The following is a 57,671-nucleotide window of genomic DNA, read 5'->3' on the forward strand; positions in this document are numbered from 1 at the left end:
GAAAAACCAAACGAAACAACCACCCACACCCACAGGCACAGACAGCCGAATCAACACAACGTTTCCCAGCAGAGCAAAACCCCAACCAAAAAACAAACCAACACACAAAGCGCTGGCACAACAAAAAACAACCCACCCACAACAGGCAGGCCAAAAAAAATGGCATAAACAAAATGTCAACACACTATTGAGTTCTCAAAGAACACACATCCGAGACGCATTTCCCCTGAACAGGGCTGCTTTCTCGAACTTAGTTGTCTGTTGCTGCCCGTCTCCGGGGCAACTCTTCCAACCTAGCAGAGGTGTCCGTCGGAAGCAAACTTGCGCTTCCATCGGGCTCTGGGGCGGTTGGAGTGGCACGGCAGCATCGCTGTCGCGAAGCAGTTATGCCTTGTTCGTCTGCGCAAGCCCGATTTCCCTCTCCCCTGGACTTCCGTCCCGGGGCGGCGCCGTGGCGCGCTGACTCGGAGAAAGTTACGCGCTTGTGGACAACGAGGTCAAATTGCCTGCACATGGGGCTGACTCGACGGCATGTGCGCTGCTCAACGACGGTGGGGACACCCGCATCCGGCCCAGTTTCACGCCCGCGGCGACCCATCGCGCTACGTGACGCCCGACACATCCCATCCGTGACGCCGGTACCCGGCGCGTCCGGCTCTACTCAGCCGGCGACGCGACGAATGTCCGCGCCGAGCCCGGACAGTTTCTCGACAAACGCCGGATAGCCGCGATCGATGTGGAAGACGTCGTGCACCTCGGTCACCCCGTCGGCCACCAACCCCGCCAGCACCAGGCCCGCACCCGCCCGGATGTCTGAGCTCCACACCGGCGCGCTGGAGAGTTGCGGAATCCCGCGGATCACCGCGTGGTGACCGTCGGTGCGGGCATCAGCCCCGAGTCGCACCATCTCCTCGACGAAACGGAACCGTGCCTCGAAGACGTTCTCGGTGATCACCGACATGCCCTCGGCAACCGCGGCGAGCCCGATCGCCATCGGTTGCAGATCTGTGGGGAATCCGGGGAACGGCAGCGTGGAGAAGTTGACCGCGGTCGGCCGCTCCCGCTGCGTGACACGAAACCCGTTGTCCAATCGCGTGACCACAGCGCCGGCATCGGCCAGTTTGTGCAGGACCAGCTGCAGATGCGCCGGGTCCACCCCGGTCACCTCGACGTCTCCGCGCGTCATCGCGGCCGCTATCCCCCAGGTCGCCGCCACGATGCGATCGCCCACCACGCGGTGGGTGGTGGGCGATAGCCGCTGGACTCCGGTGACGGTCAGGGTGGAGGTGCCGGCACCGGAGATCTCGGCTCCCATCTGTACGAGCATGTCGCACAGATCGACGATCTCTGGTTCTCGCGCCGCGTTGTCGATGGTGGTCACCCCGGTGGCGAGCACGGCCGCCATCAGGATGTTCTCCGTGGCTCCGACCGAGGGGAACTCCAGCGCGATGGGTGCGCCCTTCAATGAATCCGCTTGCGCCACAACACATCCGTGCTCGATCGCACTGTTCGCCCCCAGCGCACGCAAGCCCGCCTGGTGCATGTCGAGGGGCCGCGACCCGATCGCATCGCCACCCGGCAGCGCCACGACGGCACGGTGACAGCGCGCCAGCAGTGGTCCCAGCACACACACCGATGCACGAAACTGCTTCACTGCGTCGAAGTCGGCGTGGAACTTGGGTTCTGCCGGGGTGTCGACGACGACCGTGTCACCGTCGAGGGTGACTGTCGCCCCCAGACCGCGCAGGACGTCGGCCATCAATGGGACATCGGCGATCTCAGGACAGTTGGTGAGTACCGTGGCACCCTCAGCCAGCAGGGCCGCCGCCATCAGCTTGAGCACACTGTTCTTCGCGCCTACCACCGAGACCTTGCCTTGCAGGGATGCCCCGCCGGTCACCAGGAATCGGTCGCTCACACCCTCCAGCCTAACGACAGGCCGTGCCGCCGCCGCCCGCAGCTCACCGTGCGCCCGATTTCTCCACGTGCGACTTCAGCGCAACGAGCCCCTTCTCGAAATCGCCACCGACGAGGCGATCCATCGGCACCAGACTGGAGAAGATCTTGGCCAACCCCGAGTTGGCGCCCGACATCGTCCACGTCACCACCGTGGCCTCACCGGTGGGCACGAGAGCGAACACCGTGAGGCTCTGCGACTTCATCGGCTTGGTGAAGGCCAGCACGATCTCGACGCGCGCGGCGTCGACCTCGGTGATCGTCATCGTCCCGGCGCCCGCCTTGCGGTTGCCGGTCCAGGAGTACTGAGCGCCTGCACCGGATCCGGGCCCGCTGTAGGTGCGGCGTAGGTCGGGATCCATCCCCTCCCACGGCGACCAGTGCCGCCATTCCCGGAAATCCACGAGCGAACTCAATACGTGGTCGGCGGCAGCGTCGATCTGGATGGACCGAGACACGGAGTACGGGCGAGGTGCCATGGGTGCACAGCCTAGCCGCGAGGGCGCGCCGTGGTCGGTCCTGCGGCGCAGAACGTAGGTTGAGCGCATGGCTGTTCACCTCACACGCATCTACACCCGGACCGGCGACGACGGGACCACCGGGCTCAGCGACTTCTCCCGGGTGTCGAAGACCGATCCGCGCGTGATCGCCTACGCCGACTGCGACGAGACGAACGCGGCGATCGGTGTGGCAGTCGCGCTCGGGGCACCTGATGCCACCGTGCTGACGGTGTTGCGCACCATCCAAAATGATCTCTTCGACGCGGGTGCCGATCTGGCCACACCCATCGTCGAGAACCCCGAATACCCGCCGCTGCGGGTCAAACAGGACTACATCGACGCTCTCGAGGCCTGGTGCGACCAGTTCTCCGAGGGGATCCCGCCGCTCACCTCGTTCATCCTGCCGGGTGGGACTGCGCTCAGCGCGCTGCTGCATCAGGCGCGCACGGTGACCAGGCGAGCCGAACGCTCAGCCTGGGCGGCCATCGCCGCCCACCCCGACGACACCTCGGTGCTGCCCGCGCGCTACCTCAACCGACTGTCGGATCTGCTGTTCATCCTCTCGCGCGCGGTGAACACCGACGGCGATGTGCTGTGGGCTCCCGGCGGCGACCGTCAACGGCCGCCTCACCCCGACGGCGACTGACCTCAGCGCTCAGGCAGATCGGCGACGCTGCGAACGTACCGACGGACGCGACTCCAACCAGGAGCTGAAGGCGGTGATCGCGCCTGCGCTCATCGCGATCTCGTAGCGGTCCTCGCCCACGCGGATCGCGACGACCGTCATCGCGTCGAGCACATCGAACTCTGTTCCCGCAGGTGCCCGCCGACCCACCAACTCGATCGACTGGCGTGCGAACACCCGGCTGGGACCGGTCCGCAGGCTGCTCAACCGATGAAACCGCACTGCGTCATCGGTGTATCGAATGGTCCCGTGTCGCCACCCACGGTCGTCACCGGCGGGCAGGCTACGGAACAGCACTGCGGTGCCGCTGCTCCTCAGGCGACTGACCCGGACCGCCAGCAGTACCCCGAGGGCCGCCATCACCACAAGGACCACGGCCGCACCGATCACCACCTCGACCATCGACGCTTCCTCTCCATCGACAGATCTACCCAGCGACACGACGATCCCCGCACACTTTCGTATGCGGGGATCGTTGTCGCCTCTACGCACGCCTCACCGCACAGCCATGACCCGGAGACCGGGTGGTGCAGCGAGGAACGCGTCATTTCTCTTGTGCGAGTTGCTCCACCGCGCGGATCCGCGCCAGTGCGCGATCGTGACCCGGTGAGCCCTCCTCGAACTTCTCGAGGTCGGCGCGCGCGGCGTCGACATCGATGTCCCGGGCCCACTCGGCGGATTCTGCCAACACCGTGACCGAGTCACCGGTCACCGACAAGAACCCACCCTCGACCGCGGCCACCCGCCGGGTGCCGTCGGTCTGTTCGATCATCACGAACCCACCGGGCACCAGCTGACCCAGAAGAGGCTCGTGGTTCTTCAAGATGCCCAGCTCACCCTCGGTGGTCTGGGCGATGACGAACGACGCCTGCCCGGAGTACAGGCGCTGCTCTACCGAAACGACATCGATCGGAAAGCCTGCGTCAGCCATGTGGGGTCACTTCCCTGCGATCTTCTGGGCTGCCGCCTCCACGTCGTCGAGTCCGCCGCAGCTGTTGAACGCCTGCTCGGGCAGATGATCGAACTCGCCCTTGGCGACCCGGTCGAACGCCTCGATGGTGTCGCTGAGCGGGACGACAGAGCCCTTCTGGCCGGTGAACTTCTCGGCGACGAGGAAGTTCTGGCCGAGGAACTTCTGGATACGACGCGCACGCGCGACGGTCACCTTGTCTTCTTCGGAGAGCTCGTCCATACCCAGGATGGCGATGATGTCCTGCAGCTCCTTGTACTTCTGCAGGATGCGCTTGACCTCGTTGGCGACGCGGAAGTGCTCGTCGCCGACGATCGAGGCCTCGAGGATCCGCGAGGTCGAGGTCAGCGGGTCGACGGCCGGGTAGATACCGAGCTGCGAGATGGGGCGCGAAAGCTCGGTGGTCGCGTCGAGGTGAGCGAACGTGGTCGCCGGCGCCGGGTCGGTGTAGTCGTCGGCGGGCACGTAGATCGCCTGCAGCGAGGTGATCGAGTTACCACGGGTCGAGGTGATGCGCTCCTGAAGCTCACCCATCTCGTCGGCCAGGGTCGGCTGGTAACCCACCGCCGAGGGCATACGACCGAGCAGGGTCGACACCTCGGAACCAGCCTGGGTGAACCGGAAGATGTTGTCGATGAACAACAACACGTCCTGGTGCTTCTCGTCGCGGAAGTACTCGGCCATGGTGAGGGCCGAGAGGGCGACGCGCATACGCGTGCCCGGCGGCTCGTCCATCTGACCGAACACCAGCGCGGTGTCCTGCAGAACGCCCATTTCCTCCATCTCGAGGTGGAGGTCGGTGCCCTCGCGGGTGCGCTCGCCGACGCCGGCGAACACCGAGGTGCCGGAGAACTCGCGGGCGATGCGGGTGATCATCTCCTGGATCAGAACGGTCTTGCCGACACCGGCACCACCGAACAGACCGATCTTGCCGCCCTTGACGTACGGGGTGAGCAGGTCGATGACCTTGATGCCCGTCTCGAGGATCTCGGTCTTGCCCTCGAGCTGGTCGAAGGCAGGCGGCTTGCGGTGGATGCTCCACTGCAGTCCGTCGCGACCGGTGCCCGGGGCGTCGAGGCAGTCACCGAGAGCGTTGAACACGTGGCCCTTGACCACGTCGCCGACCGGGACCGAGATCGACTTGCCGCTGTCGGTCACCACGGTCCCACGGGTCAACCCGTCGGTGGGCTGCATCGAGATGGTGCGCACCAGGTTGTCACCGAGGTGCTGGGCGACCTCGAGGGTCAGCGTCTTGGCCACCGACGCCAGGGCGATCTCGGCGTGCAGCGCGTTGAACAGTTCGGGGACCGCACCACGGGGGAACTCGACGTCCACCACGGGGCCGATGACGCGGACGACGCGTCCGGCCGAATCGGTCGCCGCGGAACCGCCTGGTGCTTCGGTTACTGCAGTGCTCATTGTGGTCACTTCCTGGCCTGGTGGCCGTTACAACTCGTTACGTGTCGTGTGCTGCGGCTACGCCGCGACTTCTCACTCTGCGAGCGCGCTCGCGCCGCCGACGATCTCGCTGATCTCCTGGGTGATCTGCGCCTGCCGCAGCTGGTTGGCCTGCCGAGACAGGTCGGTGATCAGCTCGTCAGCGTTGTCGGTGGCCGCCTTCATGGCCGTCCGACGGGCAGCGGACTCCGATGCCGCAGCCTCCAGCAGTGCTGCGTAAACGCGGGTGGCCACGTACTTGGGCAGCAGTGCCGACAGCAGAGTGTCTGCCCCCGGCTCGAAGGAGTAATTGCGCCCGACGGTCTCCGACGACGTCGACTCGCCCTCGGACACCACCAGCGGAGCGATCCGACGGACCTCGGGAACCTGGCTCAGCATCGAGATGAACCGGGTGTACACCAGGTGCAGTTCGTCGACACCGGCCAGCGAGGGCGCCTCCTCGTGCTCGGAAACCGAACCCTCGGAGCCGGCCGAGAACAGCTCGACCAGGCGGTCGGTGGCCGCTTTGGCGTCGCTGTAGCGCGGCTGCTGCGAGAAGCCGGTCCACGAGCCGCTGACCTCGATGTCGCGGAAGGTGAAGTAGCGCAGACCCTTCTTGCCCATCACGAAGATCAGCGGCTGCTTGCCCTCGGACTCCAGCAGCGCCAACAACTCTCGCGTCTCCCGGAGCACGTTGGAGTTGTAGCCACCACACTGGCCGCTGTCGCTGGTGACCACCAGGACCGCTGCGCGCTTGGGGGTGGGACGCTCCACGAGCAACGGGTGGTCGAGCGAGCCGGCGTTGCTGGCCAGCTCGGTCAACACCGAGGTCATCTCCTGGGCGTAGGGCTTCGACGCGGCGACACGCGCCTGTGCCTTGGTGATCCGGGAGGTGGCGATCAGCTCCTGGGCCTTGGTGATCTTGCGTGTCGACTGCACCGACCTGATGCGTGAACGCAGTTCGCGGATACTCGCCATGCCTGCCTCACACCTCCTTCGGGTTGGTCACTCGATCAGAATTCATTTCTCGGTCAGGACTTCCGGATCGTGATCTCTTCGTTGGCCACCTCGTCGGGATGCAACGCGTCGGCCTCTTCTTCGTTCACCACACGCGATCCATCGCTGGCCAGGAAGCCCTGCTTGAACCGGTTGGTCGCTGCCTCGAGCGCCTCGGCCTGGTCGTCGGCGAGCACCTTGCCTCCGGCGATCGACTCGTAGACCCCGGCCGCAGCATGGTGCAGGTGGCTGCGCAGCTCGGTCTCGAACCGCTTGACGTCCTCGACCGGAACAGAGTCGAAGAAGCCCTCACCGGCCAGATAGATCGACACGATCTGGTCCTCGACCGACACCGGGCTGTACTGGTCCTGCTTGAGCAGCTCCACCCAGCGAGCGCCGCGCTCGAGCTGGGCCTTGGACGCGTCGTCGAGGTCGGAGGCGAACGCCGAGAAGGCCTCGAGCTCACGGAACTGGGCGAGTTCCAGACGCAGCGAGCCACTGACCTTCTTGAGGCCCTTGGTCTGCGCAGCACCACCGACGCGCGACACCGAGGTGCCGACGTTGATGGCCGGACGAACACCCTTGTTGAACAGGTCGGACTCGAGGAAGACCTGGCCGTCGGTGATCGAGATGACGTTGGTCGGGATGAACGCCGAGACGTCGTTGGCCTTGGTCTCGATGATCGGCAGGCCCGTCATGGACCCACCGCCGAGCGCATCGGAGAGCTTCGCGCAACGCTCCAGCAGACGGGAGTGCAGGTAGAACACGTCACCGGGGTAGGCCTCACGGCCCGGCGGACGACGCAGCAGCAGTGAGATGGCGCGATAGGCCTCGGCCTGCTTGGTCAGGTCGTCGAACACGATCAGAACGTGCTTGCCCTGATACATCCAGTGCTGCCCGATGGCCGAACCGGTGTAGGGGGCCAACCACTTGAAGCCCGCCGAATCCGACGCGGGCGCGGCCACGATGGTGGTGTACTCCAGCGCGCCGGCCTCTTCGAGCGCCTTCTTGACGCCGGCGATCGTCGAACCTTTCTGACCGATGGCGACGTAGATGCAACGCACCTGCTTGGCCGGGTCGCCGGTCTCCCAGTTGGCCTTCTGGTTGAGGATTGCGTCGATGCACACCGCGGTCTTGCCGGTCTTGCGGTCGCCGATGATGAGCTGACGCTGGCCGCGGCCGATAGCGGTCATGGCATCGATGGCGGTGATGCCGGTGGCAAGCGACTCCTCGACCGGCTGACGCTCCAGCACCGTGGCCGCCTGCAGCTCGAGCACACGCTGCTCGTCGGACTCGATCTCGCCCAAACCGTCGATGGGCTGACCCAGCGGGTTGACCACGCGTCCGAGGAACTTGTCACCGACCGGCACCGAGAGCACGTCGCCGGTGCGGCTGACCTGCTGGCCCTCCTCGATCTTGTCGAAGTCACCAAGGATGACCACGCCGATCTCATCCTCGTCGAGGTTCAGGGCCACGCCCAGCACGCCGCCGGGGAACTCCAGCAGTTCGTTGGCCATTGCACCGGGAAGGCCGCTCACGTGTGCGATGCCGTCGGAGGTGTCGGTCACGATGCCGACCTCCTCGCGCGTCGCATCAGCAGTGAACGACGAGACGTACTGCTCGATTGCGCCCTTGATCTCGTCGGATGAGATCGTCAACTCCGCCATGGGTATTCGTCTTCCTTGGGTAGGGATGGGTCTTGAAGTTCATCGGATGCCGGGGCGACCGGCCTCCGCGGGATCAGGGCAGTTCCGCCGCAGCCTTCGCGAGGCGGGTGGCGATGTCGCCGTCGATGACCTCGTCACCGACCGTGATGCGCAGCCCGCCGAGCAGTGCCGGGTCGAGTTCGACCTGCAACGACATGGGCCGGTTGTAGACGCGACCGAGGACCTCGGTCAGACGGCTCCGCTGATCGTCGGTGAGCGGCGCAGCGGCCACGACATGAGCCACCGACTCGCCACGACGCGCCGCAGCGATCTCGGCGAGATCAGTCACCGCCGCCGCTGCGGGCTGCCCACGCAGCAGGCGCACGGTCTGGGTGAGGACGGCGTCGGTGGTGGTGTCGACGCGACCGGCCAACACCGATCCCAGGAGCGACAACCGCCCGTCCACCGGGGCGTGATGATCGGAGAGCAGCTTGGACAGCTGCGGCTGCGCGTAGAGCAGTCGACCGAAGCGGAACAACTCGTCCTCGACGGTCTCGATGGTCCCGGCCTTCTCGGCGATGGAGAACAGCGCGAACCGAGCCACCCGCTCGAGAGCGAAGGTGAGGTCGCTGACCGAGGACCAGCGGCTGAGCGCAGCACTGCGGACCAACGACAGCGCGCCCGCCGAGAGGCTGGACCCGAAGACCCCGTGGACCAGCGCTTCTTTCGGCGCGGTGTCGTCGCTGGGCTCAGCCAGATGCTTGCGCAACACCGGCTCCCGCGTGAGCAGCGCGACCGCGTCGGTCAGCTCCGTCGACAGGGCGGTCAACGACGCGGGGTCCGCGTCGGCGGCGACACGGTCGAACTCGGCGGCCAACGCCAGCACCGAGTCGCGGCTGGCGGCACGCATGGAGTGGATCCCGACCAGATCGGCTGCCGAGCTGACCCGGAGCGATCCGGGGGCGTCGGAATCGGAGCCCACCATCTGGCCGAGCTCGGTGATCACCCGATCGACCGAGTCCTGCTGCGCCGCAGGGTTGGCCAGGTGGTCCCGAACCAGCTTGCCGGCCAGGTCCACCGATGCCAGGCCTAGATCCGACCGCAGCTGACGCACCAGCGTGGTGCGGTTGAGGGCGACCTGACTCTTGCCGTGCTCGGTGATCCGCTTGACCTCGGCGTCGGCCTGCTCGGCCATCTGCACGCTGATCGCCTGAGCGTCGGCACGCGCCTCCTCGCGGATGCGGCTGGCCTCCGCGCGCGCTTCCTCGACTGCGTTGGCGTGAGCCGCAGTGGCCTCCGCCAGCCGCTTCTTGGCCTCGTCGCTCTCGGCGATCTGCGCCGCGATCGAGTCCTGGGTGGAGGTCATCGCCTTACGGACCGGCGGAACCACGAAGCGCACGAGCACATACACGATGATCGCGAACCCGATGAGTTGCCCGATGAAGATCTCCATGTGGTCAGCTTCCCTTCACGCTGGACTGGCCGGAGGTCACGTCGACGCCGAGCACCCGGCTGGCCAGCGCTGACGACAGCGAGTCGACGTCGGCCCGAGCCTGGGCCGCCGCCTGTTCGCCCTGTGCGGCGAGATCGGCGTTGGCCTCGGCGAGTGCCGCGTCGGCTTCGGCGGTGGCCCGCTGACGCATCTGCTCGAGCGCCTCGCGGCCCTTGGCTCGGGCGTCATCGCGGATGCTGGTGGCCTCACCGCGAGCCGACTTCATGGCTTCCCGGTACTCGGCCTCGGCCCGCTCAAACCCTTCGGCTGCCTTCCGGGCGTCGGTCGCGGTCTGCGACAACCGATTCTCGCGTTCCTCTAGAACCTGCTTGATCGGCGGCACGATGAACTTGCCGACGACCGCGAGCACGATCAAGAAGATAAGGAGAACGACGAAGAACGTGCCGTTCGGTATCAGAAAGTTCTGAGTGCCTTCCGCAGCCAAAACCTGCATGTGCGTCGTTTCCTAACTGTCAGCCCGGGTGCGTGGAAGCGGTCTGCTATCCGCCGTAGGTCTTGGCCGGGTTGGCGAAGACGAACAGGGCCATGAAGGCCAGGTTGATGAAGTACGCGGCCTCGACCAGACCGACGGTGATGAAGAACGGGGTGAACAGGCGGCTCTGCGCCTCGGGCTGGCGCGCGATGCCGGCGATCAGCTGAGCACCGGCGAGACCGTCGCCGATACCGGCGCCGATGGCGCCGCCGCCCAGAATCAGGCCGCCGCCGATGAGTGCGCCCATGCTAACGAGGTTCGGATCCATGTGACTTTCCCTTTCGATGTACCGGCAACCTTTGCCAGGTCTGTTGTGGTGTCGACGGTGTCGGCACCGGGTGGTGGTTGATTCCAGGGTGACCCGGAAGGTCAGTGCGCGTCCTCGGACTCCATCGACTGGCTGAAGTACAGGATTGTCAGCAGCGAGAAGATGAAGGCCTGGATGAGGCCGACGAACAGGTCGAACAGTTTCCAGACGGCGTTCGGTCCCCACATCAGGTACCAGGGGAACAACGTGATGAGCGAGACCATGATCCCGCCGGCGAACACGTTGCCGAACAGACGCAGGGAGAGCGAGACCGGCTTGGCGATCTCCTCGATGATGTTGATCGGGGCCAAGCCGATGCCATGGCCACGGATCAGCTTCACCGGATATCCGAAGATGCCGCGCTTACGGAAGCCGGCGGCGTGGTACCAGACGAACACCACGAGCGTCAGCGCGTAGACGAAGTTGATGTCGGAGGCCGGCGGCTTGAGCCACTCGGCGGCCTTCCCGTCGTGCCCGTACTGCGACGGGATGACCGCCAGCCAGTTGGAGATGAGGATGAAGGTGAACAGTGCGACGGCCAGCGGCAGCACGAACGGCGCCACCTTCATCCCGATGGAGCTCTCCACCTGTCCACGCATCTGCTTGGTCACGGCCTCGAAGAACAGCTGCACACCGCTGGGCACACCACTGGTGGTGAACTTCGCCTTCAACGCAAAGGCGAGAGCCAGCAGGATCAGCGCCGCGACCGAGGTCCCGATGATGGTGTCGAGGTTGAAGGACATCCCGAAGAACTCGCGGACGATGTGGTGTCCGACCTCGATCTTGGATTCGGATTCGGCCTCTTCGGCCAGGGTCAGCGACGCGGTCATGACTGCTTGCGGAGTCCTTTCATCACGGGGATCACCGTGGCGAGCACCACGATCACCTGACACAGCGCGAGCCCGAACATGACACCGAGTCCGTCGGGCCGGAAGAAGAAGGCCACCGCGAGCGCGACGACGGTGATGATGCCCAGCCGGACCGCGGTGTTGAGTACGACCGGCTTCTTGCGGGGGTTGTCCTCGGCCGTGACCGCGCCGACGGTGGCCTGCACCATCTTCGCGTTGCCGAGGATCATGGCCATGCCGGCGGTGAAGAACACGCCGAAGAGCAGATGGCCGAGGACGCCGCTGACGATCAATGCGATGACCGCGGCGACGCCTGCGAGCAGGGCCGGACGAACCATGCTGAGCGGGATGTCGGGATAGACCGGTGCCGAGTCAGGGGCTGACGTCGTCATCTGCCTCTCCTCCAGTCGGAGCACTCCGCGCTCGTCATCGAGCGCGAAGCCAGTTGCACGGTGTGGGCGGCGTCCTGCGAGCACTGCACATGTGATCTCGGTGCGCGCTCGTCGGTCGCTGTGACCCTATCAACACTTCAGGCGATATCCGAAACGGGGTTGAACTCGCGGCGCGAGGCCCTCCACCAGCGGAGATCATCTACTACACGGGATAGTACTGCACGGGCGAGAGGCCATGATCGTGGGGGCCGATCACGCAGCGGTGACAGGTTCGGCGACGTCTCGATCGCCCCGGATGCGTCGACGCAGACGCGGGACGGCGGTGGCCACGAGAGCCACCACCAAGCCGGCCGCCAGCGCCGGGACGACCACGCGAACCGAGAACACCGTGCTCGCGGCGACGCTCAGCGCCAGTACCGCGACCCACAGGTAGATCACCAAGACGACGCGGCGCTGCGAGTGGCCCAGTTCGAGCAGTCGGTGGTGCAGGTGCATCTTGTCGGGGGTGTGGAAGCCGACGCCCGCCCGGGTGCGCCGGATGATGGCGAGCAGCATGTCGAGCATCGGGATGAACATGACCGCCGCGACCAGGATCAGGGGCGAGAGCAATGAGAACAAGTCGGCAGGCCCGTAGGCGTAGACCGCGATGCGACCCGAGGCGCTGGTGGCCGCCGTGGCCAGCATCAGCCCGATCAACATCGAACCGGAGTCGCCCATGAAGATGCGGGCGGGCTGGAAGTTGTGCGGCAGAAACCCCAGACAGGCGCCGGCCAGACTCACCGAGATGAGCGCGGGCGGGTAGTAGCTGACGTCGCCCCCCTGATCGCGCAGCAGCCCGACGGAGAACAGCAGGATCGCCGCCGCGGAGATGAGGGCCAGGCCGGCGGCCAGGCCGTCGAGTCCGTCGACGAAGTTGATCGCGTTGATGGTGGCGACGGTGATGGCGATGGTTAGCAGTCCCGACTGCAGCGGGTCGAGCACGACGGTGTCGATGTTGCCGAACGGGACGTAGAGCACCGTCCAGCTGACGCCCATGAGCACCAGCACCCCGGCGGCGGTGAGCTGCCCGACGAACTTGGTCAGCGCATCGAGCCCCCAGCGGTCGTCGATGATCCCGACCACGACGATCACCGTGGCGGCTGCAGCCACTGCGTCCATGTCGTCGGTGTAGGCGAATCCGCGGGTCAAGGCGGGCAGTTGCTGGGCCAGCACGATTGCGGCGATGACCCCCAGGAACATGCCCACTCCCCCGAGCCGTGGGGTGGGGATGGCGTGTACGTCGCGCTGGCGGGGCACCGCCACCGCACCGACCCGGGTCGCGACGATCCGCACCACAGCGGTGGCCAGATAGGTGATGACCGCAGCGGTGAGACCCACCAGCATCAGCTCGCGCAGCGGGACACCGGTCCCGCTGTTGCCCACAGGGGTCATGGCCTCGATCACGGTTCAACGCTACAAGCTGGCGCACCCATCACCGGTGACCGGCCGCACTCGGACTCACCGCAATGAGTCGACCTCCACCGCGAGGACCTCGGCGATCTGTTCGGCCGACACCGCACCCACCCGCAGGATCTTGGGTGCTGCGTCGGTGAGGTCGACGATGGTCGAAGGAGTGGCCTTCGCGGCGGGCCCACCGTCGAGATAGACCGCCACCTCGTCGCCGAGCTGATCGCGCGCTTCGGCGGCCGTGGTGGCGGGCGGCTGCCCGGATTTGTTGGCACTCGACACCGCCATCGGGCCGACCTCACGCAACACTTCGATGGCCACCGGGTGCAGCGGCATCCGCAACATCACGGTGCCGCGGGTGTCGCCGAGATCCCACGCCAGCGACGGCGCCTGCTCGACGACGAGACTCAGTCCACCGGGCCAGAACGCGCGGACGAGTTCGCGCAGCCGCTGCGACACCGACAGCACCAGTCCGTCCACGGTGTCCCACGAACCCACCAGGACCGGCACCGGCATGTCGCGGCCGCGCCCCTTGGCCGCCAACAGACTGCTCACCGCATCGGAATCGAATGCGTCGCAACCGATTCCGTACAGCGTGTCGGTGGGTAGGACAACCAGTCGACCAGCCTTGACCGCACCGACCGCAGCCCGCACGCCGGCTGCCCGCGAATCGGGCTGATTGCAATCGAACTCGGTGCTCACGGCATCCATCCTTACACGTCGAACTGATCACTCCGCACCCGTGCGCTGCGCCTCGACCGGCCGACGCCGCGCCGCGACGAACCGCGGCCGCCCGGCGAGGTCACGGTGAGCGGAGATCTCGTCGAAGGCCCCGGATGCGTCGAGGGCCGCCGTCACCGCGTCGCCGGTGGTGTCGTCGTGCTCGATGCCACACCACCCACCCGGCACCAGGACCGTGGCGATCACCTCGATCATCGGGATGATCACCGACATCCCGTCGTCGCCGCCGAACAGGGCACGATGCGGATCGTGGGCCAGCACCTCGGGATCGAGGTCGTCGGTCCAGGGCACATAGGGCGGGTTGGCGACCACCAGGTCCACCTCGAGGTCCGCCAGGTCAGCCGCCACCCGCACGTCGGCGACCCGGATCTCGATCCGTGCTGCGACATCGGCGGGCGCGGCCTCGACGTTGCGCTGCAACCAGGTCAACGCCTCATCGTCGACCTCGACGGCGCTGACCTGGGCAGTCGGACACCCCGTGGCGACGGCGACAGCCAATGCCCCACTGCCACTGCAGAAGTCGGCCACCTTGGCGCCGCGACGCCCGGCCAGTTGCGCCAGCGCCCACTGCAGCAGCACCTCGGTCTCGGGGCGAGGGATGAACACACCCGGCCCGACCAGCAGCTCGATCGGCCCAAACGGCGCCCGTCCGACTATGTGCTGCAACGGTTCTCGCGCAATCCGACGCGAGAGCACGACACCGAGAGCATCGATCTGTGCGGGCGTGGGGTCGGGCGCCGCGATGAGGCGACCTCGGTCCACCCCGAGGACATGCGCCACCAGCAGCTCGGCATCCACGCGCGGCGAGTCGATCCCGACGCGCGCCAGTTCTGCTGCGGCCGCGGCGATGACCGAGCGCACAGTCACTGCGCCTCGAGACGAGCCTGTCGATCGGCAGCGATCAGGGCGTCGAGCAGCGCGTCGAGGTCACCGTCGAGCACGGCGTCGAGGTTGTGCGCCTTGAACCCTATCCGGTGGTCGGTGATGCGGTTCTCGGGAAAGTTGTAGGTGCGGATGCGTTCGGACCGGTCGACGGTGCGGATTTGGGCGGCACGTCCCTCGGCGGCGTGGGCCTGGGCCTGTTCGTCGGCGAGCAACTGCAAGCGGGCCGCGAGGACCTGCATGGCGCGCGCCTTGTTCTGCAGCTGTGATCTCTCGTTCTGGCAGGTCACAACGATGCCGGTGGGCAGGTGGGTGATGCGCACGGCCGAGTCGGTGGTGTTGACGCCCTGCCCACCTTTGCCCGAGCTGCGGTACACGTCGATCCGCAGGTCGGTCTCGTCGATGGCGATCTGTTCCACCTCGTCGGGTTCGGGGTAGGCCAACACACCCGCCGCCGAGGTGTGGATGCGCCCCTGCGACTCGGTGACCGGGACCCGCTGCACCCGGTGCACCCCGCCTTCGAACTTCATCCGAGCCCAAACACCCTCGGTGGCACCGGGTTTGGCCTTGATCGACAGCGTGGCGTCCTTGTATCCGCCGAGGTCGGACTCGGTCACTCCGAGGACCTCGACACGGTATCCGCGACGTTCACAGTATTTGAGGTACATCCGGGCCAGGTCGGCGGCGAACAGTGCCGACTCCTCACCGCCCTCACCGGATTTGATCTCCAACACCACGTCGTCGCCGTCGTGCGGATCACGCGGGGCCAACAGGTCGGTCAACGCGGAGTCGAGTTCGGCGACGGTGCGCTCGAGTTCGGGGATCTCGGCGGCGAAGGACGCGTCGTCTGCGGCGAGTTCCCGCGCGGCCTGCAGATCGTCGCGGGCGGCCTGTAGGCGCTGGTGGGTCGACATGACCGGGGCCAACTCCGCGAACCGTTTGCCCACGCGGCGGGCGGTGGACGGGTCGTCGTGCAACGACGGGTCGGCCATCTGCGCCTGTAGTCCGGCGTACTCGGCGAGCACGTCGTCGACGGCCGAGGGGCTCTGGGGGCTCACACGGACTCCGTTCTCGACGCACGCTGATCAAAGACTGACGTCGCCACCCGGCGACACAGACGACGACGCCCGCCCCGCGCGATGCGCAAGGGCGGGCGTCGTGGAGCCTGCTACGTGGCGTCGGCCTCGGCGCCCTTGGCGGCACGCTTGCCGTAGCGCTTCTCGAAACGGGCCACGCGACCGCCGGTGTCGAGGATCTTCTGCTTACCCGTGTAGAAGGGGTGGCACTGCGAGCAGACCTCGACCGTGATCTGGCCGCCGTCGCGAGTGCTGCGGGTCTGGAAGGTGTTGCCACAGCCACACAACACCGTGGTGTCGGAGTACTGCGGGTGGATGCCCTGCTTCATGTGATGTCCCTTTCGTGGCCGCCGGGTCACCGCGAGGTGGGCGCGAGTCAGATTTCGCGTCCAGCGGTGTGAACCGGAACCGGACAGGTGGGTACCGGGGTGGTGCCCAACCGGGGCAAGTATGCCAGAAGAGGAGGTCAGCCGACGAATCCGTGCCTGGCCGACCGCTTGTCTGCAATGCACTCGCCAGCCGTTCAACTTGTGATCAGCGCCGGGTATTCCGCGGCTCGCCGGTGCCGATCGTCGAGCACCGGTTCACCGCCATCGGCTCATCACCGGCGGTTCGCGGTCGCACGCGAGATCCGCCTCGCCGGATCCGTAGGATCGGGGTCGTAGCGTTGACCTCAGAGATCGCAGAGGTCTCGCACGTCCCAGCGTTCGGTACCCGGCCACGGCTGACGGAGGTTTCGACCATGGCGATTCCCAGGCGGTCACAACTGATCTCGGCGCTGGTGACGACGCTGGTGCTGGCCATCATCGGCGGTGTCGCCGTATTCGTCCTCACCCGCCCCTCCTCCGACGGTGACGACCGGGTCACCCCGTTCGTGCCGACCGCCGCAGATCCCGACCCGAGCATGCGCATCCCGGGTGTCGTGCGGCACTTCTATCAGGGGGGACACGTCGGACCGGGAAAGCGGGTGCGCTATCAGTTCAGCCCGCCGATGGGTGGTCGGCACGACGCGGTCTGGGCGGTGTGCACCGGGATCGTCTACCCGCGGGCCATCCGCAGCGAGAACGCCGTGCACTCGATGGAACACGGTGCCACCTGGGTCACCTATGATCCCGCACGCGTGAACGCGGCTGGAGTCGCGGTGCTCGCGGCGAAGGTCCGGGGACGCGACCATCTGCTGATGTCTCCGTACCCGGGTCTGGATCGCCCGGTGTCGATCCAGTCATGGGGACATCAGCTCAAGGTCGACTCGCCCAGCGATCCTCGGATCGACCACTTCATCACCGCAACCAAGCAGAACCCGCAGAAAAATGTCTACCCCGAGCAGCCGACGTTCCGCGCCCACCCCGAGGTGGGCGGAACCTGCGCGGCGAACGGGGTGTTCGACGTGGCCGATCCACCCGCGTTCGAACCGCCACCGCTGCCGGCCGACGCCGTTCCCGACGCCTGACCGGCCTGCTCGCGTGACCGGCCAGGCCGAGGTCAGTCCTCGCCGCCTGATCCAGGTGCGGTTTTTTGCACCTGCATCAAGAACTCGATGTTGGTCTTGGTCTTCTTGAGCTGACTGAGCAGCAGGTCGATCGCCTGCTGGGAGTCCAGACCCGAGAGCACCCGCCGCAGCTTGTGGACGATGGCGAACTCGTCGGCCGACATCATCAGCTCGTCCTTGCGGGTACTGGACAGGTTGACGTCCACCGCCGGGAAAACACGACGTTCGGAGATCTTGCGGTCCAGCTTGAGTTCGGCGTTGCCGGTGCCCTTGAACTCCTCGAAGATCACCGTGTCGCCGGTGGACCCGGTCTCGACCAGCGCCGAGGCGATGATGGTCAGCGATCCGCCGTTCTCGATGTTGCGCGCCGCACCCAGGAACCGCTTGGGCGGGTAGAGCGCGGTCGAGTCGACACCACCGGAGAGGATGCGGCCCGACGCCGGTGAGGCGTTGTTGTAGGCGCGACCCAGTCGGGTGATCGAATCAAGAAGCACCACAACATCTTTGCCGTTCTCGACCAGACGCTTGGCGCGCTCGATGGCCAGCTCGGCCACCGAGGTGTGGTCGGTGGGCGGGCGATCGAAGGTGGAGGCGATGACCTCGCCCTTGACCGACCGGGTCATGTCGGTGACCTCTTCGGGTCGCTCGTCGACCAGCACCACCATCAGGTAGCACTCGGGGTTGTTGATCGAGATGGCGTTGGCGATGTCCTGCAAGATGGTGGTCTTACCGGCCTTGGGCGGCGAGACGATCAGTGCGCGTTGGCCTTTGCCGATCGGCATGATGAGATCGATGACACGGGTGTCGAGGCGCTCGGGGGTGGTCTCCAGGCGCAGCCGCTCGTTGGGGTAGAGCGGGGTGAGCTTGCCGAACTCCGGGCGCCGCCGCGCAGCCTCCACGTCGCCGCCGTTCACCGAGTCCAGGCGTACCAGTGGGTTGAACTTCTGGCGCTGATTGTTCTGCTCGCCGTCCCGCGGCAGCTTGACGGCGCCGGTGAGTGCGTCGCCGCGCCGCAGACCGTTCTTGCGGACCAGGTTCATCGACACGTAGACGTCGTTGGGACCGGCCAGGTAGCCCGAGGTCCGGACGAACGCATAGTTGTCCAGAACGTCGAGGATGCCCGCGACCGGCTGCAAGACGTCGTCCTCGGAGACGGTGGTGTCCCGCTCACCGCCACCGACGCCATCGCGGTCACGTCCACGCCGCCGCTCGCGGAACCGACGGCCACGCCGACCGCGGCCGGTGCCTTCGTCGTCGGAGTCATCGCGCGGACCGTTGGAACGTGACCCGTCGCGGTTCTGGTTCTGGTTGTCCCGGTTCTGGTTGCGCTCGCCCCCGTTGCGCTCCCCACCGTTGCGGTCGGTGTTGTTGCGCTCGGTGTTGTTGCGATCGGTGTTGTTGCGGTCGCCGCCGCTGCGCTCACGGCGCCGAGTGCGCTCGGCACCGGTGTTCTCGGTCCGGGTGTCGGTGTCTGCCGAGCCGCCGCTGTCAGCGTCGTTCGAGGTCCGGTTACGGCGCCCAGTCGTGCGGTCGGTGGTGTCCGAGGAGGCAGGCTCGGCGGTCGAGGGCCCGCTCGACGACCCCGCGGTCGCAGCTGCGGTGTCATCGGGCGCCGACGCGCCGGACCGGGCGGTCTCACGTGCCGTGGGCTCTGGAGCCGTCGGCTCGGGAGCTGACGTCTCGGGTGCGGGACGGCGGCCGTTGGACCGGGCCGCGGACGCGGCGGCCGACGACCCACCCTGCCGGTCGGCGATCGCGGCGACCAGGTCGCCCTTGCGCATTCCTGAGGTCCCCTTGATGCCCAGCTCACCGGCCAGTTGCCGAAGCTCGGTGAGCACCATCCCGTTCAAGCCGCCTGAACGGCCCGATGAGGTCTTGGCCTTCGCAGGAGTTGAGGTGTGCGAATCACCCGCTGACTCAGACGACGCCTCGGTCGAGGGTGTCGAGATCAGGTCCGTATCGGTCACGGATTTCCTTTCGTTCCCCCGCAGAACGCGTCTGCGTCGGGGGTCGTGATCATCCCTGTCGAGGTGACCGGGACGCGTGGCCCGTCGAGATGGACTGGGCTCAAGTCGTGGGTCTGCCGCTCGACCGTTGTGCGTGCGGGGAGCAAGTCGATCGCGATCGGCGGTTCGTGGCCCACCGGCCGGTTCTGGTGTGAACGGCGTGCACCGGGGAGCGTCACCAGATGGGTGATCAATGGTCGAGAGCGGCCTGAAACCTCCGCCACACTCAGCAGACGTGCTCATGCTAACCACGATCTGGTCGATGGGCAAGGTCCGTGCAGGCGCGTGTCCTGCACCGATGCGCCGACCGGCCGGCGCCGACGGGCGGATCAGGCGATGGTGACAGGCCCGCCCAGCGCCCGCTCGTGTACCTGAAAGCTGAGGTCGAAGGCTGTGGCCAGAGCGTCGCGGGGAATCTCCCCGACGTGCAACGCCATCACCGACGGGCCCGCACCCGAGACGAACGCCGCCACTCCAGCTCCCCGCAACGCGGCGACCACCGCGGTCGTCTCGGGCAGGACCGGGGCGCGATAGCCCTGGTGGAGCCGATCTGCAGTGGCGGCCAGCAGACAGTCGGGATCTGCGGTCAACGCGACCACCGCCAATGCACTTCGGCTGAGGTTGAACACGGCATCGGCGCGGGGCACGACGTCGGGCAACAGTCCACGCGTCTGGGCGGTCGACGACTCGGTGCGCGGCACCAGCGTCGTCAACCGGATGTCGGGGTGCAGCTCGAGTCGACGGGCGCGATATCGCGGCCCGTGACCGTCGTCGTGGTTCTCGGTCCACGACACCACGGCAGCACCCAGCACGCTGGCCGCCGCGTTGTCGGGGTGGCCTTCGAACTCGCTGGCCAACTGCACCAGCAGCTCGGGCGAGAACGCATCGCCCACACCAGCTTTGACCACGAGCCCGGATGCTGCCGCCAGCCCGGAGACCACGGCTGCCGCCGACGAGCCCAGTCCGCGCGAATGCGGGATGGCGTTGACGCACACCACGTCCAGACCTGCCGCCGAGGCGCCGGCCACCGCGAGCCCGCGGCGCAGCGCACGCACCACGAGGTGGGAATCATCCAGTGGCACACCGTCGCGACCTTCGCCGGTCACCGTCACCGCGGTGCCCACCGCGGTGGTCTGCACCCGCACCTCGTCGCTGAGGTCGAGCGCCAACCCCAGACAGTCGAACCCGGCCCCGAGATTGGCCGTAGAGGCGGCGACCCGCACAGTGCAGGACACATCGGGGGAAAGCTGATGCAGCGCAGCATGATCGACGCCTTCGCCGACGACTGAGGCCCCAAGAGCATCGTCCCCCGACATGATCAGATCACCCCACACCCAGGGCGCGAGCCACGGCCACCGGATCGACCGGGATGGAGGACACCGGCGGCATTCCGGCCAGCGCCGTGTCGGGGTCTTTGAGCCCCACGCCGGTCACCGTGCACACCACGGTCTCGCCGCCGCGGATCCATCCCGACGCGTGCGCCGCCAACAACCCGGCCACGCTGGCCGCCGACGCCGGTTCGACGAACACGCCCTCGCGACCGGCCACCAGTCGGTAGGCCTCGAGCAGCTTCTCATCGGTGGCCGCGATGAACTGACCGCCCGATTCCTGTTGTGCGGCAACGGCTTGGTTCCAGCTGGCAGGCGACCCGATCCGGATGGCGGTGGCCAGCGTCTCGGGGTTGCGGACCGGGCTACCCGAGACCAGCGGGGCAGCGCCGGCGGCCTGCACACCGAGCATCCGCGGCAGCGTCGAACAGATGCCGTCGGCGTGGTACTCGCGATAGCCCTTCCAGTACGCGGTGATGTTGCCCGCATTGCCCACGGGCAGCGCGTGCACGTCAGGGGCGCGACCCAACACGTCGACGATCTCGAAGGCCGCAGTCTTCTGACCCTCGATCCGCGCCGGGTTGACCGAGTTGACCAGTTCGATCTCGGGGAACTCCGCAGTCGCCTTGCGCGCCAACTCCAGACAGTCGTCGAAGTTGCCCTGCACCTGGATGATGCTGGCCCCGTGCATGACCGCCTGGGCCAGCTTGCCCATGGCTATCTTGCCCTCGGGGATGAGCACCGCGCAGCTGATGCCGGCCCGGGTGGCGTAGGCCGCCGCCGAGGCCGAGGTGTTGCCGGTGGAGGCACACAGCACAGCACGCTTGCCGAGGGTGACCGCGTTGCTGACCGCCATGGTCATGCCGCGGTCCTTGAACGATCCGGTGGGGTTGAGCCCCTCCACCTTCAGGTACACCTCGCATCCGGTCAGCGAGGACAGATGCGGCGCAGGCACCAGCGGGGTGGCGCCCTCGAGCAGGGTGACCACCGTGAAGTCGTCGTCGATGGGCAGTCGGTGGCGGTACGCCTCGATCAGCCCGGGCCATGCGGTGTGCACGGCGGTGCTCGGCTTGGTCATCGGTTCCTCAACTCACTCATCGGTTCCCTCGAGGCGCAACACGCTTGCCACCTCGGCCACGGCGTCGAGCTCCTTCAGAGCATCCACGGTCTGCGCCAGCGCCGCGTCCGGAGCCCGATGGGTGACCACGATCAACCGGGCGTTCTCATCGGCGCCCTCCTGGCGCACGGTGGCGATGCTGACGTCACGCTTGGAGAACTCGGCGGCCACCGCCGAGAGCACACCGGGGCGATCGGCCACCCGCATCGACACGTAGTAGCGGGTCAGCACATCGCCCATGGGCGCGATCGACAACGACGCGTACGTCGACTCCAGCGGGCCCCGCCCACCATGCACCTTGTTGCGGGCAGCCATCACCAGATCGCCCAGAACCGCCGACGCGGTCGGCGCACCGCCGGCGCCCTGGCCGTAGAACATCAGCCGCCCGGCGTTCTCTGCTTCGACCACCACGGCGTTGAAGGCGCCGTTGACCGCGGCCAACGGGTGCGTCTTGGGCACCAGCGTGGGATACACGCGGGCCGAGATACGTTCCTTGCCAACGGAATCGGCGATGCGTTCACAGATTGCCAGCAATTTGATGGTGCAGTTCAACGACTTTGCACTGGCCAGGTCATCGGCGGTGATCGTGGAGATGCCCTCGCGGTACACATCGCCTGCGGTGACCCGGGTGTGAAAGGCCAACGAGGCCAGGATGGCCGCCTTGGATGCGGCGTCGTAGCCCTCCACGTCCGCGGTCGGGTCGGCCTCGGCGTACCCCAACCGACCGGCCTCGGCGAGCACCACGGCGTAGTCATCGCCGTCGGCGTCCATCGCCGAGAGAATGAAATTCGTTGTGCCGTTGACGATGCCGGCCACGCGCTGCACGGTGTCCCCGGCCAATGACTGCATCAGCGGACGGATCACCGGGATGGCCCCGGCCACCGCGGCCTCGAAGTACAGGTCGACCTTGGCTGTCGCGGCGATGCCGGCGAGCTCGCCGGTGTAGTCGGCCAGCAGTGCCTTGTTGGCGGTGACCACCGACTTACCGTGCTCCAACGCCGAGGCGATCAGTGCACGCGGTACGTCGATCCCACCGATCAGCTCGACCACGATGTCGACGTCGTCGCTCGTGACCAGCGAGGCGGCGTCTCCGGTGATCAGCGCCGGGTCGACCGCCCGATCACGGGCGACGTCGCGAACGGCCACCCCCCGCAACTCGATCGGCGCACCGACGCGAGCGTGCAGGTCGACCGCCTTCTCGATCAGGATGCGCACCACCTCGGTGCCCACGTTGCCCATACCCAGGACAGCGACACCGATCGGACGGCGCAGACCTTCGCTCATGAGGTGACCTCCAGGTCGAGTAGGTCCTGCACCGTTTCTCGGCGCAGGACGAGTCGAGCATGGGCGTCGGCGACCGCGATCACCGCAGGCCGCAACGCCATGTTGTAGCGGCTCGACATCGAGTAGCAGTAGGCGCCGGTCGCGGCCACCGCCAGTAGATCCCCCGGAGCGACGTCGGCTGGCAGCCAACAGTCTTTGACAACGATGTCCCCACTCTCACAATGCTTTCCGACCACCCGGCTGAGCACGGGTTGCGCCGTCGACGCCCGCGAGACCAGGCGAACGTCGTACTCGGCCTGATACAGAGAGGTTCGGATGTTGTCACTCATCCCGCCGTCGACCGAGACGTAGCGGCGATGCGCATCGGTGCCGATGGAGACGTCCTTGATCGTTCCTACGCGGTACAGGGTCACCGTGCCCGGTCCGGCGATCGCGCGCCCCGGCTCCACCGCCAACTTCGGAGTGGGCAGGCCCAGCGCGGCCGATTGGCGGCGCACGATGTCGACCAGGGTGGCGGCCACCTGCTCGACCGGGGGCGGATCGTCGGTCGGGATGTAGGAGATACCCAGTCCCCCACCGAGATCGAGAATCGACAACTGCGCGGTCTTGTCCACCCCGAACTCGGCCACGATGTCGCGCAGCAGACCCAGCACGCGGTGGGCGGCCAACTCGAATCCGTCGAGATCGAAGATCTGTGAACCGATGTGGCTGTGCAATCCGACCAGTCGCAGGTTGTCGGTCGCGAACACGGTGCGCACAGCGTCCATCGCCACACCGCCGGCCAACGAGAACCCGAACTTCTGATCCTCGTGGGCGGTGGAGATGAACTCGTGGGTGTGGGCCTCCACGCCAACGGTCACGCGGATCAGCACGTCCTGCACCACTCCGGCGGCGCCGGCGACGGCATCGAGCCGCTCGATCTCGATCATCGAGTCCAACACGATGTCGCCCACCCCGGACTCGACCGCCAGGGTCAACTCCTCGACCGACTTGTTGTTGCCGTGCAAGGCAATGCGCTGCGCGGGGAACCCGGCGCGTAACGCCACGGTCAACTCGCCGCCAGAACACACGTCCAACGACAGACCCTCGTCGGCAACCCACCGCGCGATCTCGCCGCACAGGAAAGCCTTGGAGGCGTAGTGCACTCGGCCGGTGGCACCGAAGGAGGCCAGCATGTCCGCGCAGCGAGAACGGAAGTCGGCCTCGTCGATGACGAACAGCGGGGTGCCGAACTGCTCGGCGAGCGCGCTGACCGACGCCCCGGCGAGGGTGACCTCACCGTCGGCGCCGCGCCGCGCTCCGCGTGGCCACACATGGGCCGGCAAGGCGACCAGATCGTCTGCCCCGGTAGGGCGTTCGCCCGGACGCGTGGACCCGATGCCCTCAGCGTGCCGGGGTCCGGCGGGGTGCGCCATCACATCCGCTCCGGAGCGCTGACACCGACCAGCTCAAGCCCGTTCGCCAGTACCTGGCGGGTGGCCGCACACAACGCCAACCGCGCAGCATGGGTGTCGGAGGGCCGCTCGTCGCCCTGAGGCAGGATGCGGCAGCGGTCGTAGAACCGGTGATACGAGGCGGCCAGGGTCTCGAGGTAGCGGCACACCCGATGCGGTTCCCGCAGCGCGGCGGCCGCGGTCACCACCGACGGGAAGTCGCCGATGGTCCGGATGAGGTCGCCTTCGGCCGGTTGCGCCAACAGATCCAGATGGTCGGTGGACGCGACCAAGCCCAGATCGGCGGCGTTGCGAGCGATGGCCGAGAGCCGCGCATGCGCGTACTGCACGTAGTAGACCGGGTTCTCGTTGGACTGCGTGGCCAACAGGTCGAGATCGATGTCGAGGTTGACGTCCACCGACGAACGGATCAACGAATAGCGCGCACCGTCGACCCCGACCGCGTCGACGAGATCGTCGAGGGTGATCACGGTGCCTGCCCGCTTGCTCATCCGCAGGGGCGCACCGTCTTTCACCAGGTTGACCATCTGCCCGATCAAGACTTCCACCGTGGCCGGGTCGTCACCGAGCGCCGCTGCCGCCGCCTTGAGCCGTTTGATGTAGCCGTGGTGGTCGGCTCCGAGCATGTAGATGCACAGATCGAATCCGCGACGACGCTTGTGTTGGAAGTAGGCGATGTCGCCGGCGATGTAGGCGGCTTCGCCGTCGCTTTTGATGACGACTCGATCCTTGTCGTCACCGAACTCGGTGGACCGCAGCCACCACGCGCCGTCTTTCTCGTAGAGATTGCCGTTGGCCTTGAGCTTGTCGATGCACTCGGCGACCAGGCCGCTGTCGAACATGTCGTTCTCGTGGGTGAACACGTCGAAGCGAGTCCCGAAGTCGGACAAGGTCTTCTTGATGGCCGTGAACATCAGGTCCACCCCGATCGAGCGGAACACCTCGAGCCGATCGGCGCCGGGCAGACCCAACGCGTCAGGGCGACGGGCGACGACCTCCGCGGCGATCTCACCGATGTAGGCGCCGGCGTAACCGTCATCTGGAGTGGGTTCGCCCAGCGCTGCGGCGAGCAGTGACCGGCTGAACCGGTCGATCTGGGCGCCATGGTCGTTGAAGTAGTACTCCCGGGTGACGGCGGCGCCGCGGGCGGCCAACACGCGCCCCAGCGCGTCGCCGACCGCGGCCCACCGGGTGTGGCCGAGATGAACCGGACCGGTCGGGTTGGCCGAGACGAACTCGAGGTTCACCGCATGCCCGGCCACGTCGTCGCCGTGGCCGTAGGTGTCCCCGGCGCTCAGCACATCGGCCACCACCGCGTTTTGTGTGGCCGCAGCGAGTCGGATGTTGACGAAGCCCGGTCCGGCCAGGTCGGCGTCAGCGATCTCGGGCCGAGTGGTCAACTCCTCGACCAGCCATCCGGCCAGGTCGCGCGGAGCGGTGGAGACCTTCTTGGCCAGCTGCAATGCGATGTTGGTCGCGTAGTCGCCGTGTTCGGGGTTGCGCGGACGCTCGACGACCACCGTCTCGGGCACCAGGGACACGTCGAGGCCGCGTCGGGTGAGAACCGACGTGGTCACATCGTGCAGCAGCTGGGAGAGATCGGTGGGAGTCACGGGAGTTCATCCTATTGCGCCGTGGTACGCGGTGGACAATCGCGGTCGCTGCCGCCCCGAACTGCACCGACCCGGCCCGGCAGACCGGGTGAGCCGCGGCCGTAGACTCGGCGGGGCGAGCACGAATCGAAAGGCTGTCATGGCGACCGAAGACTCCACCGACGACTCCCGCGACACCACGTCCGGGCGCGGATCGACCCCGAAGAAACCGGCACCCAAGCGCAAGCCGGCCAAACCGGGAACCGTTCCGGTGGTCAAGGCTGCCGGTGGCCGACCGATCCCCTGGCTGACCATCGCAGCGGTGGTCGTGGTGCTGGCGATCGTCGGCGGGCTGACCGCCTACCTGGTGCCCAAGTACAACGAGCAGCAGGCCGAGCAGAAGTACGTCCCGAGCTCCTCGAACCCCGATCCGGCCAGCAAGATCGCCGGTGTCACCAAGGTCTTCTATCCCGCCGGACAGCATGTGGCGGCCACGCAGCGGGTGGCCTACGACAAGAACCCGCCGTTCGGTGGACCGCACGATCAGGTGTGGGCGGCGTGTACCGGGATCGTCTACCCCAAGCCGCTGCGCACCGAGAACGCCGTGCACTCGATGGAGCACGGCGCGGTGTGGATCGCCTACAACCCCACGACCGCGCCCGCAGCCGACGTCGAGACGCTGAAGAAGAAGGTGCAGGGACAGCAGTACATGCTGATGTCGCCCTACCCCGACCTCGACACCCCGATCTCGTTGCAGGCGTGGGGCCATCAACTGAAGCTGACCTCGGCGTCGGATCCCAGGGTGGATCAGTTCATCAAGGCGACGCGGCTGAACTCTCAGGCCGGCGTCTACCCGGGACGTCCCAAGGACACCTCCTACCCCGAGATCGGCGCATCCTGCGCGGCGTACCCCGGCGCGTTCGACCCGGCCAACCCGCCGCCTGCCGACGTGGGCCCCCTTCCCGCAGATGCGATCAAGATGGACGGCACCGGCGCCCAGAAGGCGACCGACGAGACTCCGGGCGCAGCAGCTCCCACCCCGGCGGGCTGACCGATGTCCCACGACACACCCGACCCGTCCGACACCGACGCCGTGGACGCCCGCGAGAACGGCACCGGGTCGGCCTCGACGCTGCGCCGTCAGCTACCCGCGCTCGCCGTGCTCGGCGCCATCGCGCTGCTGCTGATCGGGGTCGGGATCGGGTTGGCGGTGGGCAACCGGGTGACGACGAGCAGTGACCGACCCAAGGCCGACTCGACAGCCGTCGGATTCGCCCAGGACATGTCCACCCACCATCTGCAGGCCACCGAGATGGCTACCGCTGCCCTGTCGAATGCCGCAGACCCGCAGGTGCGTTCGCTGGCGTATGACATCTTGACCCAGCAGACCAATCAGGTCGGGCAGATGCAGTCCTGGCTGACCCGCTGGGGTTACCCGCTGAGCAATCCCGGGTCGGTGATGGGCTGGATGCCCGATCACAGCTCGATGCCGGGCATGGACATGTCCGGTGGAGCATCGATGTCGATGGCGCCCGGCGATTCGGTGAACACCCCATTGATGCCCGGGATGGCGACCAGCCCGGAGCTGGCCACGTTGCGCGGCCTTCGGGGCGAGCCGTTCGACGTGTACTTCCTCCAGCTGATGCTGCGCCATCACGAGGGTGGCGCCCCGATGTTGTCCTACGCGGCGAACAAGTCGCACGTGTCGCAGGGGTTCGTCCGGGATCTGGCTCAGCAGATGCTCAACCTGCAGCAGAACGAGGCTGACGCCATGACGGCGATGCTGGCCGAGAAAGGCGCTAAGCCGCTACCGATGAATTGAGCCACCCCGCAGCACGAGATTCCGGCTGTTCGCAGAGTCGGCTGACCTCGTGCACCTGAGCGGTATGCGGTTACAGGACGTTCGTATGGAAGTATCCGTGTCGGATCTGATGCTGACCAGACGACCACGGGGGAGTTTCGAACACATGCGTGCTCTGTTGATCCATGGGATCGCCGAAATCTGATGAGACCTGACGAGGTGCTGTCCGAGGACCGCGACTACATCCAGTACTACCGGCCGGACGACCACTACCAGATCGGCCGCGAGGAGATCCGGGAGTTCGCCCGGTCGATGAAAGACGGCCACATCATCCACTGGGATGATGTGGCCGCCGCCGAACTGGGCCACTCCGGGCTGGTGGCGCCGCTGACCTTCGCTGCGCGGCTGGCCGGCACCGGCCTCAACTGGTTGATGGACAACGTGCTCGTCGAGCACGACACGAGCTCGTTCGTCCAGACCGATCAGGTCTTCAACTACTACCGACCCCTGCACGCCGGTGATCAGATCTCGCTGTACATCGGCCTGCATCCGGTACGGCGGAAGGCCGGCGGGGACACCATCGTCGTCGACGGCCTGATGTTCGACCAGCACGGCGATCTGGTCCAGTCGTTGACGACCACCGCGGTCGGCCGTCGCGGTGCCCATGCCGAACCCGCGCTGGCCGCAGCACTCGCCGACGTCATGATGGCCGACTTCATCCCCCCGCATTCGGTGCAGTGGACGCCGATCGAGGACGCCCCCACCCACACCCCCGCCGCATACGATCGGCCAGACGATCCGTCGGTGCCGCTGTTCTCCGAAGTGTCGGTCGGCGACGTGATCGGGACCCGGACCGTGACGGTGCGACGAGGTGACCTGGTCACCTACGCCGGGATCTCTTCGGACTACAACCCGATCCACTGGAGTGACCGGGTGGTGGACATCGTCGGACTGGAGACAGTGGCCGCGCACGGGCTGTTGACCATGGGCATCGGATCGACCTTCATCTGCTCGTGGTTGGGCGACCCGACCGCCGTGCTCGACTACCGGGTCCGGTTCACCGGCATCGCCTACGTCTCCGACGTCGCACCCGCCGACATCCAGTACACCGGCCGCATCAAGTCTCTCGACGCCGCCACCAAGACCGCCACCATCGCCCTGGAGGCTGCCTTCAGAGGCAAACGGATCTTCGGTCGTGCGCTGGCCACCGTGGCACTGCGATAGGTTCATCTCGACGCATCGGCGGTCACCCGGTCCATGGGGATTCGCCCGCCGGGCACCGTCACCGTCTGTCCGCTCCAGCGCGGGGTGGGCGGGCGTCCACCCGTGAGAGAGGTACATCGTGACCACCGAGACACCGTTCTTCGAAGACGTTCAGGCGCACTACGACCTCAACGACGAGTTCTTCGCCCTGTTCCTCGACGAGTCGCGCACCTACAGCTGCGCGTACTTCGAGCGTGAGGACATGAGCCTGCACGAGGCTCAGCTGGCCAAGATCGACCTGTCGCTGGGCAAACTGGGCCTGGAGCCCGGCATGACCTTGCTCGATATCGGATGCGGTTGGGGCGCAACGATGTTGCGGGCCGCCGACAAGTACGGGGTCAACGTCATCGGCCTCACCCTGAGCCAGAACCAGCACGACCACATCCAGAGCTTGCTCGCCGCGCGTGGCGATGCGTCGACCACTGGGGAGGTGCGGCTGCAGGGCTGGGAGGAGTTCGACGGCAAGGTCGACCGGATCGTGTCGATCGGCGCGTTCGAGCACTTCCGGTACGAGCGTTACGAGCAGTTCTTCAACTTCGCCTACAACGCGCTGCCCGCGGACGGTCGGATGCTGCTGCACACCATCACCGCCTATGGCCTCAACCACGTTCGCGAGACCGGCAACAAGTTCTCCAAGGACGACTTCGCGTTCATGCGGTTCATCGCGAACGTCATCTTCCCTGGCGGTCAGCTGCCGCTGCCGAAGATGGTGACCGACGGCGCCACCGCGGCCGGGTTCACGGTGGAGAAGATCCAGCCGCTGCAGTTGCATTACGCGCGCACCCTGGACTGCTGGAGCAAGGCGCTCGGCGAGCACCGCGACGAGGCGATCGCGTTGTGCGGCCGCGAAAACTACAACACCTACGTCAAGTACCTGAGCGGTTGCGCCGCAGCGTTCCGCAAGGACTTCATCGACGTCATGCAGTTCACCTGCGTGAAGGGCTGACCTGACACCTGACCGCCTCGCTCGAGTCGGCGGCCGCACCACCGATCACGATCGGCGTGCCGCTGCCGACTCGATTGCGTTGGCGGCATTGGCAACTGCGGTGGCCGAGTCGATCAGGGATGCGCGGATCGCTGCTGCGGCCGCGACGGTGGTCGGTGCCAGCAGGGTGCCCAGACCCGCGGTGAGTCCATCGGGGCCCAGCGCCGACAGACGGGCCCGGGTACCGAGGCCCAAGCGGACGATCTGTGCGCCCCAATACAATTGGTCGGCCGCCAATGCGCACACCATGGTCGGTAGCCCAGCCCGCAGACCGGCTGCGGTGGTGCCCGCTCCCCCGTGATGCACGATGGCACGACACCGCGGCAGTACGACCGAATGGTCGACGCGTCGCGCAACCCAGATCTGCGAGTGGTCGCGGTCCACGCCCACCGGGCGCGTACCGGTACCGAACACGACCCGCACGCCGTGCGAGGCCGACGCGGCGACGATCGCATCGAACACCCGAGCCGAATCGGGAACGGGCACACTGCCAAACGAGATGAACACCGGCGGATCCCCGGCGTCGATCCACCGCATCAGATCAGTGTCGCCACCGGTGTCATCGGCGAGGTCAGAGCGGGTGTGTGCGGGCAAATCGAGAAATCCGACCAACGGACGAGTGGGACCCCACTCCTGCGCGAGCCCGGGGAACAACGCCTCGTCGTAGGCCTGAATCTGCGTTGTCCCCCTCTCCCGCAGGCGAACTGGGAGGCGTGTCCGCTCGGGTGCGAGTCCGAGTCGTGCGCGAAACCTGTTCTCCGATCCTCGGACGGCCAACCACGTGGTCTCTTCGGCCAGCCGCCACGAGCGTCGGTTGACCTCGGCGGGCAGCGCCCGGGTGGTGGGAACGGCCCCGATCACCCCGTTTTCTGACATGGCGCAGAATCGCACCGTCGCCATGGCGGTGCCCAGGTGCTCGGCGAGGGCGTACACACGGTCTTGGCCCAGCGGCCCGCTGATGATGATGTCGATGGGCTGCTCGGCATGTGCCTGGGTCACGGTGGCGATCACCCCAGCGTCGAAGGCGGCACTGCCCTCGCGTAGTTGGGCCTGGGCCAGTTGCAGCTTGCGGATGGGGTTTCGGGTGTCGAGCGCCGCGCGCGTTCGGCCCTGCCTCAGGTGTTTCTCGCTGTCCATCCCGAGGCCACGGGCGTCGATCCCCAGCGACCGCGCGAATCCGAGGTAGTTGGGTGGCACGGCCAGGGTGACGCGATGGCCACGAGACACGAGTTCCAGCGCCAGACACACACCGGGCTGCACGTCGCCCCGACTGCCGTAGAACGACAAGAAAACATGCATCAGGTCAGCCTAGGGGGACTGAGTGCCCCCGGCAGGATTCGAACCTGCGGCCTTCTGCTCCGGAGGCAGACGCTCTATCCCCTGAGCTACGGGGGCTCAACGGGCTGAGTCAGACTATCGCACCGCCGCAGACGTGGCCAAAACCAGGTCGCGCCGCGACAACCGGGTCAGACGGCCACCCCGACGGTCTGCAGGCGGGACCCGTTGCGCCCCCGGATCACCTGCAGCTGCGTCGGGATTCGGGCTCGCATCTCATCGACGTGGCTCACCACGCCCACCACGCGACCCCCCGAGCGCAGGTTGTCCAGCACGCCCATCACCAGGTCCAGGGCCTCGGGATCCAGGCTGCCGAACCCCTCGTCGATGAAGATCGTGTCCAACACCCGGCCGCCCGATTCGGCTGACACCACATCGGCAAGACCCAGCGCCAACGCCAGCGAGGCGAAGAAGGTCTCGCCACCCGACAGAGTGGTCGTCGGGCGCACTGTGCCGGTGTACTCATCGCGCACCTCGATGCCCAGACCGCTGCGCTTGCCGCGTGCTTCCGCGGCGTCATTGTGTTCGAACTCGTAACGGCCCGAGGACATCTCGCGCAGCCGAGCCGAGGCGGCGACCAACACCTCCTCCAGGCGTGCAGCCAACACGTAGGTACGCAACGACATCTGGCGACTGTTCTGACCGCGACCGGACACCAGTTCTGCCAGGCCGGTCACCTCGGCGTGACGCCGCGCGGCCGGTTCCAGCACCGACACCGCCGACCAGTAGTCGGCGACGAGAACCGTCAAAGCCTGCTCGCGCTGCGCGGCCACGGCGTAGGCGGCTGCACTTGCCTGCGCCTGTGCCACAGCGGTGTCGCGCTGTGCGCGGGCCGCATCGATGTCGACCGGAGACACGGCGAGAGCCGCGATCACCTCGGGATCATCAAGGGTGGCCATCGCGGCCGCGCGCAGCTGATCGACCTCAGACAATCGCTGCTCCAGCGCGACGGTCTCAGCATCGGTCCGGTAGGCGCCGCGCGCCTTCTCGAGATCCTCGAAACCCGACTCGGCGACCATCGTATCCAACCGAACCCGCAGCGCCCCAGCATTGTTCGCTGCCGACGTGGCTGCCGCCCGGGCGTCGCGCACCGCCGCCGCAGCCTTTCGGAATGCCACCAACGCATCGCGCCGCTGTGCCACGGTCCCGACCCCACCTGTGGCGCCACGAACCGCGTCCTCTATCTCGGTGACCTGCGCGCGCGCCTGATCGACGCGTTCGCTGACCGTGGCGATCCGACGGTCGATCTCGGCGGCCTCAGACCGCAGTCGATCGGCCTCCGCGTCGAGCTCGGCGATATCAACCCGGCACTTCTTCCCGGCCGCCGACTCGGCACGCGCCACCGCGAGATCGTCGGTACACCTGTCGATCTCGCCCGTCAGCCAGGTGTGCTCACGCCCGCCGGTGCGTTCCCGCGCCGCCGCGACCCGGGCAGCCAGCGCCGACTGCTCAGACCGCGCCGCTGCCAACGCCGCCGCCGCCTCGTCGCGGCGCTGCGCCGCCGCCAGCTCGTCGAGGTCGGTCACGCGGCCTGCGGCACTCTGAGCGGGAGCGGGATGCTGCGGGCTGCCGCACACCCCGCACGGCTCACCGTCGATGAGTCGGGCGGCGAGTTCGGCAGCCATGCCGTCCAGACGTCGTTCCCGCAGCATCAACACCACCTCGTGAGCGTCCACATCGGCCTGGTGTGCAGCGAGCGCGTGGCGCTCGGCCACCTCGAGTGCGGACTGGGCAGCGATGAGTTCGGCGTGGGCCGCGGCCTGCGCGCTCAGTTCGCCGAGCTGCTCCTCGATCCCCGCGATCCGTGCGCCTGCGTGCACCGACCGCTCCACCAGAACCTCGAGTTCCACTCGCGCACCAGGGATCTGCTGCATGCGCTGCGTGATGACGGCGGCTCGCTCACGGTCGACAGCGGCGCCACGTGCGCCATCGTCGATCAACGCACGCAGCTCGCCGAGTCGCGCGGCGCGCCGGGTCAACGGTTCGAGCCGACCGATCTCGATCGCCGTCTCGTCGATCACCGCGTCCAAGCGCGCACAGCACGCTTCGGTGTCCGGCCAATCCAAACGTGGAAATGATTCCGCCAGAACACAATCGGCGATCTTCGACTCGACCGTACGGCGGCGCACATCGGCCTGCGCTGCGACCGCTTGCGCCGTCGTGTGCTCGGTGTCGAGGGCGCGCAGACCCGTCACCCGACGGGCGGCAGCCAGATCGGATCGAGCCGCCTCGACATCGGCTGTGGCCGAATCCAACTCGGCGAGCCGCTCGCGTGCCGAGCGGCCCTGGGCCTGACGTCCGTGAACGCGTGCTTGCTGATCGTGGGAGGCGATCGCGGCGTCGGCGGCGGCTCGTGCCGCAGCCAGATCGGCGGCCGCCACGTGCGCTGAGGCGCGGGCGTCGTCGAGCACCTGCTGTGACCACTCGGTGTCGGGTTCCAGCGCTGGATCCACGGTGGCGACCTGGGCGATCTGCGCGGCCAGCGATTCCACTGTGCGCGAACGCTTCTCCAGATCCTCCCGCGCGGCCTTGGCCCGCGCCCGCAACCATTCCTCGAGGTCGTCGAACCGGTGGGTGTCGAACAGCCGCTCCAGCACCTTCTGACGGGCGTCGGTGTCGGCGCGTAGGAACGTCGCGAACTCGCCCTGCGGCAACAGCACCACCTGAAAGAACTGTTCGGCACTCATACCCAACAGCTCCCCCACGACCTCACCGATGTCGTTGGCACGGGTGAGATCGGGGCCCGACCGATCGACCCAGATCAGCGTGGCCTTGGCGTTGACGGTGGTCTCTCCGGCGCCGCGCCGCTTGGGCCGACGGTGTTCGGGACTCCGGCTGATCCGCAGTCGCCGCCCACCGATGGTGGCCTCGAGTTCGACTCTGGGACAGTCGCCCGGCTCGGCGTGATCGGACAGCAACCGTCGACCGTCGTTACGTGTTCCGGGTACCCGGCCGAACAGCGCGAACGCCACCGCATCCAGGACGGTGGTCTTGCCTGCGCCGGTCTGGCCGTGCAACAGGAACAGCCCATCGGCACCGAGTGCGTCGAAATCGACCTCGGCATCGTCGGCGAACGGTCCGAAAGCGTGCACTCGCAGCGAATGCAGCTTCACGCAGACTCCCGCTGATCGTCATCCGGCAACGCGAACAACGCGAATGCGCCGTCCTCACAGACGATCTCAGTGGCCTCGTTTCCGGTGTCCGGCACCGAGGCGACATGCTCGGGTTCACCGACGACAGCGCGCAAACCGCCTTCGATCAGCTCGATCTCCCTGGCACTGGGAGCATCGCGCACGTCGGTCACGAACGCCGACACCACGTCGAGGTCACTGCGGCCACGCAGCCGGTGCCGTTGGTCGTCGAGGTCGTCGGCTCTCGGGTTGCGCCACGCGACGGTCACCGCGTGCGGGAACCGAGTGCGTAACCGGCGCATCGGATCGATGGGGCGCACAGCGTCGGTGAGGGTGGCGTCGATGTAGTCGCCCTCGGCGTCGGTGTACTGCTCGGCGCTCAGCAGTTCGTCGAGAGTACCGGTGAGCGAACGCAACCCGCGGACCTGCGGGATGGGCACACCGGAGACCTCGACCGCACCCTGGGCATCGATCTCGACGAGCCACACCGACTTCTCGTGCGTGGCTTCACCGAAGGAGTACGGCAGCGGCGACCCGCTGTAGCGAACCGTGTCGGTGACAGCCTGCGGCGAGTGCAGGTGACCCAACGCAACGTAGTCGACACCCGAGAAGACCTCGGCACCGACGGTTTCCACACCGCCGACCGAGATGCAGCGCTCCGATCCACTCGCCGTCGCGCCCACCACGAAGGCATGTGCCACCACCACCGAGCGCGCCGGGTGCACGGCGAGGTGCCCGCGCACCCGATCCATCGCCGCGCCCAGCACGTCGGCATGACTGCGCGCCTGGGGTACTCCGAGGTCCATTCGGGCCACCTCCGGTTCGAGGTAGGGGATGCCGTAGATGGCCACCGGACCGTACTCGTCGGCGAGCACCACCGGTGTGTCGATGTCGGCGATGGTGGTGCGTAGGTGCAGCCCGCCCGCCGCGGCGAACGACGAGCCGACACCGAGTCGAGTCGGCGAATCGTGGTTGCCCGAAGTGACCACGATGGTGGCGCCGGCCGCGCGCAGAGCCTGCAGCGCCTGGTCGTAGACGACCACGGCATCTGCGCTGGGCACCGAGCGGTCGTAGACATCGCCGGCGACGATGACGACGTCGATGTCGTTGTCGCGCACCACGTCGGCGACGTGGGCCAACGCCTGCCGCTGGTCGTCGAGCAGGTCGACGCCGTGGAAGGTCCGACCGAGATGCCAGTCGGAGGTGTGCAGGATGCGCATGGGTCAAACCGTACGGTCGGGCACTGACACAGCCCGGTATCTCGGCGTCCGCGCGCCTGATCAGATCTCAGCCAGGGTCAGATCCGGTGGCGATGACCCGCTGCGGCTGGGCGCAATACTGTGACCACGAACCCGGGTACAGCGCCGCCGCGATCCCCAGGGTCTCGAGCACCGCCACCTCGAAGCAGGCGGTGACACCCGACCCGCAGTACACCCCGACCGCACTGCTGGCCCCCGCCGCACTGCCGACACCCACCGCACTGCCGACCCCCACCGCCTCGAAGCGCTGCGCGACATCGCGGGAGAGCCGGCCGGCATCGTCGGTCAGGTCGGTCACCGCCACGTTGACCGCGCCCGGGATGTGACCCGGCCGCGCGTCCATCGGTTCCTGCTCCCCGGTGTAGCGCGGCGCGATGCGGGCATCGACCAACACTCCACCGGCGCCGGGCAGCGCAGCGGCCTCGTCGGCGTCCACAGTCGGCATCGCCGGGCCGCCGGTGAACACGCCCGGATCGAGCGGCGCCGTCGTGGGGGTGTCGTCGGTCCCTGACACCACCGGCCGGCCATCGGAGATCCAGGCCGCCAGTCCACCGTCGAGGATCGACGCATCGCCCACCCCCGCCCACCGCAGCATCCACCAGGCCCGACCAGCAGCGAGCCCGTCCCAGTCGTCGAGCACGATCACCCGCGACTGCGGCCCGATCCCGTTGCTCACCAACCACATTCGAAAGGTGTCGAGTTGGGGTAGCGGATGCCTGCCGGTGTCGGGGCCGGCCGGCGCAGCCAACACGGTGTCGAGGTCGACGTAGACCGATCCCGGAATGTGTCGGGCGGTGAAATCGGCGCGGCCGTCAGGCTGATCCAACCGCCAGCGGACGTCGAGAACATGCGTTGTACTACCGCCGACCACATCTGCGGCAGCCACGAACGGGGCGGGGACACGATCAGCAGACATGGACGCCATCGTAGGTGGCTGCCACCGCCGGACGAGGAAGCGACCGCAACACCGCCGATGTGGATACTGGGACCGGTGAGCAGCGGAATCAGACAATCGACCCGGCCTCTGCGCGCGTTGGGCGGGGTGATCGCCGCCGGCGTCACCCTCGGGGTGGGTCAACTGGTGGCCGGCTTCTTCGATCGGTCGGCCGCACCGCTGTTCGCCGTAGGCGCCACGGTCATCGACCACACCCCCAAACCTGTGCGCGAGTTCGCCATCGACACCTTCGGCACCGGCGACAAGGCCGCCCTGCTGGTCGGGATCGGGGTGATCGTGACGGTCGTGGCCGCCGTGTCGGGCCTGCTGGAGACCCGGCGGCGGTGGTGGGGTTCGGCAGTGTTCGCGGTGTTCGGGCTGCTGGGCGTGGCCGCCGCAGTCAGCCGCCCGCAGGCCGACAGCGCCTGGTTCCTGCCGTCGGCGGTGGGCATCGCGGTGGGCATCGCGACCCTGCGCCTGATGGTCGCGCGCCTCGATCCGGCTGGACTCACCGCGTCAGCGCATCCCACCGCCGACGCCGACGACGCGTTGACCTCGCAGGGGCGACGGTCCTTTCTGATCGGGGCGTCCGGCGTGGGGGTGGGTGCCGCCGTCGCCGGGTTCGCAGGTATCGGCGTGGACAACGCCTTCAACAGCGCCGATCGCGACCGCGAGAAGTTCGCCGTGCCCAGCGCGGTGAACGACGAACCGATCGCGCCCGGCGAATTGACCTCCACCGGCGGACGCACCCCGTTCATCACACCCAACAACGACTTCTACCGCATCGACACCGCGCTGCGACCCCCGCAGGTGACCAGCGGTTCGTGGGGACTGCGCATCCACGGAGAAGTCGAACGCGAGGTGAAACTGACCTTCGCCGACCTGCGCCGGATGCCGGCCATCGAGAAGATGGTGACGCTGGCGTGTGTGTCCAACGAGGTGGGCGGAGACCTGATCGGCAACGCCGTCTGGACCGGCTATCGGCTGCGCGACCTGCTGGCGATGGCGGGGGTGAAGCCGGGCGCGGACATGGTGCTGTCGGCGAGCACCGACGGCTTCACCGCAGGCACCCCGCTGGAGGCGATGACTGATGACCGCGACTCCCTGCTGGCGGTGGCGATGAACGGTAAACCGCTGCCCATCGAGCACGGATATCCGGCACGACTCGTGGTGCCGGGACTGTACGGATATGTCTCGGCCACCAAGTGGGTGACGTCGCTGGAGGTGACGCGATTCGCTGATGCGACCGCGTACTGGACCACACGCGGCTGGTCGGCCAAGGGTCCGATCAAGACCAGTTCCCGCATCGATGTCCCCGCCGACGGCGCATCGGTGCAAGCCGGGTCGGTGACCGTGGCCGGAGTCGCGTGGTCGCAGCCGCGGGGCATCAACGCCGTCGAGATCCGGGTCGACGACGGCGCGTGGCAACGAGCCACGCTCGAGGGCCCCGATGTGCCCGACGCCTGGCGCATGTGGACGTGGACGTGGTCTGCCACCCGCGGTGATCACAAGCTCACGGTGCGGGCCTTCGACGGCGAGGGTCGACAGCAGTCTGCGGTCGTCTCACGACCCGATCCCGATGGCGCCACCGGGTTGCACACGATCAGCGTGACGGTGCGCTGACCACTCCGTCGTCGAGATCGACGGGCCCGGCTGCGGCCTGTGGGCCAGATGTCGGCGCCACGGGCTTGCCGCCCAGGCCGGCGGGCCGGGTGAGAAACAGTGCGGCCACTGTGCCCACCAGCAGGATCGCCGCAGGCAAGAACATCGACTCTCCCATGGCAACGGAGAAGCCTTCGCGTGCGAATGCCGGGATCTGGCCCTGTCCGGAGGCCTGCTGCGCATCGACTCCGGGCAGCTGTGCCGCCAACCGCGACTGCACCAGCGCACCCACGGCGGCGCTGCCCAACACCGAACCGACAACCCGCAGGGTGTTGTAGACGCCGGCCCCGGCGCCCGCCTGGGTCAGCGGCAGGTTACGGGTGGCGGTGGCGGCCAGCGGGGCCCAGATGCCCGCATTGGCCACACCCATGAAGAACATCGGGATCAGCAGCTGCCAGACCGGGGTCTCGGGTCGGGCGATGATGCCGAACGCGACGATGGACACGGCGTTGAGCAGCAGGGCACTGGCGATGATCACCCGCGGATGGACGTTGTCGATGAGTCGGCCCACCACCGGCGCGAGCAGACCGGTGGTCAACGCCATGGGCACGCTCACCAGCGCCGAGCGTGTCGGCGACATCCCGCCGACGAGCTGCAGGAAGAAGATCTGCGGGACAATCATGCCCGATGCGGCGAAGCCCATCGTGGCGATGCCCAGGATCGACAGGGAGAAGTTGCGGTCCCGGAACAACGACAGCGGCACCAGCGGCTCGGTCCGGATCTTGCTCTGCCACCACACGAACACCGCCAGCACCGCCAAGCCGACACCGATCAGCGACCAGATCCAGCCGGCCCAGCTGTACTTCTCGCCTTCCTGGATGGCGAAGACCAGGGCGCCGAGACCGATGGCACTCAACGCCACCCCGATGAGATCGAAGGATCGGTTGGTGGTCTCGATGGCAGGCACCAGACGCCACGCCAACACCAGGCCCACCACGCCGATCGGGACGTTGATGAAGAAGATCCACTCCCACCCGAGGTTGTCGACCAGGACACCGCCGAGCAGCGGACCCACCAGGGTGGCGACACCGGCCGTGGTCCCCCAGACGCCCATCGCGGCGCCCCGACGCTCCGGCGGGAACATCCGCGTGATCAGCGACATCGTCTGCGGGGTGATGAGCGCCGCGCCCAACCCCTGCAGGGCGCGGGCGGCGATCAGCTCACCGATCGATCCCGACAGACCACACCACACGCTGGCCACGGTGAAGACCACCAATCCGGCCTGATACACGGTCTTGGGTCCCAGGCGATCACCGAGTCGACCGGTGACCAGCAGCGGGACCGCATAGGTGAGCAGGTAGATGCTGGTGACCCAGATGACGCCGTTGAGGTCGGTGTCGAGGCTCTCCTGGATGCGCGGCTGAGCCACAGCCACGATGGTCATGTCGACCAAGATCATGAAGAACCCGAACAGCAGCGCGACCAGCGCGGGCCACGGACGATCGGTGACCGGGACGAAGACTGGACGAGCCGGCGGGAGCGATGCGGCGGACGAGTCGCCGCGTGCTGCAGCGGGGTGTCCCTGGGATGTGGAATCGGTGGACGACATCTTCTCGACCTCTTGTTCTCTTCGTTGTCGCAGGAGATTGCCGTGCGCCCACAGCGCACCGTGACCTCAACGGTGGACCGGGCATGATTATTTCGCAACCAAAATGTTTTCCGGCCGCAGCGCGCCCGATCGCGGCGGTGGCTCGAGCACCCGATCGTGTCGGTGCGGCCCGCTAATCTCGATGTGGTGACCAGTCAAGAGCAGAACACCCAGGGCAAGTACGTCGAACCGGGAGGCGAGTTCGTCCGCGACACCGCCTACATCCAGACGCGGATCACCGCCGACGGCGCCGACGGATACCCCGTCGAGGCCGGCCGGTACCGCCTGGTGGTGGCCCGCGCCTGCCCCTGGGCCAACCGGGCGATCATCGTGCGTCGACTACTCGGCCTCGAATCGGCCATCTCGATGGGGCTCTGTGGCCCCACCCACGACGCCGACAGCTGGACCTTCGACCTCGATCCCGACGGACTGGACCCAGTGCTCAAGATCCCGCGCCTCAAGGACGCCTACCTCACCCGGTTTCCCGACTACCCCAAGGGCATCACCGTGCCTGCGATGGTCGACATCCCCACCGGCGCGGTGGTCACCAACGACTATCCCCAGATCACCCTCGACTTCTCCACCGAGTGGACCGCATTCCACCGGCCCGGCGCGCCGGAGCTGTACCCCGATCGGCTACGCGACGAGATCGACACGGTGAACCAAGGCATCTTCACCGAGATCAACAATGGCGTGTACCGCTGCGGTTTCGCCGGCAGCCAGTCGGCCTACGAGGCCGCCTACGACCGGCTGTTCGCCCACCTCGACGTCATCTCCGAGCGCCTGTCGAACCAGCGATACCTGGTGGGAGACACCATCACCGAAGCCGACGTACGGCTGTTCACCACGCTGGCGCGCTTCGATCCCGTCTATCACGGACACTTCAAGTGCAACCGCAGCAAGCTCTCCGAGATGCCGGTGCTGTGGGCCTACGCTCGCGACCTGTTCCAGACCCCCGGATTCGGCGACACCACCGACTTCACCCAGATCAAGCGGCACTATTACGTGGTGCACCGCGACATCAACCCGACCGGTGTGGTGCCGAAGGGACCCGACCTGCGGTCCTGGCACACCCCGCATCATCGCGAGGAACTCGGGGGGCGTCCGTTCGGTGACGGCACCCCGCCGCCGCCGCCCCCGGCCGGTGAGGTCGTACCCGAGCAGGATTGGGCGCCGCGATGACCGCGGACAACTCCTCCGCGCGATCTGTGAGCGGCGGGGCCGTCGGGCCGAACAGCGGCGGGGCCGTGGCAAAGATCATCGACCACGCCCAACGGTTACAGGCGCCCGCGGTCGCGGCCTACGTCCGTCGGCTCCGCGCGGCACACCCGAACGACACCCCGGCACAGCTGATCGAGCGTCTCGAGAAGCAGTATCTGCGCGCCGTCATCGGCTCCGGAGGTGCCGTGGGCGCAGCCGCAGCAATCCCGGGTGTGGGCACGGTGGCCTCGCTGGCCGCCATCGGCGGTGAGTCCGCGTTCTTCATCGAGGCGTCAGCTCTGCTCGCCCTCGGTGTGGCCGAGGTGCACGGCATACCGGTGGACCACGACGAGCACCGAAAAGCGTTGGTGTTGGCCGTGATCCTCGGCGAGGAGGGCATCATGGCCCTGGCCAAGGCGCTGGGCAGCCGGACCACCCCGCTCAAGCAGGTGGCCGGTGGCGCCATCCCGCTGCCTGCGCTGGGACGGATCAACCGCATGCTGCTCAAGCGGTTCATGACCAAGTTCGCCGCCAAGCGGGCCCCACTCGTCGTCGGCAAACTGCTGCCCGCCGGCATCGGTGCCGCCGTCGGCGGGGTGGGTAACCGCATGCTCGGGCGTCAGATCATCGACAACGCGCGCACCGCATTCGGCCCGCCGCCCGCCCACTGGCCGATCGACGGCCAGGTGATCGACCTGCCGCAGACCGACAACGCCATCAGGGAGCCGCGTGTGACGCCGGAATTGCCTTGAGCCGCCACTGGATCAGGCGCCTGGGACGTGATTGGGCACATGATCGCAGGCTGGTGGGGATCACGATCTTGGCCACCGTCGCCGGGGTGTCGATCGAGGTGTCGCTGCCGCTGGTGATCAAGTCGGCTGTCGATCTGGCCACCGGGCATCGGACCACGGGTCCGTCCATCAGCACAGTGGCGGCAATCATCGCGGCGCTGGCCGTGGCGCGCTACGGCTGCACATTCACCCGACGACTCATCGCCGGACGTATCGCGGTCGACGTCCAACACCGTTTGCGCACAGCCATTCTGGACACGCTGTTCCGACTCGACGGGCGCGCACAGGACTCGATCATCACCGGGCAGATCGTGTCCCGATCGATCACCGATCTGCAGCTGGTGCAGGGTTTGCTCTCGTTGGTCCCGCTGTCGTTCGGGGCGGCGGCGCAGATCGTGGTGTCGCTGGTCGTCATGGTCTTCCTGTCCCCGGTGCTGACCCTGGTGGCGCTGGTGGTGGTGCCCACCGTGGCCGCTACCGCGACGGTGATGCGCAAGCGACTGTTCGCCGCCACCTGGTCGGCCCAGCAGGCCGCAGGTGATGTGGCTCAGCACGTCGAGGAAACCGTGACCGGCGTACGTGTGGTCAAGGGGTTCGGGCAGGAACGCCGGTCGGTCGACGAGCTGATCGGTTGGGGTTCGGTGCTGTTCGCCAAACGCATGCGCAGTACCCGGATCAACGCGGTGTTCACCCCGACGATGAACGCCGCCCCCCAACTGGGCCTGGTCGCGGTGATCGCGGTGGGCGGCGTACTCACTGCCAACGGCACCGTGTCGGTGGGCACGTACCTGGCGTTTGCCACCTACGTCTCGACGATGGCCGGCCTGGTCCGCATCCTGAGCAACCTGGTGGTCAGCGGACAGCTGGCCCGGGCTGCGGTAGAACGGGTCTACGAGGTGATCGACCACCCGCGCGATCGCCTGCTCTCGGCGTCGCGCCGGATACCCGCAGGCCCGGTGGGTGTGCGACTGCGCGATGTGGGCTTCACCTTCCCCGACCCGTCGCCACGGTCGGATCCCGACGCCGCGCCGGGCGAGCCCTCCAGAACACCTGTCTTCGACGGTCTGGACCTGAGAGTCGCCCCAGGCGAATGCGTCGCTCTCATCGGTGCTCCCGGATCGGGCAAGACCACCCTGGCCGCCCTGCTGAGCGGGTTCTACCAAGCCGACCGAGGGTCCATCGAGTTCACCTCTGACATCGATCGCGACGCCGATGTGGCGATAGACGAGGTGTCACGCGAGTCGCTGCGCGAACGGGTGGGCGTGGTGCTCGACGACCCATTCCTCTACTCCGACACCGTGGCCGCCAACATCGCGGTCGGCGCAGACCGCGGACGTCTCGACGACCCCGACGTGCGAACCCGGATCGTCGAGGCCGCCCGCGCCGCCCAAGCCGAAAGGTTCGTCGGGGAACTGGCCGACGGCTTCGACACGGTGGTCGGTGAACGCGGACTCACCCTCTCGGGTGGCCAGCGTCAGCGCATCGCCCTGGCCCGCGCCCTGTTCGCCGATCCGTCGGTACTGATCCTCGACGACGCCACCTCCGCAGTCGACGCCACCACCGAGGGACAGATTCTCAGCCGCCTCCGCGCGCGCGGCGACCGCACGATGATCGTGCTGGCGCATCGTCGTTCCACACTCACCCTGGCCGATCGGGTGGCGGTCATCGACGGCGGCCGGGTGGTCGCAGATGGCACCGTCGAACACCTCGACGCCCACAGCGCGCTGTTCCGGTCGCTGATGACCAGACCCGAGGTGGCCGCAGGCAGCCCAGATGCGAGCGGGTCAGGCAAAACCGGGTCAGGCGCACCCTCCACCGGCGATGACCCCGTCGTCGACCTGGACCGACTGTGGCCACCCACCGAGCAGCTCGACGCACCTGCCCCTGCCCCTACCCCTGCCCCTGCCCCTGCCCCTGCCCCTGCGAGGTTCCGTGCCTCGAGCACCTCCACAACGCGACCCACGCCTCGGCGACGCGGCGGGGGCGGCGGGATCGCCGGAGGTCTGGGGTCGATGGCCCCCACCCCCGAACTGCTGGCTGCGGTGGACGCCCTGCCGCCCGCTGACGAAGACCCGAAGGTCGACGTCGACGCTGCGCGCGCACCCGACCCGATCTTCTCGCTGCCGCGCATGCTCGCACCGGTGCGAGCGCTGCTGGTGGTGGCCTTGCTCGCGGTCGCGCTGGACACCCTGACCAGCCTGGGGTTTCCCACCGTGGCACGCGCGGTGGTCAATGCCGCCACCTCCGACGACCTGACCTCGATGTGGTGGGCGTGCGCGGCCGGGGTGGTCCTGGTCGGGCTCGGCTGGCTGGCGCTGGCCGTGGTGACGCTGGCCAGCGGTCGCGCCGGCGAGCGGGTGTTGTTCGCGTTGCGGGTCCGCAGCTATGCCCACCTGCAACGCCTGGGCCTCGACTACTTCGAACGTGAACTGTCCGGGCGCATCATGACGCGGATGACCACCGACATCGACGCGCTGGCAACATTCCTGCAAACGGGTTTGACCACTGCGATCGTGTCGGTGCTGACCATCGTCGGGGTGGCCATCGCCCTGGTGGCGACCGACGTGACCCTGGGGGCCAGCCTGCTGATCATCTTCCCGGTGCTGTTCGTGGCCACCGGGGTGTTTCAGCAGTACAGCTCGCGGGCCTACGCCCGCTCACGGGAATTGATCAGCGCGGTCAACGCCGACTTCCAGGAGAACGTCAACGGGCTGCGCACCACGCTGGGCTACCGCAACGACGAGCTCGCACGGCGCCGGTTCGCCGAACGGTCCCTGGACTACGCCCGCTCGCGGATCGCCTCGCAGCGGGCCATCGCGACCTACTTCCCGTTCATCATGTTGATGTCGGATCTCGCGACGGCGGCTGTGGTGGGCATCGGCGCGCATCAGGTGGCGCAGGGCACCACCAGTCCGGGCACCCTGATCGCATTCACCCTCTACCTCGGGATGCTCTTCGGACCCATCCAGCAACTCTCACAGGTGTTCGACGGCTACCAGCAGGCCGCAGTCGGACTGCGCCGCATCGGTGACCTGCTGCGCACCCCGAGCAGCCTCGCGCCGGATCGGGAGTTCGACGAGGACGACGGCCATCTGCGCGAGCGCGGCGATGCCGTCGCGGTGCCGGCGCATTTCCGCGGACACGCACAGCTCGACGACGTCACCTTCCGGTATCAGTCCGCCGCCGGCGACGCGCTGCGCAACGTCTCACTCGACATCCCCGCAGGTACGTCGCTGGCTTTGGTCGGTGAAACCGGCGCGGGAAAGTCGACCATCGTCAAACTGCTGGCCCGCTTCTACGACCCCACCGCCGGTGCGGTGCGGATGGACGGCGTGGACATCCGGCGGCACCGACTGCACGACTATCGAGCTCGCCTCGGCGTGGTTCCTCAGGAGCCGCACCTGTTCACCGGGACCGTCGCCGACAACATCGCCTACGGGCGGCCCGACGCGAGCCGCGCCGAGATCGCCCGGGCGGCCGCCGCTGTCGGTGCCGCAGACATGATCGCCGGCCTGCGCGGCGCGATGCGGCACCCGATCGGTGAGCGCGGGCGCGGCCTGTCCGCAGGGCAACGGCAACTGATCGCACTGGCCCGAGCCGAACTCGTCGAGCCCGATCTGCTGCTGCTCGACGAAGCGACCGCGACACTGGACCAGGCCACCGAACACCAGGTGCTCGAGGCGGGTGCGCACCTGACCCGAGCCCGTACGTCGGTGATCGTCGCTCACCGGCTGGCGACTGCGGCGCGCGCCGACCGGATCGCGGTGGTCGCCGACGGTCGCATCGTCGAGTCGGGAACCCACCCCGAGCTGCTGGCGTTGAACGGACGGTACCGCCGACTCTGGGACTCGGGGCTGACGCGACTCGACGATGTCGAACTCGACCATCCCCTCGACGGCGCCGACGCGGTCGGCGCGCGGTGAACCGTCGGACGCCGGACCTATATGCAGTCGTGATCGGCGAGGATTAACCTTTCACCGTCGGACGTTGTGCCCGATGACCATGTGGGCATGTCGACAGCGGCGCGAGCACGCGACCGAGATCGCCACCACCGGCATCACCCGACACCCGCAGTGATAGACGACGACTTCAGACGATCAGGGAATAGAGGCGAGATTCTGCCGTGAGCAGTTCGGTGTCAGATTTCGGACAGAACGAGTGGCTGGTCGACGAGATGTACCAGCGCTACCGAGACAACCCCGACTCCGTCGACAAGAGCTGGCACGAATTCCTCGCCGCCTACACTCCCGGCGGCAGCAGTGGGAACGGCAGCGGCAGCCCAGCCGCCACCAGCAACGGTGCTGCAACCAACGGCGCCGGAACCCATCAGACAATCGCCCCCACGCCCGCTCCGGCGGTACCGAACGCATCAGCCCCGACCGAAGCTGTACCGACCGAAGCTGTACCGACCAAGGCCGCCGCCGGTCAGGCCGTCACCAGCCGAGACGCCTCCGGGGTCACCGCGGCACCCGCCCCGACCACCGTCGCCGCCAAGCCGGCCACCCAACCGGTGTCTGCGCCCACTCCCCCGCCGGCGGCGGCTGCTCCCGCTGAACCGACCGCTCCGGCGCAGGACTCGGCCAAGGTGTTGAGAGGTCCGGCCGCGGCCATCGCCCGCAACATGTCAGCCTCGTTGGAGATCCCCACCGCCACCAGCGTGCGCGCGATCCCGGCCAAGCTGATGATCGACAACCGCATCGTCATCAACAACCACCTCGCACGCACCCGCGGCGGCAAGGTGTCGTTCACCCATATCCTCGGATACGCAATCGTGCAGGCGGTCAAGGCTTTTCCCGGGATGAACCGGCACTTCGCCGAGATCGACGGCAAGCCCAATGCGGTCGCCCCGGCGCACACCAACCTCGGCCTGGCCATCGATCTGCCCGGCAAAGACGGTTCACGATCGTTGGTGGTGGCCGCCATCAAGGAGTGCGAGACCAAGTCGTTCACCGAGTTCCACGCCGCCTACGAGGACATCGTCCGCCGGGCCCGCGACGGCAAGTTGGGAGCCGACGACTTCGCCGGCGTCACCATCTCGCTGACCAACCCGGGCACCATCGGCACCGTGCACTCGGTGCCGCGCCTCATGAAGGGCCAGGGCGCCATCATCGGTGCCGGCGCGATGGAGTACCCGGCCGAGTTCCAGGGCGCCAGCGACGAGAAGTTGGCCGAGATGGGCATCGGCAAGTTGATGACGCTCACCTCCACCTACGACCACCGCATCATCCAGGGTGCCGAGTCGGGTGACTTCCTGCGCACCATCCACAACCTGCTGATCGACGACGCGTTCTACGACGAGATCTTCCGCGGGTTCCACATCCCCTACGAGCCCATCCGCTGGCGCAAGGACATCGCCGCCACCTCGGTGGACAAGAACGCTCGGGTGCTCGAACTCATTGCCGCATACCGCAATCGCGGTCACCTGATGGCCGACATCGATCCGTTGATGATCAACAGCGATGCCCGCAAGGCTCACCCCGACCTCGACGTGCTCACCTACGACCTCACGCTGTGGGATCTCGATCGCGAGTTCACCGTCGGCGGCTTCCACGGCCAGGACCGGATGAAGCTGCGTGATGTGCTCTCGGTGCTGCGCGACTCCTACTGCCGGCACGTCGGCGTGGAGTACACCCACATCCTCGAACCCGAACAGCAGCAGTGGATTCAGGACCGGGTGGAGATCAAGCACGTCAAACCGACGGTGGCCGAACAGAAATACATCCTGTCCAAGCTCAACGCGGCCGAGGCTTTCGAGACGTTCCTGCAGACCAAGTACGTCGGGCAGAAGCGGTTCTCCCTGGAGGGCGCCGAGTCGGTCATCCCGATGATGGATGCCGTCATCGACCAGAGCGCCGAGCACGGCCTGGTCGAGGTCGTCATCGGCATGCCCCACCGCGGTCGACTCAACGTGCTGGCCAACATCGTGGGCAAGCCGTACTCGAAGATCTTCACCGAGTTCGAGGGCAATCTGAACCCCTCGCAAGCCCACGGGTCGGGTGACGTCAAATACCACCTCGGGGCGCAGGGCCGGTATTACCAGATGTTCGGCGAGAACGAGATCGACGTCTCGCTGACGGCCAACCCCTCCCATCTCGAAGCCGTCGACCCGGTCCTCGAAGGCCTGGTGCGCGCCAAGCAGGACCTGCTCGACTCCGGCACCGAGACGTTCTCGGTGCTGCCGCTGATGCTGCACGGCGACGCCGCGTTCGCCGGTCAGGGCGTGGTGGCCGAGACGCTGAACCTGGCCATGCTGCCCGGGTACCGCACCGGCGGCACCGTGCACATCGTGGTCAACAACCAGGTCGGTTTCACCACCGCACCCGAGCACTCGCGGTCATCGGAGTACTGCACCGACGTGGCCAAGATGATCGGTGCGCCGATCCTGCACGTCAACGGCGACGACCCCGAGGCGTGCGTGTGGGCGGCGCAGCTGGCGGTGGACTACCGCCAGGCCTTCCACTCCGACGTGGTGATCGACCTGGTCTGCTACCGCCGACGCGGCCACAACGAGGGCGACGATCCCTCGATGACCCAGCCGGCCATGTACGACGTGATCGACACCAAGCGCGGGGTCCGCAAGTCCTACACCGAGGCCCTGATCGGCCGCGGTGACATCTCCACCAAGGAAGCCGAGGACGCGCTGCGCGACTACCAGGGCCAGCTGGAGCGCGTGTTCAACGAGGTGAAGGAACTCGAGAAGTTCACCCCGGCGCCCAGCCCGTCGGTGGAGTCCGATCAGCAACTACCTGCGCAACTGACCACCAGCGTCGACCGTTCGGTCATCGAGGCCATCGGCGACGCGTTCGGTAACGTGCCCGAGGGCTTCGTGGTCCATCCGCGCGTCAAGCCGGTCCTGACTCGACGGCTGGAGATGTCGCGTGAAGGCGGCATCGACTGGGCCTTCGGCGAGTTGCTCGCGTTCGGCTCGCTGGTGAACGAGGGCCGCCGAGTTCGCCTGTCGGGCCAGGACTCTCGTCGCGGCACGTTCACCCAGCGACACTCGGTGATCATCGACCGCAAGGACGGTGCGGAGTACACCCCGCTCAACCAGTTGGTGCAGACCGAAGGCGAGCAGGCCGGCGGCCAGTTCCAGGTCTACGACTCGGCGTTGAGCGAATACGCGGTGCTCGGCTTCGAGTACGGCTACTCCGTGGGCGACCGGGAGGCCCTGGTGCTGTGGGAGGCGCAGTTCGGCGACTTCGTCAACGGCGCGCAGTCGATCATCGACGAGTTCATCTCCTCCGGCGAAGCCAAGTGGGGACAGCTGTCGAACGTGGTCCTGCTGCTACCCCACGGTCACGAGGGCCAGGGTCCTGACCACACCTCGGGACGCATCGAGCGGTTCCTGCAACTGTGCGCCGAGGGATCGATGACGGTCGCGGTCCCCTCCACTCCCGCCAGCCATTTCCACCTGCTGCGTCGTCACGCCCTCGACGGCATCAGCCGTCCGCTGGTGGTCTTCACCCCGAAGTCCATGCTGCGCAACAAGGCTGCGGTCTCACCGATCGAGGAGTTCACCGACGGCAAGTTCGTGTCGGTGCTCGACGACCCGTCGTTGTCCGACGATGCCGCCCGCGCCGCAGTCACCCGGGTCCTGCTGGTCAGCGGCAAGCTCTACTACGAGCTGGCCGCCCGCAAGGCGCAGGACGGTCGCGCGGACATCGCCATCGTGCGCGTCGAGCAGCTGTACCCGATTCCGCATCGGCGGTTGGCCATGACGATGGAGCGCTACCCCAACGCCACCGAGTTCCGCTGGGTGCAGGAGGAGCCGGCCAATCAGGGCGCCTGGCCGTTCTACGGTCTGGCCCTACCGGAGATGCTGCCGGATGTGTTCGGCGGCAAGCTCTCTCGCGTGTCGCGGCGCCCGATGTCGGCCCCGTCCTCGGGGTCGAGCAAGGTGCACGCCGTCGAGCAGCAAGACATCATCGACCGCGCCTTCGGCTGATCGCCGGGCGCACGACAATCCGTCAGTCCCGCGTCGCTGCCAAGGCCAGCAGTGGCAGCGACGCGGTGATCAGGTCCAACAGCTCGGTGCGGGTGACCTGCTGGGTGCCCGCGATCCAGGCCACCGTCACCTCCTCGACCATGGCCAACCACCCGTACACGCTGAGCACCATCAGATCGGTCGGTTCCAGACCCAGGTCGGGGGCTCGATCCAACACTCGTCGCGCCATCACCTCGCGGGTCTGGGCGAAGACCTCTTGCATCGGTCGCTCGGCGCCCAGCGGTCCCCGTAACAGCCCCACGTAGGCGTTGCGGTTGCGATCGACGTAGTCGATGAAGGCCGACATCGACTCACGCAGCATCGCCATCGGATCATCAGCGGTCACGTCGGGTTCGGTGCAGGCGAGCAGGCGACGGCTCTGCTCCTGCGCCAGCTCCAGGACGTAGTCCTGTTTGGACTCGAAGTAGTGGAACAGCAGCGCGCGCGACACCCCGACCGAGTCGGCGACGGCCTCGATGGTCAGCTGCTCGAGGGGGGTGTCGGCCAACAGCCCGATGCCGTGTTCGATCAGTTGCTCACGGCGCGCCTGCGGCGTCAACCGCGTGCGCTTGGCTTCGGTCATGGACCCGAGCTTACTGACCACAGTTCAACAAGGCTATTGACGAACGTTCAACAGGGTGCCAGGATTCTTCTCATGAACGTTGTCAAGGTTGCGATCGTCGGCGCCGGATTCTCCGGCATGGGTGCGGCCATCAAACTGCAGCAGAACGGTTTCGAGGACTTCCTCATCATCGATCGAGGCGTCGACTTCGGTGGCACCTGGCGCGACAACACCTACCCGGGTGCTGCCTGCGACGTGCCGTCACACCTGTACTCCTACTCCTTCGAGCTGAACCCGAACTGGTCGCGCTCGTTCTCCAAGCAGGCCGAGATCCACGCCTACATCAACGAGGTCGCCGCGAAGTACGCGCTGGCGCGACGGACCCGCTTTCGCACCGAGGTGACCCATGCCGAATGGGACTCCGCGGCCGGCGTCTGGGTGATCGACGTGACCCACCCCGACACCGGGTCTGCGCAGGTGCGCGCAGAGATCCTGGTCGGCGCGATCGGGCCGCTGTGTGAACCCAAGCTGCCCGACATCGAGGGAATCGACAGCTACCGCGGGCAGATCTTCCACTCGGCGCGCTGGGACCACGAGTCCGATGTCACGGGCAAGCGGGTGGCGGTCATCGGCACCGGCGCCTCGGCCGTGCAGATCATCCCCGAGCTCGCGCCGACGGTGGGCCATCTCGACGTCTACCAGCGCACCGCACCGTGGGTGCTCCCGCGCGCAGACCGCCCGTACACCGCCGCTGAGCATTGGCTGTTCCGCAATGTTCCTGGTGCGCAACGCCTTTCCCGGTCAGCGATCTACTGGAGCCACGAGCTGGTCTCGTTCGGCCTCACCTACCGTCCGAACGCACTACGTCCGGCGCAATGGGCTGGGGCACTCAACATCCGTCGCGGCATCTCCGACCCGGTCAAGCGCGCGAAGGTCACCCCGTCGTTCTCGGTGGGCTGCAAGCGCATGCTCCTGTCCAACACCTACTACCCCGCGTTGGGTCGCGACAACGTCGACGTCGTCACCGATCCGATCGCGAAGGTGACCGCCACCGGCATCGTCACCCGCGACGGGGCACACCGAGAGGTGGACGCGATCGTGGTGGCCACCGGCTTCCACGTCACCGACTCCCCCGGGTTCGACCACATCGTGGGCCGTGAAGGCAAGAGCCTGGCCCAGGTGTGGGCCACCGACGGCATGAAGGCCTACAAGGGAGCGATGGTGCACGGGTTCCCGAACATGTTCCTGATGATCGGGCCGTCCACCGGACTGGGCCACACCTCCATGGTGTTCATGATCGAGTCGCAGCTGAACTATCTGGTGGACTATCTGCGTACGGTGACCTCTGAGCAGATCACCCGCACCGAGGTGCGCGCCGAGCGGCAGCGCGATTACAACGAGCGCATCCAACAGACCCTGGGCACCAGCGTCTGGGAGAACGGCGGTTGCGCAAGCTGGTACAAAGATTCCTTCGGCAACATCACCACGCTGTGGCCGGGATTCACCTTCAATTTCCGCCGGGCGACGAGGTCATTCGACCTCGACGCCTATGACACCGCCCGCGGCTCCGACCGGATCACGATCGGCGCCACGACAGCCTAGGGAGACCCATCTCGTGAAGAACTTCGCCGGCAAAGTGGCCGTCGTGACCGGTGCCGCATCCGGGATGGGGCGCGACCTGGCCCTGCAGTTGGCCGACAAGGGTGCGCGACTGGCCATCTCCGACATGAACCCCATCGGGCTCGAGGAGACCACGGGACTACTCGAGGCGTCCGGCGCGCAGGTGCACTCACAGCTGCTCAACGTGGCCGAGCGGGAAGCCGTGCTCGACTACGCCGAAACCGTCGCCGCGCACTTCGGCAAGGTCAACCTGGTGTTCAACAACGCAGGCATCGCCCATCACGGCGAGGTGGAGCGCACCGAGTTCAAGGACTTCGAGCGGATCCTCGACGTCGACTTCTGGGGCGTGGTCAACGGGACCAAAGCGTTCCTGCCGCACCTGATCTCCTCCGGCGACGGGCACGTGGTCAACACGTCGTCGTTGTTCGGGATCCTGGCCATGCCGGGCCAAAGCGCTTACAACGCAGCCAAGTTCGCCGTGCGCGGGTTCACCGAGTCGCTGTATCAGGAGATGCGGATCGCCAAGCATCCGGTGTCGGTGAGCTGTGTGCACCCCGGCGGGATCAAGACCGCCATCGCCCGCAACGCCACCGTCGCCGAAGGCAAGAACGCAGGCGAATTGGCCGAGTTGTTCGACCGGACCCTGGCGCGCACCACCTCGGCACGCGCGGCCGAGATCATCCTCAAAGGCGTGCAGAAGAACAAGGCCCGCATCCTCGTCGGCCCCGATGCGGTCGCGCTGGACCTGCTGGTCCGACTGGTCGGCGCCGGCTACCTCAAAGGTGCCGCGCGGCTGGCGGGCGCGACGCTGAAGGATCGGTGACAGCACTCGTGGTCTACCGTCCGGCCGGCCCCACCTTCCCCATCGGCGTGGTGGAGCCGCTGACCAAACTCACCTACCGCGTGATGTTGCATCCGCGCCTGCCGCTGTCGATGCAGCGCGCCCTGGCTGACCGCGCCCTCGAACTCGAGCCGCTGCCCGCCGACGCCCGCGTCAGCCACATCACGCTGGGTGGCCGTCCGGCCGAGGTGGTGACGGTGGGCAGCGCCACGCGGGCCGGCGGAGCGCGCGCGGTCCTCTATCTGCACGGCGGCGGCTACACGATGGGTTCGCCTCGCTCGCACCGGCGTTTGGTGGCCCACTTGGCCGCCGTCACCGGGGTCACCTTTTACTCGTTGCACTATCGGTTGGCGCCGGAGGATCCGTGTCCGGCAGCGGTGATCGACGCGGTGGCCGCATTCCGCGACCTGGTCGAGCACCACGGCATCGATGCCGAACACATTGCCATCGCTGGTGATTCGGCGGGAGGTGGCCTGAGCGTGGCCACCGCCCGCCGACTCATCGACGACCACGGCCTGCACCCGGCCGCGCTCGGACTCATCGCGCCGTGGGTGAACCCTGGCGATGTGGACGAGGCCAGCTACGCCACCGAGCTGGTGGCGAACTACCGCTGGGCACAGGCCTGCGCGGACGCCTACCTCGGGGGCGGCGACCCCGGCGACCCCCGCTACGCCCCACTGCTGGGCAACCTGTCCGGGTTGCCACCCGCCATCGTGCACGTCGGGCGGCGGGAGGCGCTGCACCGGCAGGTGAGCACCTTCGTCGACGCGCTTCGTGCGGCGCAGGTCGAGGTGGAATACGTCGAGTTCCCACGGCTGTGGCATGTAGGCCATCAGCAGGCCGGGATGCTGAAGGAAGCAGCCGACGCCGTCGAGGCACTCGGCACGTCGCTGCGGGCGCATCTGGACTGAACATCCATACGAGAACGGTTAGCATGGTCACTCAGCATGCCCACCGGAGCTGTCTCATCAGCAGAATTCGAGAAACCTCATGACCATCCCCGGCCCCGGCCAGTATCCGCCCCCGCCCGGGTACGGGGCGCCACACAGCCCCTACTCGGGGCAGTCGCCGCACGCCCACCCGGGTCAGGGCTATCCGGGTCAGGGCTATCCGGGTCAGGCACAGTACGCACACAACCCGTACGCCCCACCGCAGCACGGCGCCCCACCCGGCGGCCCGATCTTTCGCGCGGTGTTCACCGAGCACACCGGCATGCTCATCCTGTGGTCGGTTCGACGGGTCACGGTCACCGGCACCGTAGCCCAGTGCGAGGCCGAGTACCGGCGGGCGCAGGCGCACTGCCTGGTCGCGGGTTGGTGGAGTGTCGTCTCGGTCCTTCTCATGAACTGGGTTGCGTTGTTGAGCAATCGAAATGCCATCTCCCGGGTGCGCAAGCAAGCGGCACAGCTGCAGCAGGGATCTGCCCCCTACGCATGATCGTCGCCCCGTCGAGGGCCACGTACGCCGAGTGGGTCAGAGGTTGTGTTCGGCCAACCATGCCCCGACCACGGCCGCTCGGGAGGCCGGGTCATCGGTCACCTGCTGCGCCATCGTGGCCAGATCGGCAGTGCTCAGTTCACCGGCCACCTTGTTGATCGCCTTGATCTGATCGCGGCTCAACGCGGCGGTGGAGAACACCGGGAGTAGATCTTGCGCTCGGATCGCCGGTTGCTGGGCCGGATCGACGGTCACCGGATAGGTGATGGTGCCACGCGGATCCGCTGCGGGCGTCGTGTCGGCCAACGAGCGCAGGGCTGGATCGTTGCCGACCGTCGACAGGGTGGAGATCAGTGCCGCAGCGCGGCCCGCGGCCACCTCAGCGGTCAGCTCCGACACCGTCGCTACCACCCGGGGCGGCGCGAAGCGACAACCCACCCGGTCCAGCGCCCGCAGCACCGACGGGTCGGGGGTGGTGGTGACCAGCAGTGGGAGGGCGACCGGTAGCCGGCCACAGTCGGCCAGCGCCGGATCGCCCGCCGCCTGTGCCACCGCCGCAGACACCACCACCTGCAGCTGATCGGTGACCGTCGTGGCGTCTCCCACCGAGACTCCCTGCGGCAGAGCCGCATTGAGCTCTCCGTAGACGGCGTCTGTGGCGGTGGAGGTCGATCCGGGGGCCAGCTCGGTGAGCAGGGCACCGCTGAAGGCCGGGAACAGGTCGACTCGCTGCTCGTCGAGGTCGGCGAGCAACGCACCGTATGACCCCGACACCATCTCGTCGGCGACTCGAGCCCCGGTGTGGCGCAACACCTCGGCGTAGATCTGGGCGGCCACCCCTGCGGCGGTACCGGGCGCCGAACCGACCACGAGCGGCTGCGCTGACGGGGTGGTCGAACCGCATCCGGTGAGCATCGACAGCGACAGAACCATCGCGGCGGCAGACAGGACCGGCGCGAGACGGCGCGCAGATCGGTCGGTCGACATCACGCGCACCACGGTAGTGCACCGATGGCCGCAAGCCCCCCGATGCGCCCGTGGCCCCACCCACCGTCGCCCACCCACCCGTAGCATGGCCTCGGACCGCTGAGGCACCGGCGTCGCATTCGACTCCGGTTCTCCCCGGGCCCCGTTCGTCGAGGAGGTCGATCATGCCTGCCATCCCATCGCTGCGTTCTGGTGGCCCGCACGCGCCGCGACCCCGAGTTCCCATTCCGCCTGCGCGTGCCGTCGTCGACTGCGCGGTCTACGTCGACGGCGTGCGTCAGTCAGGTCGCCGCGGATACGCCGAGGCGCTCAACGAGGTGCGCACCTCCGGGCAGGGATTCGTGTGGGTGGGTCTGCACGCCCCCGACGACCGCCAGATGGAGGGAGTGGCCGAGACGTTCGAGCTGCACGAGCTGATGGTCGAGGACGCCGTCCATGCCCACCAACGCCCCAAGCTCGAACGCTACGACGACACGCAGTTCATCGTGCTGCGCACGGTCAACTACGTCGAACACGAGTCGTTGACCGCTGCCAAAGAGGTGGTGGAGACCGGTGAGATCATGATCTTCGTCGGCCGTGACTTCGTGATCACGGTGCGCCACGGCGACTTCACCCATCTCGCCGGGGTACGCAGCGAACTCGAGAAGCGACCCGACCGGCTGGCGTTGGGCCCCTATGCGGTGATGCACGCCATCGCCGATCACGTGGTCGACACCTACCTCGACGTGGTGGCCGCGGTGGAGAACGACGTGGACACGTTGGAGGAGAGCATCTTCTCGCCTGGCCGGGCCGTCGACATCGAACCCGTCTACCTGCTCAAACGCGAGATCACCGAGTTGCGTCGAGCGGTGGCCCCGCTGACCACCCCACTGCAACGACTCACCTCACCGCAGAACAACCTGTGCCCCAAGGAAGTTCGGCGATACCTGCGCGACGTGGCCGATCATCACACCAACGCCGCCGAGCAGATCGCGACCTTCGACGAGGTGTTGACGTCGCTGCTCGAAGCGGCCTCGGCCAAGATCGGCATCCAACAGAACACCGACATGCGCAAGATCACCGCCTGGGTGGCCATCGCCTCGGTACCGACCATGGTTGCGGGCATCTACGGGATGAACTTCGACAACATCCCGGAATTGCATTGGAAATACGGGTATTTCATGGTGCTGGCGTTCCTGGCCCTGGTCTGTACCGGGTTGTGGCGCACGTTCCGTCGTAACAACTGGCTGTGACCTCAGTGGTCACCGAGATCGGCGGCCACCCGGGTCGGATCGGCCGGGTCGATTCCGGCCTCGGACCACGCAGCGCGTAACGCCTGCACCCCGCGCAGCCGCACCCACGCGGCCTCATTGGCCGTCACCGGCACCGCACGCAAGAACCGCACCGGCGACATCGGTTCAGGCAGTGGGCAATCCGGTGTCGAATCGGGTTCGAGGACCACCGCGCTGAAGGCCGCGCCCGCCCACAGGGGTTCACCGATGTCCATCAGGGCATCGGGGCTGAGCACCAGACCCTCGACGGCCGGGGCCGCGGCGACAACAGCCAGAGTCCGGTGCAGGCCGGGAAGATCGGCGAGACCGGCAATGCGCATCACCACCTCCGCGCGCGGGCCGCGCACCGGATCAGCGGAAAGGTCCTCGGGGTCGTTCATCGGATGCCGGGAACAGCCCAGTGTCGCGTACACCAACCCCGGCGGCTCGACCACGAACCGCAGGACGTCGATCGGTTCGACGCCGAGGAAGGTGACCGAGGCCCGCTGCGGGCTGCCGCTGAATTCGCGTGCCAGATGCTCGGCCACCGATTCGACGACGGATTCGCTCACATCAGACAGTCAACACCATGGTGTCTCGGCCGTAGGGTGTGCGCATGGTGCGGGTACTGGCAGTGGCCGATGAGGTGGTGGCGATGTTGGCCACCGATCTGGTGGAGCAGTTGCGACCCGACCTCATCCTCGGCGCAGGTGACCTCCCCTTCGACTACCTGGAGGCGTTGACCGATCGCAGTGGGGCTCCGTGTGTGTTCGTGCCCGGCAACCACGACAGCGATCTGAGTGGGTATCGACAGACTCGGGCGGGCTGGACGCTGGCCGGGTTGCCCAGCGACAACCCCGGCCCGCCCGGGGCCATCAACGCCGACGGGCGGATCGTCACCGCC

The 57,671-nt window shown here is 67.4% G+C and carries 49 protein-coding genes and 1 tRNA gene (1 of these 50 running past the window's edge); 18 read left to right on the top strand and 32 right to left on the bottom strand.

What is annotated here, in order from left to right:
• Positions 1 to 191, top strand: a 191-nt coding sequence (locus KIK15_RS16715; RefSeq protein ID WP_214245878.1) for a hypothetical protein, incomplete at its 5' end; no start/stop codon positions are given.
• Between the two features lie 470 nt (positions 192 to 661).
• Here KIK15_RS16715 and murA read toward each other — a convergent pair.
• Positions 662 to 1,918, bottom strand: a complete 1,257-nt coding sequence (gene murA, locus KIK15_RS16720) for a UDP-N-acetylglucosamine 1-carboxyvinyltransferase (RefSeq protein WP_214245879.1) — start codon at positions 1,916 to 1,918, stop codon at positions 662 to 664.
• A 43-nt stretch (positions 1,919 to 1,961) separates the two neighbouring features.
• A complete protein-coding gene (locus KIK15_RS16725; RefSeq protein WP_214245880.1) occupies positions 1,962 to 2,435 on the bottom strand; it encodes an SRPBCC family protein in 474 nt (157 codons plus the stop codon).
• Between the two features lie 67 nt (positions 2,436 to 2,502).
• Between KIK15_RS16725 and KIK15_RS16730 the strand changes: the two genes are divergently transcribed.
• The gene (locus tag KIK15_RS16730) at positions 2,503 to 3,102 is read left to right on the top strand and encodes a cob(I)yrinic acid a,c-diamide adenosyltransferase (RefSeq protein WP_214245881.1); all 600 of its coding nucleotides are present in this window, start codon (positions 2,503 to 2,505) and stop codon (positions 3,100 to 3,102) included.
• Positions 3,103 to 3,111: 9 nt separating this feature from the next.
• On the opposite strand, the gene KIK15_RS16735 is transcribed toward KIK15_RS16730, so the two are convergent.
• The 15 genes from KIK15_RS16735 to rpmE form a co-directional block, all read right to left on the bottom strand.
• Positions 3,112 to 3,543 carry a DUF2550 domain-containing protein gene (locus KIK15_RS16735; protein WP_214245882.1) on the bottom strand — a complete coding sequence of 144 codons (432 nt, stop codon included), beginning with the start codon at positions 3,541 to 3,543 and terminating at the stop codon, positions 3,112 to 3,114.
• A 142-nt stretch (positions 3,544 to 3,685) separates the two neighbouring features.
• Positions 3,686 to 4,072 carry a F0F1 ATP synthase subunit epsilon gene (locus tag KIK15_RS16740; RefSeq protein WP_214245883.1) on the bottom strand — a complete coding sequence of 129 codons (387 nt, stop codon included), beginning with the start codon at positions 4,070 to 4,072 and terminating at the stop codon, positions 3,686 to 3,688.
• A gap of 6 nt (positions 4,073 to 4,078) precedes the next feature.
• Positions 4,079 to 5,530, bottom strand: a complete 1,452-nt coding sequence (gene atpD, locus KIK15_RS16745) for a F0F1 ATP synthase subunit beta (protein ID WP_214245884.1) — start codon at positions 5,528 to 5,530, stop codon at positions 4,079 to 4,081.
• Positions 5,531 to 5,602: 72 nt separating this feature from the next.
• Positions 5,603 to 6,526: a F0F1 ATP synthase subunit gamma gene (locus tag KIK15_RS16750; protein WP_214245885.1), complete on the bottom strand. Its 924-nt coding sequence runs from the start codon at positions 6,524 to 6,526 to the stop codon at positions 5,603 to 5,605.
• A 53-nt stretch (positions 6,527 to 6,579) separates the two neighbouring features.
• A complete protein-coding gene (atpA, locus tag KIK15_RS16755) occupies positions 6,580 to 8,211 on the bottom strand; it encodes a F0F1 ATP synthase subunit alpha (protein ID WP_214245886.1) in 1,632 nt (543 codons plus the stop codon).
• Positions 8,212 to 8,284: 73 nt separating this feature from the next.
• Positions 8,285 to 9,643, bottom strand: a complete 1,359-nt coding sequence (locus KIK15_RS16760) for a F0F1 ATP synthase subunit B/delta (protein WP_214245887.1) — start codon at positions 9,641 to 9,643, stop codon at positions 8,285 to 8,287.
• Positions 9,644 to 9,647: 4 nt separating this feature from the next.
• Positions 9,648 to 10,136 carry a F0F1 ATP synthase subunit B gene (locus tag KIK15_RS16765; RefSeq protein WP_214245888.1) on the bottom strand — a complete coding sequence of 163 codons (489 nt, stop codon included), beginning with the start codon at positions 10,134 to 10,136 and terminating at the stop codon, positions 9,648 to 9,650.
• 46 nt (positions 10,137 to 10,182) lie between these two features.
• Positions 10,183 to 10,443 (bottom strand): F0F1 ATP synthase subunit C, encoded by a 261-nt coding sequence (locus tag KIK15_RS16770; protein WP_214245889.1) that lies wholly within the window; start codon positions 10,441 to 10,443, stop codon positions 10,183 to 10,185.
• 101 nt (positions 10,444 to 10,544) lie between these two features.
• Positions 10,545 to 11,312, bottom strand: a complete 768-nt coding sequence (gene atpB, locus KIK15_RS16775) for a F0F1 ATP synthase subunit A (protein ID WP_214245890.1) — start codon at positions 11,310 to 11,312, stop codon at positions 10,545 to 10,547.
• On the bottom strand, positions 11,309 to 11,722 hold the full coding sequence (locus KIK15_RS16780; protein WP_214245891.1) for a hypothetical protein: 414 nt from the start codon (positions 11,720 to 11,722) through the stop codon (positions 11,309 to 11,311). Before KIK15_RS16780 ends, atpB begins: the two co-directional genes overlap by 4 nt.
• A gap of 252 nt (positions 11,723 to 11,974) precedes the next feature.
• Positions 11,975 to 13,153, bottom strand: coding sequence for a glycosyltransferase family 4 protein (locus KIK15_RS16785; RefSeq protein ID WP_214245955.1), 1,179 nt, complete (start codon positions 13,151 to 13,153; stop codon positions 11,975 to 11,977).
• 66 nt (positions 13,154 to 13,219) lie between these two features.
• On the bottom strand, positions 13,220 to 13,870 hold the full coding sequence (locus tag KIK15_RS16790) for an L-threonylcarbamoyladenylate synthase (protein WP_214245892.1): 651 nt from the start codon (positions 13,868 to 13,870) through the stop codon (positions 13,220 to 13,222).
• Between the two features lie 27 nt (positions 13,871 to 13,897).
• Positions 13,898 to 14,776, bottom strand: a complete 879-nt coding sequence (prmC, locus tag KIK15_RS16795; RefSeq protein ID WP_214245893.1) for a peptide chain release factor N(5)-glutamine methyltransferase — start codon at positions 14,774 to 14,776, stop codon at positions 13,898 to 13,900.
• Entirely contained in the window at positions 14,773 to 15,849 is a 1,077-nt protein-coding gene (prfA, locus tag KIK15_RS16800; RefSeq protein ID WP_214245894.1) for a peptide chain release factor 1, read from the bottom strand. The genes prmC and prfA overlap by 4 nt, the downstream gene beginning before the upstream one ends.
• A 110-nt stretch (positions 15,850 to 15,959) precedes the next feature.
• A complete protein-coding gene (rpmE, locus tag KIK15_RS16805) occupies positions 15,960 to 16,196 on the bottom strand; it encodes a 50S ribosomal protein L31 (RefSeq protein ID WP_214245895.1) in 237 nt (78 codons plus the stop codon).
• A 413-nt stretch (positions 16,197 to 16,609) separates the two neighbouring features.
• On the opposite strand from rpmE, the gene KIK15_RS16810 reads away from it, so the two are divergent.
• Entirely contained in the window at positions 16,610 to 17,317 is a 708-nt protein-coding gene (locus tag KIK15_RS16810; RefSeq protein ID WP_214245896.1) for a DUF3105 domain-containing protein, read from the top strand.
• A gap of 32 nt (positions 17,318 to 17,349) precedes the next feature.
• Here the strand turns inward: KIK15_RS16810 and rho are convergent, their stop codons facing one another.
• The 6 genes from rho to argS form a co-directional block, all read right to left on the bottom strand.
• Positions 17,350 to 19,323 (bottom strand): transcription termination factor Rho, encoded by a 1,974-nt coding sequence (gene rho / locus KIK15_RS16815; protein WP_214245897.1) that lies wholly within the window; start codon positions 19,321 to 19,323, stop codon positions 17,350 to 17,352.
• A gap of 368 nt (positions 19,324 to 19,691) precedes the next feature.
• Positions 19,692 to 20,678, bottom strand: coding sequence for a homoserine kinase (gene thrB, locus KIK15_RS16820; RefSeq protein ID WP_214245898.1), 987 nt, complete (start codon positions 20,676 to 20,678; stop codon positions 19,692 to 19,694).
• Between the two features lie 7 nt (positions 20,679 to 20,685).
• On the bottom strand, positions 20,686 to 21,768 hold the full coding sequence (gene thrC, locus KIK15_RS16825) for a threonine synthase (RefSeq protein WP_214245899.1): 1,083 nt from the start codon (positions 21,766 to 21,768) through the stop codon (positions 20,686 to 20,688).
• A 12-nt stretch (positions 21,769 to 21,780) separates the two neighbouring features.
• Positions 21,781 to 23,091 carry a homoserine dehydrogenase gene (locus KIK15_RS16830; RefSeq protein WP_214245900.1) on the bottom strand — a complete coding sequence of 437 codons (1,311 nt, stop codon included), beginning with the start codon at positions 23,089 to 23,091 and terminating at the stop codon, positions 21,781 to 21,783.
• A complete protein-coding gene (gene lysA, locus KIK15_RS16835; RefSeq protein ID WP_214245901.1) occupies positions 23,088 to 24,509 on the bottom strand; it encodes a diaminopimelate decarboxylase in 1,422 nt (473 codons plus the stop codon). Before lysA ends, KIK15_RS16830 begins: the two co-directional genes overlap by 4 nt.
• The gene (gene argS / locus KIK15_RS16840; RefSeq protein ID WP_214245902.1) at positions 24,506 to 26,158 is read right to left on the bottom strand and encodes an arginine--tRNA ligase; all 1,653 of its coding nucleotides are present in this window, start codon (positions 26,156 to 26,158) and stop codon (positions 24,506 to 24,508) included. The genes lysA and argS overlap by 4 nt, the downstream gene beginning before the upstream one ends.
• Positions 26,159 to 26,297: 139 nt before the next feature.
• Here argS and KIK15_RS16845 point away from each other — a divergent pair, with 139 nt between their 5' ends.
• The 4 genes from KIK15_RS16845 (at position 26,298) to KIK15_RS16860 (ending at position 30,147) form a co-directional block, all read left to right on the top strand.
• Positions 26,298 to 27,188 carry a DUF3105 domain-containing protein gene (locus KIK15_RS16845; protein WP_214245903.1) on the top strand — a complete coding sequence of 297 codons (891 nt, stop codon included), beginning with the start codon at positions 26,298 to 26,300 and terminating at the stop codon, positions 27,186 to 27,188.
• A 3-nt stretch (positions 27,189 to 27,191) separates the two neighbouring features.
• Positions 27,192 to 27,959, top strand: coding sequence for a DUF305 domain-containing protein (locus KIK15_RS16850; RefSeq protein ID WP_214245904.1), 768 nt, complete (start codon positions 27,192 to 27,194; stop codon positions 27,957 to 27,959).
• 183 nt (positions 27,960 to 28,142) lie between these two features.
• Positions 28,143 to 29,162 carry a fused (3R)-hydroxyacyl-ACP dehydratase subunits HadA/HadB gene (locus tag KIK15_RS16855; protein ID WP_214245905.1) on the top strand — a complete coding sequence of 340 codons (1,020 nt, stop codon included), beginning with the start codon at positions 28,143 to 28,145 and terminating at the stop codon, positions 29,160 to 29,162.
• A gap of 118 nt (positions 29,163 to 29,280) precedes the next feature.
• The gene (locus tag KIK15_RS16860; protein ID WP_214245906.1) at positions 29,281 to 30,147 is read left to right on the top strand and encodes a cyclopropane mycolic acid synthase family methyltransferase; all 867 of its coding nucleotides are present in this window, start codon (positions 29,281 to 29,283) and stop codon (positions 30,145 to 30,147) included.
• Between the two features lie 45 nt (positions 30,148 to 30,192).
• On the opposite strand, the gene KIK15_RS16865 is transcribed toward KIK15_RS16860, so the two are convergent.
• From KIK15_RS16865 to KIK15_RS16885, 5 genes are all read right to left on the bottom strand, one after another.
• Positions 30,193 to 31,485, bottom strand: coding sequence for a glycosyltransferase (locus tag KIK15_RS16865; protein WP_214245907.1), 1,293 nt, complete (start codon positions 31,483 to 31,485; stop codon positions 30,193 to 30,195).
• 23 nt (positions 31,486 to 31,508) lie between these two features.
• A tRNA-Arg gene (locus KIK15_RS16870) sits at positions 31,509 to 31,581 on the bottom strand.
• 71 nt (positions 31,582 to 31,652) lie between these two features.
• Positions 31,653 to 34,634: an AAA family ATPase gene (locus tag KIK15_RS16875; protein WP_214245908.1), complete on the bottom strand. Its 2,982-nt coding sequence runs from the start codon at positions 34,632 to 34,634 to the stop codon at positions 31,653 to 31,655.
• Complete coding sequence (locus tag KIK15_RS16880) at positions 34,631 to 35,872, bottom strand: exonuclease SbcCD subunit D (protein ID WP_214245909.1); 1,242 nt, start codon at positions 35,870 to 35,872, stop codon at positions 34,631 to 34,633. Before KIK15_RS16880 ends, KIK15_RS16875 begins: the two co-directional genes overlap by 4 nt.
• 67 nt (positions 35,873 to 35,939) lie before the next feature.
• Positions 35,940 to 36,827 (bottom strand): sulfurtransferase, encoded by an 888-nt coding sequence (locus KIK15_RS16885; RefSeq protein ID WP_214245910.1) that lies wholly within the window; start codon positions 36,825 to 36,827, stop codon positions 35,940 to 35,942.
• Between the two features lie 75 nt (positions 36,828 to 36,902).
• On the opposite strand from KIK15_RS16885, the gene KIK15_RS16890 reads away from it, so the two are divergent.
• Complete coding sequence (locus KIK15_RS16890) at positions 36,903 to 38,468, top strand: molybdopterin-dependent oxidoreductase (protein WP_307851946.1); 1,566 nt, start codon at positions 36,903 to 36,905, stop codon at positions 38,466 to 38,468.
• On the opposite strand, the gene KIK15_RS16895 is transcribed toward KIK15_RS16890, so the two are convergent.
• Positions 38,449 to 40,056, bottom strand: coding sequence for an MFS transporter (locus KIK15_RS16895; RefSeq protein WP_214245912.1), 1,608 nt, complete (start codon positions 40,054 to 40,056; stop codon positions 38,449 to 38,451). The two genes, KIK15_RS16890 and KIK15_RS16895, sit on opposite strands and share 20 nt — an antisense overlap.
• Before the next feature lie 186 nt (positions 40,057 to 40,242).
• Here KIK15_RS16895 and KIK15_RS16900 point away from each other — a divergent pair, with 186 nt between their 5' ends.
• From KIK15_RS16900 to KIK15_RS16915, 4 genes are all read left to right on the top strand, one after another.
• The gene (locus KIK15_RS16900; protein ID WP_307851947.1) at positions 40,243 to 41,277 is read left to right on the top strand and encodes a glutathione S-transferase C-terminal domain-containing protein; all 1,035 of its coding nucleotides are present in this window, start codon (positions 40,243 to 40,245) and stop codon (positions 41,275 to 41,277) included.
• Positions 41,274 to 42,047 carry a hypothetical protein gene (locus tag KIK15_RS16905; RefSeq protein WP_250324885.1) on the top strand — a complete coding sequence of 258 codons (774 nt, stop codon included), beginning with the start codon at positions 41,274 to 41,276 and terminating at the stop codon, positions 42,045 to 42,047. The genes KIK15_RS16900 and KIK15_RS16905 overlap by 4 nt, the downstream gene beginning before the upstream one ends.
• Before the next feature lie 53 nt (positions 42,048 to 42,100).
• On the top strand, positions 42,101 to 46,009 hold the full coding sequence (locus KIK15_RS16910; protein WP_374222873.1) for an ABC transporter ATP-binding protein: 3,909 nt from the start codon (positions 42,101 to 42,103) through the stop codon (positions 46,007 to 46,009).
• A 251-nt stretch (positions 46,010 to 46,260) separates the two neighbouring features.
• Positions 46,261 to 50,031, top strand: coding sequence for a multifunctional oxoglutarate decarboxylase/oxoglutarate dehydrogenase thiamine pyrophosphate-binding subunit/dihydrolipoyllysine-residue succinyltransferase subunit (locus tag KIK15_RS16915; RefSeq protein ID WP_250324896.1), 3,771 nt, complete (start codon positions 46,261 to 46,263; stop codon positions 50,029 to 50,031).
• Positions 50,032 to 50,053: 22 nt separating this feature from the next.
• On the opposite strand, the gene KIK15_RS16920 is transcribed toward KIK15_RS16915, so the two are convergent.
• On the bottom strand, positions 50,054 to 50,653 hold the full coding sequence (locus KIK15_RS16920) for a TetR/AcrR family transcriptional regulator (RefSeq protein ID WP_214245914.1): 600 nt from the start codon (positions 50,651 to 50,653) through the stop codon (positions 50,054 to 50,056).
• Positions 50,654 to 50,725: 72 nt separating this feature from the next.
• Between KIK15_RS16920 and KIK15_RS16925 the strand changes: the two genes are divergently transcribed.
• From KIK15_RS16925 to KIK15_RS16940, 4 genes are all read left to right on the top strand, one after another.
• Positions 50,726 to 52,234 carry an NAD(P)/FAD-dependent oxidoreductase gene (locus tag KIK15_RS16925; protein WP_214245915.1) on the top strand — a complete coding sequence of 503 codons (1,509 nt, stop codon included), beginning with the start codon at positions 50,726 to 50,728 and terminating at the stop codon, positions 52,232 to 52,234.
• A gap of 13 nt (positions 52,235 to 52,247) precedes the next feature.
• Positions 52,248 to 53,075 (top strand): SDR family oxidoreductase, encoded by an 828-nt coding sequence (locus tag KIK15_RS16930; protein ID WP_214245916.1) that lies wholly within the window; start codon positions 52,248 to 52,250, stop codon positions 53,073 to 53,075.
• An 83-nt stretch (positions 53,076 to 53,158) separates the two neighbouring features.
• Entirely contained in the window at positions 53,159 to 54,004 is an 846-nt protein-coding gene (locus tag KIK15_RS16935; protein WP_214245959.1) for an alpha/beta hydrolase, read from the top strand.
• A 79-nt stretch (positions 54,005 to 54,083) separates the two neighbouring features.
• The gene (locus tag KIK15_RS16940) at positions 54,084 to 54,530 is read left to right on the top strand and encodes a hypothetical protein (RefSeq protein WP_214245917.1); all 447 of its coding nucleotides are present in this window, start codon (positions 54,084 to 54,086) and stop codon (positions 54,528 to 54,530) included.
• 36 nt (positions 54,531 to 54,566) lie between these two features.
• On the opposite strand, the gene KIK15_RS16945 is transcribed toward KIK15_RS16940, so the two are convergent.
• Positions 54,567 to 55,517, bottom strand: coding sequence for a glycine betaine ABC transporter substrate-binding protein (locus tag KIK15_RS16945; protein WP_250324898.1), 951 nt, complete (start codon positions 55,515 to 55,517; stop codon positions 54,567 to 54,569).
• A gap of 164 nt (positions 55,518 to 55,681) precedes the next feature.
• Here KIK15_RS16945 and KIK15_RS16950 point away from each other — a divergent pair, with 164 nt between their 5' ends.
• Positions 55,682 to 56,749: a magnesium and cobalt transport protein CorA gene (locus tag KIK15_RS16950; RefSeq protein WP_214245919.1), complete on the top strand. Its 1,068-nt coding sequence runs from the start codon at positions 55,682 to 55,684 to the stop codon at positions 56,747 to 56,749.
• Positions 56,750 to 56,751: 2 nt separating this feature from the next.
• On the opposite strand, the gene KIK15_RS16955 is transcribed toward KIK15_RS16950, so the two are convergent.
• The gene (locus KIK15_RS16955; protein ID WP_214245920.1) at positions 56,752 to 57,339 is read right to left on the bottom strand and encodes a suppressor of fused domain protein; all 588 of its coding nucleotides are present in this window, start codon (positions 57,337 to 57,339) and stop codon (positions 56,752 to 56,754) included.
• 44 nt (positions 57,340 to 57,383) lie between these two features.
• Between KIK15_RS16955 and KIK15_RS16960 the strand changes: the two genes are divergently transcribed.
• Positions 57,384 to 57,671, top strand: the beginning of a protein-coding gene (locus KIK15_RS16960; protein ID WP_214245921.1) for a metallophosphoesterase. The gene runs 477 nt beyond the window's last position; only the first 288 of its 765 coding nucleotides appear in the window; its start codon is at positions 57,384 to 57,386; its stop codon lies beyond the right edge, outside the window.

Source organism: Williamsia sp. CHRR-6 (genome assembly GCF_018474015.1).
In the GTDB taxonomy this organism is placed as follows: Bacteria; Actinomycetota; Actinomycetes; order Mycobacteriales; family Mycobacteriaceae; genus Williamsia_A.

What these genes read in the sequence shown, in the direction of transcription:
- atpD (WP_214245884.1), bottom strand. Translation starts at nt 5,530, where the DNA reads ATGAGCACTGCAGTAACCGAAGCACCAGGCGGTTCCGCGGCGACCGAT.
- thrB (WP_214245898.1), bottom strand. Translation starts at nt 20,678, where the DNA reads ATGTCGGGGGACGATGCTCTTGGGGCCTCAGTCGTCGGCGAAGGCGTC.
- KIK15_RS16950 (WP_214245919.1), top strand. Translation starts at nt 55,682, where the DNA reads ATGCCTGCCATCCCATCGCTGCGTTCTGGTGGCCCGCACGCGCCGCGA.
- KIK15_RS16750 (WP_214245885.1), bottom strand. Translation starts at nt 6,526, where the DNA reads ATGGCGAGTATCCGCGAACTGCGTTCACGCATCAGGTCGGTGCAGTCG.
- KIK15_RS16770 (WP_214245889.1), bottom strand. Translation starts at nt 10,443, where the DNA reads ATGGATCCGAACCTCGTTAGCATGGGCGCACTCATCGGCGGCGGCCTG.
- KIK15_RS16780 (WP_214245891.1), bottom strand. Translation starts at nt 11,722, where the DNA reads ATGACGACGTCAGCCCCTGACTCGGCACCGGTCTATCCCGACATCCCG.
- KIK15_RS16915 (WP_250324896.1), top strand. Translation starts at nt 46,261, where the DNA reads ATGTACCAGCGCTACCGAGACAACCCCGACTCCGTCGACAAGAGCTGG.
- KIK15_RS16725 (WP_214245880.1), bottom strand. Translation starts at nt 2,435, where the DNA reads ATGGCACCTCGCCCGTACTCCGTGTCTCGGTCCATCCAGATCGACGCT.
- KIK15_RS16830 (WP_214245900.1), bottom strand. Translation starts at nt 23,091, where the DNA reads ATGAGCGAAGGTCTGCGCCGTCCGATCGGTGTCGCTGTCCTGGGTATG.
- KIK15_RS16740 (WP_214245883.1), bottom strand. Translation starts at nt 4,072, where the DNA reads ATGGCTGACGCAGGCTTTCCGATCGATGTCGTTTCGGTAGAGCAGCGC.
- KIK15_RS16765 (WP_214245888.1), bottom strand. Translation starts at nt 10,136, where the DNA reads ATGCAGGTTTTGGCTGCGGAAGGCACTCAGAACTTTCTGATACCGAAC.
- KIK15_RS16935 (WP_214245959.1), top strand. Translation starts at nt 53,159, where the DNA reads ATGTTGCATCCGCGCCTGCCGCTGTCGATGCAGCGCGCCCTGGCTGAC.
- KIK15_RS16905 (WP_250324885.1), top strand. Translation starts at nt 41,274, where the DNA reads ATGACCGCGGACAACTCCTCCGCGCGATCTGTGAGCGGCGGGGCCGTC.
- KIK15_RS16945 (WP_250324898.1), bottom strand. Translation starts at nt 55,517, where the DNA reads ATGTCGACCGACCGATCTGCGCGCCGTCTCGCGCCGGTCCTGTCTGCC.
- KIK15_RS16920 (WP_214245914.1), bottom strand. Translation starts at nt 50,653, where the DNA reads ATGACCGAAGCCAAGCGCACGCGGTTGACGCCGCAGGCGCGCCGTGAG.
- KIK15_RS16785 (WP_214245955.1), bottom strand. Translation starts at nt 13,153, where the DNA reads ATGACCCCTGTGGGCAACAGCGGGACCGGTGTCCCGCTGCGCGAGCTG.
- KIK15_RS16845 (WP_214245903.1), top strand. Translation starts at nt 26,298, where the DNA reads ATGGCGACCGAAGACTCCACCGACGACTCCCGCGACACCACGTCCGGG.
- KIK15_RS16925 (WP_214245915.1), top strand. Translation starts at nt 50,726, where the DNA reads ATGAACGTTGTCAAGGTTGCGATCGTCGGCGCCGGATTCTCCGGCATG.
- KIK15_RS16810 (WP_214245896.1), top strand. Translation starts at nt 16,610, where the DNA reads ATGGCGATTCCCAGGCGGTCACAACTGATCTCGGCGCTGGTGACGACG.
- KIK15_RS16760 (WP_214245887.1), bottom strand. Translation starts at nt 9,643, where the DNA reads ATGGAGATCTTCATCGGGCAACTCATCGGGTTCGCGATCATCGTGTAT.
- KIK15_RS16855 (WP_214245905.1), top strand. Translation starts at nt 28,143, where the DNA reads ATGAGACCTGACGAGGTGCTGTCCGAGGACCGCGACTACATCCAGTAC.
- KIK15_RS16735 (WP_214245882.1), bottom strand. Translation starts at nt 3,543, where the DNA reads ATGGTCGAGGTGGTGATCGGTGCGGCCGTGGTCCTTGTGGTGATGGCG.
- KIK15_RS16895 (WP_214245912.1), bottom strand. Translation starts at nt 40,056, where the DNA reads ATGTCGTCCACCGATTCCACATCCCAGGGACACCCCGCTGCAGCACGC.
- thrC (WP_214245899.1), bottom strand. Translation starts at nt 21,768, where the DNA reads ATGACCAAGCCGAGCACCGCCGTGCACACCGCATGGCCCGGGCTGATC.
- atpA (WP_214245886.1), bottom strand. Translation starts at nt 8,211, where the DNA reads ATGGCGGAGTTGACGATCTCATCCGACGAGATCAAGGGCGCAATCGAG.
- KIK15_RS16865 (WP_214245907.1), bottom strand. Translation starts at nt 31,485, where the DNA reads ATGCATGTTTTCTTGTCGTTCTACGGCAGTCGGGGCGACGTGCAGCCC.
- KIK15_RS16885 (WP_214245910.1), bottom strand. Translation starts at nt 36,827, where the DNA reads ATGTCTGCTGATCGTGTCCCCGCCCCGTTCGTGGCTGCCGCAGATGTG.
- KIK15_RS16880 (WP_214245909.1), bottom strand. Translation starts at nt 35,872, where the DNA reads ATGCGCATCCTGCACACCTCCGACTGGCATCTCGGTCGGACCTTCCAC.
- KIK15_RS16850 (WP_214245904.1), top strand. Translation starts at nt 27,192, where the DNA reads ATGTCCCACGACACACCCGACCCGTCCGACACCGACGCCGTGGACGCC.
- atpB (WP_214245890.1), bottom strand. Translation starts at nt 11,312, where the DNA reads ATGACCGCGTCGCTGACCCTGGCCGAAGAGGCCGAATCCGAATCCAAG.
- KIK15_RS16730 (WP_214245881.1), top strand. Translation starts at nt 2,503, where the DNA reads ATGGCTGTTCACCTCACACGCATCTACACCCGGACCGGCGACGACGGG.
- KIK15_RS16940 (WP_214245917.1), top strand. Translation starts at nt 54,084, where the DNA reads ATGACCATCCCCGGCCCCGGCCAGTATCCGCCCCCGCCCGGGTACGGG.
- rpmE (WP_214245895.1), bottom strand. Translation starts at nt 16,196, where the DNA reads ATGAAGCAGGGCATCCACCCGCAGTACTCCGACACCACGGTGTTGTGT.